56 protein-coding genes (2 of these 56 cut by a window edge) are annotated in these 56351 nt (G+C 66.2%); 16 read left to right on the forward strand and 40 right to left on the reverse strand.

The features are described 5' to 3' along the window. Positions 1-629, forward strand: partial view of a tetratricopeptide repeat-containing sulfotransferase family protein gene (locus tag B5X82_RS12430; RefSeq protein WP_079648486.1) — the final stretch only. 1249 nt of this gene lie to the left of the window's left edge; the window shows 629 of its 1878 coding nt (coding positions 1250-1878); the start codon falls outside the window, past its left edge; it ends in the stop codon at positions 627-629. A 72-nt stretch (positions 630-701) separates the two neighbouring features. On the opposite strand, the gene B5X82_RS12435 is transcribed toward B5X82_RS12430, so the two are convergent. From B5X82_RS12435 to B5X82_RS12445, 3 genes are all read right to left on the reverse strand, one after another. After that, positions 702-950 carry a hypothetical protein gene (locus B5X82_RS12435; protein WP_079648487.1) on the reverse strand — a complete coding sequence of 83 codons (249 nt, stop codon included), beginning with the start codon at positions 948-950 and terminating at the stop codon, positions 702-704. 115 nt (positions 951-1065) lie between these two features. Next, entirely contained in the window at positions 1066-1545 is a 480-nt protein-coding gene (gene bfr, locus B5X82_RS12440; RefSeq protein ID WP_079648488.1) for a bacterioferritin, read from the reverse strand. Positions 1546-1749: 204 nt separating this feature from the next. After that, the gene (locus tag B5X82_RS12445; RefSeq protein WP_079648489.1) at positions 1750-1920 is read right to left on the reverse strand and encodes a (2Fe-2S)-binding protein; all 171 of its coding nucleotides are present in this window, start codon (positions 1918-1920) and stop codon (positions 1750-1752) included. Positions 1921-2048: 128 nt separating this feature from the next. On the opposite strand from B5X82_RS12445, the gene B5X82_RS12450 reads away from it, so the two are divergent. Continuing rightward, complete coding sequence (locus B5X82_RS12450; RefSeq protein WP_079648490.1) at positions 2049-2819, forward strand: methyltransferase domain-containing protein; 771 nt, start codon at positions 2049-2051, stop codon at positions 2817-2819. A 152-nt stretch (positions 2820-2971) separates the two neighbouring features. Here the strand turns inward: B5X82_RS12450 and B5X82_RS12455 are convergent, their stop codons facing one another. From B5X82_RS12455 to B5X82_RS12465, 3 genes are all read right to left on the reverse strand, one after another. Then, complete coding sequence (locus B5X82_RS12455; RefSeq protein ID WP_079648491.1) at positions 2972-4027, reverse strand: NAD(P)H-dependent flavin oxidoreductase; 1056 nt, start codon at positions 4025-4027, stop codon at positions 2972-2974. Between the two features lie 4 nt (positions 4028-4031). Further along, a complete protein-coding gene (gene ppc / locus B5X82_RS12460; RefSeq protein WP_079648492.1) occupies positions 4032-6713 on the reverse strand; it encodes a phosphoenolpyruvate carboxylase in 2682 nt (893 codons plus the stop codon). Positions 6714-7024: 311 nt separating this feature from the next. Then, positions 7025-7726 (reverse strand): dienelactone hydrolase family protein, encoded by a 702-nt coding sequence (locus tag B5X82_RS12465; RefSeq protein WP_079648493.1) that lies wholly within the window; start codon positions 7724-7726, stop codon positions 7025-7027. A gap of 128 nt (positions 7727-7854) precedes the next feature. Between B5X82_RS12465 and gpmA the strand changes: the two genes are divergently transcribed. From gpmA to B5X82_RS12485, 4 genes are all read left to right on the forward strand, one after another. Further along, positions 7855-8541: a 2,3-diphosphoglycerate-dependent phosphoglycerate mutase gene (gene gpmA, locus B5X82_RS12470; protein ID WP_079648494.1), complete on the forward strand. Its 687-nt coding sequence runs from the start codon at positions 7855-7857 to the stop codon at positions 8539-8541. A gap of 135 nt (positions 8542-8676) precedes the next feature. Further along, the gene (gene purE, locus B5X82_RS12475) at positions 8677-9165 is read left to right on the forward strand and encodes a 5-(carboxyamino)imidazole ribonucleotide mutase (RefSeq protein WP_079648495.1); all 489 of its coding nucleotides are present in this window, start codon (positions 8677-8679) and stop codon (positions 9163-9165) included. Between the two features lie 2 nt (positions 9166-9167). Next, positions 9168-10235 (forward strand): 5-(carboxyamino)imidazole ribonucleotide synthase, encoded by a 1068-nt coding sequence (locus B5X82_RS12480; protein ID WP_079648496.1) that lies wholly within the window; start codon positions 9168-9170, stop codon positions 10233-10235. A gap of 156 nt (positions 10236-10391) precedes the next feature. Further along, entirely contained in the window at positions 10392-11177 is a 786-nt protein-coding gene (locus B5X82_RS12485; RefSeq protein WP_079648497.1) for an SDR family NAD(P)-dependent oxidoreductase, read from the forward strand. 66 nt (positions 11178-11243) lie between these two features. Here B5X82_RS12485 and B5X82_RS12490 read toward each other — a convergent pair whose 3' ends face one another. Both B5X82_RS12490 and B5X82_RS12495 read right to left on the reverse strand, forming a co-directional pair. Then, positions 11244-11540 (reverse strand): hypothetical protein, encoded by a 297-nt coding sequence (locus B5X82_RS12490; protein WP_079648498.1) that lies wholly within the window; start codon positions 11538-11540, stop codon positions 11244-11246. Next, positions 11537-14440, reverse strand: a complete 2904-nt coding sequence (locus B5X82_RS12495; RefSeq protein WP_079648499.1) for a M16 family metallopeptidase — start codon at positions 14438-14440, stop codon at positions 11537-11539. The genes B5X82_RS12490 and B5X82_RS12495 overlap by 4 nt, the downstream gene beginning before the upstream one ends. Before the next feature lie 179 nt (positions 14441-14619). On the opposite strand from B5X82_RS12495, the gene clpB reads away from it, so the two are divergent. After that, positions 14620-17199 (forward strand): ATP-dependent chaperone ClpB, encoded by a 2580-nt coding sequence (gene clpB / locus B5X82_RS12500; protein ID WP_079648500.1) that lies wholly within the window; start codon positions 14620-14622, stop codon positions 17197-17199. Positions 17200-17349: 150 nt separating this feature from the next. Here clpB and B5X82_RS12505 read toward each other — a convergent pair whose 3' ends face one another. From B5X82_RS12505 to B5X82_RS12535, 7 genes are all read right to left on the reverse strand, one after another. Continuing rightward, positions 17350-17775, reverse strand: coding sequence for an Hpt domain-containing protein (locus tag B5X82_RS12505; protein ID WP_079648501.1), 426 nt, complete (start codon positions 17773-17775; stop codon positions 17350-17352). A 293-nt stretch (positions 17776-18068) separates the two neighbouring features. Further along, a complete protein-coding gene (locus B5X82_RS12510; protein ID WP_079648502.1) occupies positions 18069-18287 on the reverse strand; it encodes a sulfurtransferase TusA family protein in 219 nt (72 codons plus the stop codon). Further along, on the reverse strand, positions 18287-19654 hold the full coding sequence (der, locus tag B5X82_RS12515; RefSeq protein ID WP_079648503.1) for a ribosome biogenesis GTPase Der: 1368 nt from the start codon (positions 19652-19654) through the stop codon (positions 18287-18289). Before der ends, B5X82_RS12510 begins: the two co-directional genes overlap by 1 nt. 251 nt (positions 19655-19905) lie before the next feature. Further along, positions 19906-21240, reverse strand: a complete 1335-nt coding sequence (locus B5X82_RS12520) for a PQQ-like beta-propeller repeat protein (RefSeq protein ID WP_079648504.1) — start codon at positions 21238-21240, stop codon at positions 19906-19908. 4 nt (positions 21241-21244) lie between these two features. Next, positions 21245-21952 (reverse strand): tetratricopeptide repeat protein, encoded by a 708-nt coding sequence (locus B5X82_RS12525; RefSeq protein ID WP_079648505.1) that lies wholly within the window; start codon positions 21950-21952, stop codon positions 21245-21247. A 91-nt stretch (positions 21953-22043) separates the two neighbouring features. Beyond that, positions 22044-22901 (reverse strand): 3-methyl-2-oxobutanoate hydroxymethyltransferase, encoded by an 858-nt coding sequence (panB, locus tag B5X82_RS12530; RefSeq protein WP_079648506.1) that lies wholly within the window; start codon positions 22899-22901, stop codon positions 22044-22046. A 267-nt stretch (positions 22902-23168) separates the two neighbouring features. Then, entirely contained in the window at positions 23169-23432 is a 264-nt protein-coding gene (locus B5X82_RS12535) for a DUF2312 domain-containing protein (RefSeq protein WP_012049316.1), read from the reverse strand. A 178-nt stretch (positions 23433-23610) separates the two neighbouring features. Between B5X82_RS12535 and pyk the strand changes: the two genes are divergently transcribed. Beyond that, positions 23611-25068 (forward strand): pyruvate kinase, encoded by a 1458-nt coding sequence (gene pyk / locus B5X82_RS12540; RefSeq protein ID WP_079648507.1) that lies wholly within the window; start codon positions 23611-23613, stop codon positions 25066-25068. A 32-nt stretch (positions 25069-25100) separates the two neighbouring features. Here pyk and B5X82_RS12545 read toward each other — a convergent pair whose 3' ends face one another. After that, positions 25101-26666: an amidase gene (locus tag B5X82_RS12545; RefSeq protein WP_079648508.1), complete on the reverse strand. Its 1566-nt coding sequence runs from the start codon at positions 26664-26666 to the stop codon at positions 25101-25103. Positions 26667-26821: 155 nt separating this feature from the next. On the opposite strand from B5X82_RS12545, the gene B5X82_RS12550 reads away from it, so the two are divergent. Beyond that, positions 26822-28432, forward strand: coding sequence for a S10 family peptidase (locus B5X82_RS12550; protein WP_079648509.1), 1611 nt, complete (start codon positions 26822-26824; stop codon positions 28430-28432). A 49-nt stretch (positions 28433-28481) separates the two neighbouring features. Here the strand turns inward: B5X82_RS12550 and B5X82_RS12555 are convergent, their stop codons facing one another. The 3 genes from B5X82_RS12555 to ykgO form a co-directional block, all read right to left on the reverse strand. Beyond that, on the reverse strand, positions 28482-28850 hold the full coding sequence (locus tag B5X82_RS12555) for a hypothetical protein (protein WP_079648510.1): 369 nt from the start codon (positions 28848-28850) through the stop codon (positions 28482-28484). A gap of 441 nt (positions 28851-29291) precedes the next feature. Further along, positions 29292-29930 carry an HAD family hydrolase gene (locus tag B5X82_RS12560; RefSeq protein ID WP_328588186.1) on the reverse strand — a complete coding sequence of 213 codons (639 nt, stop codon included), beginning with the start codon at positions 29928-29930 and terminating at the stop codon, positions 29292-29294. Continuing rightward, positions 29930-30055: a type B 50S ribosomal protein L36 gene (gene ykgO / locus B5X82_RS12565; protein WP_003046794.1), complete on the reverse strand. Its 126-nt coding sequence runs from the start codon at positions 30053-30055 to the stop codon at positions 29930-29932. The genes B5X82_RS12560 and ykgO overlap by 1 nt, the downstream gene beginning before the upstream one ends. A gap of 450 nt (positions 30056-30505) precedes the next feature. Between ykgO and B5X82_RS12570 the strand changes: the two genes are divergently transcribed. Beyond that, positions 30506-31129 (forward strand): DUF4136 domain-containing protein, encoded by a 624-nt coding sequence (locus tag B5X82_RS12570; RefSeq protein WP_235862683.1) that lies wholly within the window; start codon positions 30506-30508, stop codon positions 31127-31129. Beyond that, positions 31126-32268, forward strand: a complete 1143-nt coding sequence (locus tag B5X82_RS12575) for a M14 family metallopeptidase (protein WP_079648513.1) — start codon at positions 31126-31128, stop codon at positions 32266-32268. Before B5X82_RS12570 ends, B5X82_RS12575 begins: the two co-directional genes overlap by 4 nt. A gap of 15 nt (positions 32269-32283) precedes the next feature. On the opposite strand, the gene B5X82_RS12580 is transcribed toward B5X82_RS12575, so the two are convergent. Both B5X82_RS12580 and B5X82_RS12585 read right to left on the reverse strand, forming a co-directional pair. After that, the gene (locus tag B5X82_RS12580; protein WP_079648514.1) at positions 32284-32727 is read right to left on the reverse strand and encodes a PilZ domain-containing protein; all 444 of its coding nucleotides are present in this window, start codon (positions 32725-32727) and stop codon (positions 32284-32286) included. Between the two features lie 192 nt (positions 32728-32919). After that, a complete protein-coding gene (locus tag B5X82_RS12585; RefSeq protein WP_012049306.1) occupies positions 32920-33486 on the reverse strand; it encodes an HNH endonuclease in 567 nt (188 codons plus the stop codon). A gap of 175 nt (positions 33487-33661) precedes the next feature. Between B5X82_RS12585 and gluQRS the strand changes: the two genes are divergently transcribed. From gluQRS to B5X82_RS12600, 3 genes are all read left to right on the forward strand, one after another. Further along, positions 33662-34555, forward strand: a complete 894-nt coding sequence (gluQRS, locus tag B5X82_RS12590; RefSeq protein ID WP_079648515.1) for a tRNA glutamyl-Q(34) synthetase GluQRS — start codon at positions 33662-33664, stop codon at positions 34553-34555. A 155-nt stretch (positions 34556-34710) separates the two neighbouring features. After that, entirely contained in the window at positions 34711-34941 is a 231-nt protein-coding gene (locus tag B5X82_RS12595; protein WP_047166713.1) for a twin transmembrane helix small protein, read from the forward strand. Between the two features lie 13 nt (positions 34942-34954). Continuing rightward, positions 34955-35539 (forward strand): cob(I)yrinic acid a,c-diamide adenosyltransferase, encoded by a 585-nt coding sequence (locus B5X82_RS12600; protein ID WP_079648516.1) that lies wholly within the window; start codon positions 34955-34957, stop codon positions 35537-35539. A 10-nt stretch (positions 35540-35549) separates the two neighbouring features. On the opposite strand, the gene B5X82_RS27240 is transcribed toward B5X82_RS12600, so the two are convergent. Next, a complete protein-coding gene (locus B5X82_RS27240) occupies positions 35550-35681 on the reverse strand; it encodes a hypothetical protein (protein ID WP_268878229.1) in 132 nt (43 codons plus the stop codon). Between the two features lie 138 nt (positions 35682-35819). Between B5X82_RS27240 and uvrA the strand changes: the two genes are divergently transcribed. Continuing rightward, a complete protein-coding gene (uvrA, locus tag B5X82_RS12605; RefSeq protein ID WP_079648517.1) occupies positions 35820-38879 on the forward strand; it encodes an excinuclease ABC subunit UvrA in 3060 nt (1019 codons plus the stop codon). 9 nt (positions 38880-38888) lie between these two features. Here the strand turns inward: uvrA and B5X82_RS12610 are convergent, their stop codons facing one another. Next, entirely contained in the window at positions 38889-39764 is an 876-nt protein-coding gene (locus tag B5X82_RS12610) for a DUF817 domain-containing protein (protein WP_235862684.1), read from the reverse strand. 166 nt (positions 39765-39930) lie between these two features. Between B5X82_RS12610 and B5X82_RS12615 the strand changes: the two genes are divergently transcribed. Further along, entirely contained in the window at positions 39931-40575 is a 645-nt protein-coding gene (locus B5X82_RS12615) for an SOS response-associated peptidase family protein (protein ID WP_223811106.1), read from the forward strand. Positions 40576-40591: 16 nt separating this feature from the next. On the opposite strand, the gene B5X82_RS12620 is transcribed toward B5X82_RS12615, so the two are convergent. The 17 genes from B5X82_RS12620 to B5X82_RS12700 form a co-directional block, all read right to left on the reverse strand. Then, positions 40592-41047, reverse strand: coding sequence for a hypothetical protein (locus B5X82_RS12620; protein ID WP_079648519.1), 456 nt, complete (start codon positions 41045-41047; stop codon positions 40592-40594). 62 nt (positions 41048-41109) lie between these two features. After that, a complete protein-coding gene (locus B5X82_RS12625) occupies positions 41110-41955 on the reverse strand; it encodes an AAA family ATPase (protein WP_079648520.1) in 846 nt (281 codons plus the stop codon). 70 nt (positions 41956-42025) lie between these two features. Continuing rightward, positions 42026-42703, reverse strand: coding sequence for a DUF6975 family protein (locus B5X82_RS12630; RefSeq protein WP_139385096.1), 678 nt, complete (start codon positions 42701-42703; stop codon positions 42026-42028). 94 nt (positions 42704-42797) lie between these two features. Beyond that, positions 42798-43394, reverse strand: coding sequence for a GNAT family N-acetyltransferase (locus tag B5X82_RS12635; RefSeq protein WP_079648521.1), 597 nt, complete (start codon positions 43392-43394; stop codon positions 42798-42800). Next, positions 43387-44070, reverse strand: a complete 684-nt coding sequence (locus tag B5X82_RS12640; RefSeq protein WP_079648522.1) for a sugar transferase — start codon at positions 44068-44070, stop codon at positions 43387-43389. Before B5X82_RS12640 ends, B5X82_RS12635 begins: the two co-directional genes overlap by 8 nt. A gap of 1 nt (position 44071) precedes the next feature. Continuing rightward, on the reverse strand, positions 44072-45259 hold the full coding sequence (locus tag B5X82_RS12645) for a UDP-N-acetylglucosamine 4,6-dehydratase (RefSeq protein WP_079648523.1): 1188 nt from the start codon (positions 45257-45259) through the stop codon (positions 44072-44074). Then, the gene (locus tag B5X82_RS12650) at positions 45256-46449 is read right to left on the reverse strand and encodes a LegC family aminotransferase (RefSeq protein WP_176152550.1); all 1194 of its coding nucleotides are present in this window, start codon (positions 46447-46449) and stop codon (positions 45256-45258) included. The genes B5X82_RS12645 and B5X82_RS12650 overlap by 4 nt, the downstream gene beginning before the upstream one ends. Further along, on the reverse strand, positions 46446-47630 hold the full coding sequence (locus tag B5X82_RS12655) for a glycosyltransferase family 4 protein (protein ID WP_079648525.1): 1185 nt from the start codon (positions 47628-47630) through the stop codon (positions 46446-46448). The genes B5X82_RS12650 and B5X82_RS12655 overlap by 4 nt, the downstream gene beginning before the upstream one ends. A 135-nt stretch (positions 47631-47765) precedes the next feature. Then, on the reverse strand, positions 47766-48941 hold the full coding sequence (locus B5X82_RS12660; RefSeq protein ID WP_139385097.1) for a hypothetical protein: 1176 nt from the start codon (positions 48939-48941) through the stop codon (positions 47766-47768). Between the two features lie 189 nt (positions 48942-49130). After that, complete coding sequence (locus B5X82_RS12665) at positions 49131-50270, reverse strand: N-acetyl sugar amidotransferase (RefSeq protein WP_079648527.1); 1140 nt, start codon at positions 50268-50270, stop codon at positions 49131-49133. Next, on the reverse strand, positions 50267-51028 hold the full coding sequence (locus B5X82_RS12670; RefSeq protein WP_079648528.1) for an AglZ/HisF2 family acetamidino modification protein: 762 nt from the start codon (positions 51026-51028) through the stop codon (positions 50267-50269). Before B5X82_RS12670 ends, B5X82_RS12665 begins: the two co-directional genes overlap by 4 nt. Further along, entirely contained in the window at positions 51025-51660 is a 636-nt protein-coding gene (gene hisH / locus B5X82_RS12675) for an imidazole glycerol phosphate synthase subunit HisH (protein WP_176152551.1), read from the reverse strand. Before hisH ends, B5X82_RS12670 begins: the two co-directional genes overlap by 4 nt. Before the next feature lie 5 nt (positions 51661-51665). Then, on the reverse strand, positions 51666-52277 hold the full coding sequence (locus tag B5X82_RS12680) for a serine O-acetyltransferase (protein WP_079648530.1): 612 nt from the start codon (positions 52275-52277) through the stop codon (positions 51666-51668). Between the two features lie 147 nt (positions 52278-52424). Then, positions 52425-53537 (reverse strand): glycosyltransferase family 4 protein, encoded by a 1113-nt coding sequence (locus tag B5X82_RS12685; RefSeq protein WP_176152552.1) that lies wholly within the window; start codon positions 53535-53537, stop codon positions 52425-52427. Positions 53538-53578: 41 nt separating this feature from the next. Next, positions 53579-54817: a glycosyltransferase family 4 protein gene (locus B5X82_RS12690; protein ID WP_079648532.1), complete on the reverse strand. Its 1239-nt coding sequence runs from the start codon at positions 54815-54817 to the stop codon at positions 53579-53581. A gap of 1 nt (position 54818) precedes the next feature. Next, a complete protein-coding gene (locus B5X82_RS12695; RefSeq protein ID WP_079648533.1) occupies positions 54819-55805 on the reverse strand; it encodes an SDR family NAD(P)-dependent oxidoreductase in 987 nt (328 codons plus the stop codon). A 47-nt stretch (positions 55806-55852) separates the two neighbouring features. After that, positions 55853-56351, reverse strand: the 3' portion of a protein-coding gene (locus B5X82_RS12700) for an acyltransferase (protein WP_079648534.1). 11 nt of this gene lie beyond the right edge of the window; 499 of the gene's 510 nt are visible here — the last part of the coding sequence; its start codon lies beyond the right edge, outside the window; the stop codon is at positions 55853-55855.

Genomic DNA, 56351 nt, shown 5'->3' on the forward strand with positions numbered 1-56351 from the left:
AGCGCGCGCTCGGCGATCCCGACCGGCTCGACGAGCTGACCAGCGCCGAGGCCAATGCCCTGCGCCGGACCTATTTCGAGACGCTCGACGGCCTAGCGCCGCCCGCGCCAGGGCAGCGGGTCGTGGACAAATTCCCGCTGCACATGGCGCGGATGGCGGTGATCCACCGGCTGTTCCCCGACGCCAAGGTGATCTTCGTCGAGCGGCATCCGTGCGACTGTGTGCTCAGCGGCTTCATGTCGAGCTTCGAACTCAATCCCGCTATGCTGAGCTTCACCTCGCTCGAAGGCGCGGCAAAGCTCTACGACGCCGCCGCGACCGCCTGGACGCGGGCCGAAGCGCTGCTGCCGATCGACGTCTGCCGAATTCGCTACGAGACGATGATCGGGGATCTGGAGGGCGAGATGCGCCGGCTGCTCGACTTCCTGGGCATCGCCTGGGACGACGCCGTCCTCGACAACCGCAGCAGCGCGGCCCGCCGCGAGCATATCCGCACCGCCAGCTATGCGCAGGTCACCGAACCGATCTACAACCGTGCGATCGGCCGCTGGGAACGCTATCGGTCGCAGATGGCCGACATCCTGCCTACCCTCGCCCCGTGGGCCGAGAAGATGGGCTATAAGGTCTGAACGTCGCCGTTCGCCGACGCCGAACGGAAAAGGACCGGGACATCATCGACGCCCCGGCCCTTTTCACGCGGATCAGTTGTTCTTGTAGCGGCCGCCCTGATTCTGCTCGAGCTGCATCCGGGTGAGACGGCGATCCTCGTCCCACTGGGCCTTGGTCATGCAGCGCTTGGTCTTGGCGAGGCGGCTGCCGATCACCGGCTCGGAACGGCAGATCATCCTGTCGGGATTGCTCTTGTCGGCCTTCTGGTTCGGCTCTTCGGCGTGGCTCGCGACCGACAGACCGGCCGTGGCGATCAGGGCAAGATAAGCAAGCGACTTCATCAGGCGTGATTCCCAAAATAGACGTGTCGTAACAGAATAACACGGAGCCATTGGCCGGTCATCCGCTTTTGCATCCATCGCGGGGACATCGCGCGTCGCGCCCCAATCGTTCCGCTCAGTCCTCGGCGGCCTTTGACTGGAGCTGGATGTAATTCTGGATGCCCATCCGCTCGATCATCTCGAACTGGGTCTCCAGCGTATCGACATGCTCCTCCTCGGATTCAAGAATCGACTGGAGCAGGTCGCGGGTCACATAGTCGCGGACCTGCTCGCAATAGGCGATGCCGTCGCGAAGCTGCGGAATCGCGTCGTTCTCCAGCGCGAGGTCGGCCTTGAGGATCTCCTCGACCGTCTCGCCGATCCGCAGCCGGCCGAGCATCTGGAAATTGGGCAGGCCGTCGAGGAACAGGATGCGTTCGGCAAGCCGGTCGGCATGCTTCATCTCGTCGATCGATTCCTCATATTCGAACTTCGCCAGCTTCGCGATGCCCCAATGGTTGAGCATGCGGTAATGCAGGAAGTACTGGTTGATCGCGGTCAGCTCGTTCTTGAGCGTCTCGTTGAGGATGTCGATGACCTTAGGATCACCCTTCATGTCGGCCTCCGTAAAATATCATCGCCGCTACTAGGTTAGCTTGACGGCAATGAAAAGAGGGCGGATGAATATTGTTCCAGAAAAATCCAAATAAAAGAATTACTTGAGAGCAATAGTCATTCGCAATCCGGCTATGGCTCTTCATTCGCAGGAACGAAAAAGGCCGCCCGGAGGCGGCCTTTTCGAACATCGTCGCTTCCCCGATCAGGCGCCGACGCTTTCCTCGTCGATGATCGAGCGGGCGAAGGGGAGGCACTGGCCGCAGCGCGGGCGGCGCCCGAGTGTCTCATAGGCGCTGCGTGGACAGCTCGCCCCCTTGCGGACGGCGTCGCGCACCTGGTTTTCCTTGATCGCGTTGCAGACACACACAACCATGCGGCACCTCTTCGAATCATCAGATAGCGCTATTGCAACTGACTATCAATAGAGATCGCGAGCACTGCCTTCCTTCCGTCGCTTTTCCAGGCTTCCCTTGTCCGCACGCAAGCCCTAGGCCCCGCGCGATGGCCGACTCCGCACCCCGGCGCAGAGCGCGAATCGCCGCCGCCTTCGGCGGGGCCGACAGCTATGAGTCGGCAGCGCTGGTCCAGCGGGAGGCCGCCGACCGGCTGGCCGGGCGGATCGCGGCGCTGTCCCTCCCTCGAAATCCGCGCATCCTCGAACTGGGCTGCGGCACCGGTTTCCTGACCCGCGCGATCGATCGCGCGATCGGCCCGGCGCGCTGGACGATCAGCGACGTCGCCCCGGCGATGGTCGATCGCGCCCGCGTCGCGCTGGGTCTCGACGCCGACTATCGAGTGATCGACGGCGAAGCGGTCGACCCGGCGATCGGTCGGTTCGACCTGATCGCTTCGGGCATGGCCTTCCAATGGTTCGCCGACCTGCCAGGCGCGATCGCGCGGCTCGCCGCGCTGCTGACGCCCGGCGGCGCGATCGCCTTCTCGACCATGGCCGAGGGAAGCCTTGTCGAATGGGCGGAGGCACTGGCGGCCGAGCGTCTGCCGTCGGGCATCCCTGCCTATCCGGGCGCCGCCGCGCTCGCGGCGATGGCCCCGGCGGGACTGACGGCCGAGGTCGCGATCGCCGACTTGTCCGAACGGCAGGCCGACGCCCGGACCTTCCTGCACGGCCTCAAGACGATCGGCGCGGGCACCGCCGCGCCCGGCTATCGCCCGCTGCCGCCCGCCGCGCTGCGCCGTGCGATGGCACGCTTCGACGCGGGGCCGCGCCGCGTCACCTATCGAATCGGTTTCTGCCTGCTGCGCGCTCCCTGACCGGCGCGCCTTACGCTCAAAGATGATGAGTGCAGAAGGCCAGCAGCAGGATGAGCGGGATCGGAACGCCGATCAGCCAGAGCAGGATAGAACGCATGACGACGGGTCCTCCATCAGGAGGTCCAACCCGCGAGAGCGTCAAAGGCTCCGCGTCACCGGGCGGCGAGGGCGGCGCGCATCTCCTCGCCGAGCAGCTCGACCAGCTCGGCGGCGGGCATGCTGCGCGCGAGCGGGACGGCCTGCCCCGCCCATTGCGCGCCATAGCCGGTCTCGCCCTTCGCCTTGGCGGCGGCGTTGAGCGCCTTGCCCGCGTCATAAGCGACCGGATAGGGCGCCACCTCGGCGGGATCGGGGTCGATCGCGGTGAAGCGGTTGACGATCGACCGGGCCGGCCGGCCCGAGATGGCGCGCGTCATCACCGTCCGCTCGGCCGTCGCCAGCGCGGCGCGATAGCCCTGGTCCGCCGCGGATTCGGGGCAGCCGACGAAGGCGGTACCGAGCTGCGCCGCCTGTGCACCGAGGGTCAGCGCCGCTGCGATGCCGGCGCCATCCATGATTGCGCCTGCGGCGATCACCGGCCGGTCGAGCGAGCGGACCAGCAGCCGGGTGAGCGCCATGGTGCCGAGCCGCTCGTCCGGCCCGTCGGGATCGAAGATCCCGCGATGGCCGCCCGCCTCATAGCCCTGCGCCACCACCGCCTCGATCCCGGCGGCGGCGATCGCGCGCGCTTCGGCGAGGCTGGTCGCACTGGCGAACAGGATGATGCCCGCGTCGTGCAGCGCGGCGATGCGGTCGGCGCCAGGCAGGCCGAAATGGAAGCTGACGATCGCCGGCCGGGTATCGAGCAGCATCGCCAGCATCGCGTCGTCTTCGGCGAAGCTGCGATAGATCTCCTCCAGCCTGGCCGGCGGTTCCGCGCCATAGGCCGCGAAATGGGGCCGCAGCCGATCGATCCAGCCGGCCTCGCGCGCCGCGTCGCGGACGGCCGGGCGATGGCAGAAGAGGTTGACGTTGAACGCACGATTGGTGGCGCCGCGCGCCGCCTCGATCATCTCGCGCGCGGCTTGCGCGCCGACCGCGCCCAACCCCATCGAGCCGAGCCCGCCCGCATTGGACACCGCGGCCGCCATGGCGGGGGTCGAGGTACCGGCCATCGGCGCCTGGATGATCGGCAGGGTCAGGCCGAGACGGTCGGCGAGCGGGGTCATGGCATCACCCGCTGTTGCGCAGCGCGGTCGCGATCGCGTTGATCGAGAGCTGGATGCCCTCGCGGACGCGGGGGTCGTCCTCGCCCGCGCGATGGCGCTTGAGCAGCTCGATCTGGAGCAGGTTCAGCGGCTCGATATAAGGCAGGCGCAGGCGGATCGACTGGTCGAGCGACGGATTCTTCTGGAGCAGCCGGGTCTGGCGCGTGACCGACAGCAGCGCCTCCTGCGTCCGCTGCCAGCCGTCGCGAATGCGGCCGAAGATGTCGCGGCCCATCGCCTCGTCCTCGACCAGCGCGACATAGCGTTCGGCGATGTCCATATCCGACTTGGCAAGAACCATCTCGAGATTGGCGAGGGTCGACTGGAAGAAGGGCCAGGCCTCGAGCATCTCGCGCAGCAGGCCGATGTCCTTGAAGCCCTTGAGACCGTGGCCGACGCCGTACCAGCCGGGCAGCATCACCCGCGCCTGCGACCAGCTGAATACCCAGGGGATGGCGCGCAGGTCCTCGATGCGGTCGCTCCTGGTCCGGCTCGCCGGTCGCGACCCGATCTTGAGGTCGGCGATCTCGGCGATCGGCGTCATCTGGCGGAAGAAGGTGCGGAAGCCGTCGGTCTCGTAAACGAGGGCGCGATAGGCCTTGAACGCGTTGGCCGATATCTCGTCCATCGCCGCGAAGAAGCGCTTGGCGTCCTTGGGCTGGAGCGCATCCTCCTCCAGCGTGGCGAGCAGCGTGGCCGAGGCCATTGCCTCCAGATTGGCGGCGGCGCTCTCGCGCGTGCCATATTTGGCGGCGATCACCTCGCCCTGCTCGGTGATGCGGATGCGGCCCTGCACGGTGCCGTGGGGCTGGGCGAGGATCGCCGCGAAGCTCGACCCGCCGCCGCGTCCGACCGCGCCGCCGCGACCGTGGAAGAGCTGGATCGCACTGTTGGCCTTGGCGAACACCGGCTTGAGCGCGCTCGACGCCTCGTGCAGGCTCCACACCGAGGTGAGATAGCCGCCGTCCTTGTTCGAATCCGAATAGCCGACCATCACCTCCTGATGGCCGCGCGCGGCGGTGATCGCCGCCACCTCGGGCAGCGCGAACCACTGCGTCATCACCTCGGGCGCGCGTTCGAGGTCGCCGATCGTCTCGAACAGCGGCACCGCCATGATCGCCGCGGTCGGCGGATCGCCGGGCACGAACAGCCCGGCCTCCTTGAGGAGGATGTTGACCTCTAGCATGTCCGACACGCTCTCGGCCTTCGAGATCAGATAGGTGGTGATCGCCTCGGGCCCGTAGCGGCGATGCGCTTCGGCGGCGGCCTCGACGATCGCGAGCTCGGACAGCGTCTCGTCGGCATAGGTCCCGAACGGGGTGCGCAGCAGCCGCTTGGACGCAAGCTCGCTCCGCAGCAGCGCGACGCGCGCCGGTTCGTCGAGCGCGCCATAATCCGGCTCGACCCCGGCGACCTTGAGCAGATCGGCGACGACCCGCTCGTGGACGTCGGCGTTCTGGCGCATGTCGAGCGTCGCGAGATGGAAGCCGAAGGTCTCGACCGCGCGGATCAGCCGGCCGAGCGCTCCGTTGCCCGCGAGCGAGCCCGCGCCGGTGCGGTTGAGCGCATGGGCGATCTCAACCAGATCGGCGCGGAGCGCGGCCGGGTCCTCATAGGCGCCGCCCTCGGCATCGGTCGCGGGCAGCCGCGCCGGCTTGCGGCCGGTGAGCTTCTCATAGGTCTTGGATAGCCGCGAATAAATGCCGGTGATCGCGCGGCGATAGGGCTCGTCGCTGCGGGTCGAGCTCTTGTCGCCCGACGCCTCGGCGAGCTTCTCGACCTCCCAGGTCACCTCGGCCAGCTCGGTCGAGATCGACAGCTCCGCGCCCAGCTCGTGCAGCTCGCGCAGATAATAGCCGATCACCGTCTCGGCCGCGCGCGACAGGGCGAGGCGCAGCGAGTCGGCGGTGACGAAGGGATTGCCGTCGCGGTCGCCGCCGATCCAGCTTCCGGGCCTGAGAAAGCTCGCCGGGCGATGGCCGAGCGCGCGCTGCCAGCGCGAATAGAGCGCGGGGAGCGTCGGCAGGAAGATGTCGCGCAGATAGGCGAGTGCGGTCTCCACCTCGTCGGCGACGTAGAGCCGCTCGCGGCGCAGCGGCCGGGTCTGCCAGAGCAGGGCGATCTGCCGGTAGATCGCCTGGTCGATCAGATCGCCGTCGACCGTCTCGATCCGGCCGATATCCTTGAGCATCATCAGCTCGGCGATCTTGTTGCGGTGGTCGATCATGCTCTTGCGCCGCACCTCGGTCGGGTGGGCGGTGAGCACCGGCACGATCAGCGCCTGGTCGAGCATCTCGACCACCTTGGCGCGCGAGATGCCCTCCTTCTCCAGCCGGTCGAGCGCGGCGGCGACGTCGGCGCCCGGCTCGGCGGCGACACCCTGCCGGTCCTCGGCGAGGTTGGCGAGCATCGAGAACAGCATGAAGCCGCGCACGAAGGCGAGCGTGTCGTCGAGGGTCAGCGCGCCGAGCCCCGAATCGATCTCGTGCGAGCCGACGATGCCGCGCGCCCGATCAACCGAGGCCGAGCGGATATATTCGATCCGCCGGAACAGCGCCTCGCCGCCATAGACGCGGATCACGTCGCCGAGCAGACGGCCGAGAAAGCGGATGTCGGGGTTCTGGGTGATGGGCGGCGTGCTGGACATCGCGCGATGCTGCGACGCAATAAAAATCAGGTCAACCTTTGATTGGCCTCAGGCGCCGGCGGTCACATCCGTGACCTTGGCTATCCTCGCATGAGCTCGGACGCGCGTTCGCGCTTGCGGAGTCCTGTCGGGCTCCGACGATCAGCTCTGCGTCGGGACGCGCCAGCGTCCCGCAAGGATCGGAGCCATCCGCGGACTGCCGGGGGCAGTCCATAGGCGGAGATCGGCTCGCGAAGCGAGCCGTGGCGGCCGCTCGAGCTTATGCGAGGATAGCCAAGCGGGCGGATGCCCGCGCCGGCGCCTGAGGCCAATCAAAACAATTCATCCAGGAAATCCCGCATCGCCCGCCAGCTTCGCCGGTCGGCGTCGGGGCTGTACATCCCCTCGCGCGCGGGGTTGGTGAAGCCGTGGACGGTGTGGCCATAGGCGTGGACCTGCCAGTCGACCTTGGCCTCGCTCATCTCCTTCGCCAGGCCGAGCACCGTCTCGGGCGGGTCGAGCGGGTCGTCCCAGCCGTGCAGGACGAGGACCTTGGCGGTGATCGCGGCGTTCGGGAAGGGCGGTGCGTCGTAGAGGCCGTGGAAGCTCGCCACGCCGGCGACATCGGCGCCCGAGCGGGCGAGGTCGAGCACGCATTTGCCGCCGAAGCAGAAGCCGATCGCCGCGACGCGCGCCGGATCGGCCGGCGCGCCGATCCCTCGCGCCGCGTCGAGCGCGACCAGCAGCCGTTCCTTGAGCAGGCCGCGATCGGCGTTGAGCCCGTCCATCGCCGCGCGGGCGCCGTCGAAATCGGCCGGCCAGTGGCCGAGGCCGTAGAGATCGATCGCCACCGCGACATAGCCCAGCTCGGCAAGGCTGCGCGCCTTGCCCTCCTCGAAAGCGGTGCGGCCCATGAAGGTGCCGGCGATCAGCACGATCGGACGCGGCGCGGCGGAGGCGTCGTCCCAGGCCGCATAGGCCTCGAAGGTGACGCCGCCATGGGCGTAGCGGACGGGCTTGGTGATGATCGACATGCAGATTGTCTCCCACAGCGTTTTTTCGGCGTTTCGCCCTCGTTCCCCGCCATTGCAAGCGTGACAGACGGGCGACCGCCGATTAAGAGGCGCGCTCCGCCGCTTTTGGTCGCTCTGAAAGGGGAATAATGCCGACGCTCGTCCTGATCCGCCATGGCCAGTCCGCCTGGAATCTGGAAAACCGCTTCACCGGCTGGTGGGATGTCAACCTGACCGACCAGGGCGTCGCCGAGGCGAAGGCGGCCGGCGAGCTGATGGCCGCCAAGGGCCTCGACTTCGACCAGTGCTACACCAGCTTCCAGACCCGCGCGATCAAGACGCTCAACATCGCGCTGGAGGCGATGGGCCGGCTGTGGCTGCCGGTTGAGAAGGACTGGCGCCTCAACGAGCGGCATTATGGCGGGCTGACCGGCCTCAACAAGGCCGAGACCGCCGCCAAGCATGGCGACGCGCAGGTCAAGATTTGGCGCCGCAGCTTCGACATCCCGCCGCCGGTGCTCGAACCGGGCGGCGAGTTCGACCTGTCGAAGGACCGCCGCTACGCCGGCATCGCGATCCCGGATACCGAGAGCCTGAAGGATACGATCGCGCGCGTCCTTCCCTATTGGGAGGAGCGGATCGCCCCCGACCTGAAGGCCGGCAAGCGGGTGGTGATCTCCGCGCACGGCAATTCGCTGCGCGCGCTGGTCAAGCATCTGTCGCACATCCCGGACGACGAGATCACCGAGCTGGAGATCCCGACCGGCCAACCGATCGTCTACGAGCTGGCCGACGACCTGACCGCGCGGGACCGTTATTATCTGTCGGAGCGCTGAGTAAAATCCTCCCCTGCCTTTGCAGGGGAGGGGGACCATGCGAAGCATGGTGGAGGGATAGGGTCGCAGACCCCTCCACCGCCTGCGGCGGTCCCCCTCCCCAAGCAAGCTTGGGGAGGAACCCGGAGGTATCGCATGACTGAAGCACCGCTGATCGGGATCATCATGGGCAGCCGCTCGGACTGGGAAACGATGTCCCATGCCGCCGCGACGCTCGACGCGCTCGGCGTGCCGCACGAGACGCTGGTCGTCTCCGCGCACCGTACCCCGGAGCGGCTCTACGACTATGCCCGATCGGCTGCCGGCCGGGGGCTGAAGGTGATCATCGCTGGCGCCGGCGGCGCGGCGCACCTGCCCGGCATGACCGCGTCGATGACCCGGCTGCCGGTGCTCGGCGTGCCGGTCGAATCCAAGGCGCTCAAGGGCATGGACAGCCTGTTGTCGATCGTCCAGATGCCCGGCGGCATTCCGGTCGGCACGCTCGCGATCGGCAAGCCCGGCGCGATCAACGCAGCGCTGCTCGGCGCCGCGATCCTCGCCACCCATGACGAGGCGCTCGCCGGCCGGCTCGACGCCTGGCGCGCGCGCCAGACCGCCGACGTCGCGGTCGAGCCGTTCGACTGACCATGGCGGCGATGATCCAGCCCGGCTCGACGATCGGCATCATCGGCGGCGGCCAGCTCGGCCGGATGCTCGCCATCGCGGCGGCGCAACTCGGCTATCGCACCGCGATCTACGCGCCCGAGACGAGCGGTCCGGCCGCCGACGTGTCGTCGCGCTGGGTGCGCGGCGACTATGACGATCTCGACGCGCTGCACGCCTTCGCCCAGAGCGTCGACGTCATCACCTATGAGTTCGAGAATATTCCGGTCGCTCCGCTGGAGGCGCTGCGGGTGCCGCTGGCGCCGCACCCCCGCGCACTGGCGACCGCGCAGGACCGTGCGACCGAGAAGGCCTTCGTCCAGGCGATCGGCGGGCGCCCTGCCCCCTGGGCGGTGGTCAACGGCCGCGAGGACCTCGACGCCGCAGTCGCGCAGATCGGTGCGCCGGCGATCCTCAAGACGCGCCGCTTCGGCTATGACGGCAAGGGCCAGGCCCGGCTCAAGGACGCCGCCGACGCCGACGAGGCCTGGGCTTCGATCGCCTGGGAACCGGCGGTGCTCGAAGGCTTCGTCCGCTTCGAACGCGAGTTCTCGATCCTGATCGTGCGCGGCGCGGATGGGACGACGCTGACCTGGGACCCGGTGCTCAACGTCCATGAGGACGGCATCCTCGCTCTGTCGACGGTCCCGGTCGCGCTGCCCGAGGCGACCGTCGCCGCCGCCAAGGCGCTCGCCGCGAAGATCGTCGCCGAGCTCGACTATGTCGGGGTGCTGGCGATCGAATATTTCGATACGGCCGAGGGCCCCGTGTTCAACGAGATGGCGCCGCGCGTCCACAACAGCGGCCACTGGACGATCGAGGGCGCGGTCACCTCACAGTTCGAAAACCATATCCGCGCGATCTGCGGCCTGCCGCTCGGCTCGACCGCCCTGGCGGCGCCGCGCGTCGAGATGCGCAACCTGATCGGCAGCCAGGCCGGTGACTGGGACCTGATCCTGTCCGACCCCGCCGCACATCTCCACCTCTATGGCAAGGGCCAGGCGCGCCCGGGCCGCAAGATGGGCCATGTGACCAAGCTGTTCTTCGACTGAGGTCCCGTCACCTCTGCAGCACCAGTTCCGCGTCGAGGAGGTCGACGCCGCCATCCGTGATCTGAGATCAATTCTGCTGTGCGGGCATGTGGTCTAATCATCAATGGCGGGTTCGCCTAACTTGCTCACCGAACATCGGAACGGGAGCTTTCGACCATGGATCTGCAACTCACGGGCAAGACCGCCCTCGTCACCGGCTCTACCGCCGGCATCGGCCTCGCGATCGCCGAGCGGCTGGCCGCCGAGGGTGCCGAGGTGACTATTTCCGGCCGCGACCAGGCCAAGCTCGATGCGGCGGCGGAGCAAGTCGGCAAGGCCGGACGCGTCCGCGCGGTACTGGCCGATGCCGCGACCGCGCAGGGCGCCGCGACACTGATCGAGGCGGCGCCGGCGGTCGACATCCTCGTCAACAATCTCGGCATCTACGAAGCCAAGCCCTTCGCCGAGATCAGCGACGAGGACTGGCATCGCTTCTTCGATGTGAACGTGATGAGCGGGGTCCGCCTCGCCCGGCACCATTTCCCCGCCATGCTGGCGCGCAACTGGGGGCGGATCATCTTCATCGCCAGCGAAAGCGGGCTGATGACGCCGGGCGAGATGATCCACTACGGCATGACCAAGACCGCCCAGCTCGCGGTCGCGCGCGGCCTGGCCGAGCAGACGCGGGGCAGCGGGGTCACTGTGAATTCGGTTCTGCCGGGGCCGACCCGGTCGGAGGGGATCACCGGCTTCATCCAGTCGGTGGTCGGCAACAAGGACGCCCCGGAAGCCGAGCGCGAGGCCGAGTTCTTCGACAGATTCCGGCCGTCGTCGCTGATCAAGCGCCTGATCGAGGCGGAGGAGGTCGCGGCGATGGTCGCCTTCCTCGCCAGCCCGCTGGCGGCGGTCACCAACGGCGCCGCGATCCGCGTCGAAGGTGGGCTGGTCCCGACGATCGCCTGATCGTCGGTCGTCACCGAGCGGAGCCGCTCGCCTGCCCTGCAAGGTCGATGCCGTCGGGACGGGCTCTCAGCCCCGCCGCGTCCCCGTCATCTCGGCCTTGCCGAAGGCGCCCATGGTGACGGTGCCGGTCAGCCGGTCGCCCTCGATCACCGCCTTGCCGACCAGGGTCATCGGCATCGGTTTCCTGGTGGGCATCTTCCAGACCAGCCGGTCGCCTTCGATCCGGCCGTCGACCACCGGCAGCTCGCCGATCTCGGCGACATTGCTGCCGGTGAAGCGGTCGCCGTCGCGGACGATGGTGAACACCGACGCCTGCTCGCCAAACGGCGCGCGGGTCACGCAATCCCAGACCTCGGTGCTCACTGGCCGACGACCATGCGCTCGACCGGCAGGCCGATCTCCTTGAGCTGCGGCTCGACCTTGGCCGCGTCGCCGACGACGACCCAGATCAGGCTGTCGGGGCGGATCGCGGCGCGGGCGGCCTCGTCCATCTGGGCGGCGGTCAACGCGCGGAAGCGGCCCGGCAGCTTCTCGTAATAATCGTCGGGCCGCTGCAGCGTGTCCATCTGGACGAGCGCGCCGAGCAGGTCGCTCGACGTCTCGAACGATCCCGGCAGCGAGCGGATCTGGCCGTTGATGGTGCGCTCGCGCTCCTCGGCGTCGACGCCCTTGGTGGTCAGGAACTCCTTCATGTCGGCCAGCGCCGCCTTGATAGAATCGCCGGTCCGGTCGGTCTGGACCGGGGCGACGACGTAGAGCGGCATGGTCTCGCGCAGGGTCTGCGCCTGGCTGAAAGCGCCATAGGCCCAGCCCTTGCTCTCGCGCAGGTCCATGTTGAGCCGCGACAGGAAGCTCCCGCCGATCACCTCGTTCGCCGCGATCAGGGCCAACGGATCGTCGACGCCCTTGGTGGGCAGCAGCTGCCCGGCCATGATGTAGCTCTGCGGGCTCTGCGGCCGGTCGATCAGGACGATGCGGGCGGGACGCGCCATGCGGTCCATCCGGAACAGCTTCTCGCCCTTCGCCACGGCCGGCTTGGCCCAGCTGCCGAAGCGCGCCTCGAGCAGCGGCTTCAGCTCATCGAGCGTGATGTCGCCGGTGACGAAGATCCTGGCGTTGTCGGGCCGGATCCATGTCTGATGGAAGGCGACGAGGTCGGCGCGGGTGACGGCCTTCACGCCCTCCGCGGTGCCGCTGCCCGACAGTGGCACGCCATAGGGGTGGAGATTGCCGTAGAGCAGGGTCGGCAGCACCCGGCGGGCGATGCCGCGCGGCTGCGAATTCTCCGACGCGATGCCGGCAAGGATCTGGCTGCGCAGCCGCTCGATCTCGGCCGGCGCGAAGGTCGGCCGCTGGACGATGTCGGCAAGCAGGTCGAGCGACGGCGCGAGATTGGCCTTGAGCGCGAACATCGAAACGCTGGTGCGGTCCATCGTCGCCGACGAGGCGATCTGCGCGCCCAGCCGCTCCTGCGCCTCGGCGATGCCGATCGAATCGAGCTTGCCGGCACCCTCGTCGAGCAGCGACAGCATCAGCCCCTGGGTGCCGAGCTTGGCCTTGGGATCGGCGGCGTTGCCCGCGTCGAACGCGACCGAGACGCGCACCGTCGGCACCGTCGTGCGCCGGGCGAACACCACCTTGATGCCGTTCGACAGGGTGGTCCGTTCGACATCGGGGAAGGTCAGGTCCTTGATCTCCTCGACCGGCGGCGGCGAGGAACGGTCGACCGCAGCGGTCGGCTTCAGCGTCTGCGAGATGGCGGGCGCCGCGGCCCCGCCCTCGAACCTGGGATCGCGATAGTAGCGCGGGGCCATGCCACCGCCCGGCGCGCCGACCGCGCTGCCGCCGGCGGCCGCCATGTCGGACGCGGTCCGCTCGCCTGGCTCCACCGTCAGCCGATAGGCGGGCCGGCCGAGCCATTTCTGCAACGCGGCCTTGATGCTCGCGGGGGTGGCCGCCGCGGTGGCGGCGAGGTCCTTCTTGTACTTGTCGGGATCGTTCGAATAGACCGCGCCCTCGGCCAGCGTCACCGCCTTGCCGGCAAAGCCGCCGACCGTCTCCAGCCCGGCGATCTCGCCCGCGGCCTGCCGGGTCGCGGCGCGCTTCACCTCGTCGGCTGTCGGGCCGTTGCGGACGAACTCGGCGATGATGTCGTCGAGCTGCTTCGCCACCAGCTTGGGATCGACGCCCGGCTTCACGTCGGCGGTCACCTCGACGATCGAGATCTTTTCGAACGGCTGGACGCTCGCGGTCACCGAGACGGCGGTCTTGGCCTTGCGCACCATCGCATTGTCGAGCCGCGACGAGGCGAGCCCGCCGAGCACATCCATGCCGAGGTCGAGCGGGATCAGATCGGGATCGTTGAGGCCCGGCACCACCCAGTTGCGGTAGATGCGGGTCTGCGCGACCCGGTCCTTCATCACCTGGTCGACCGGCGCCTTGAGCGTCGGCACCGGCACCTCGGGGCGCACCGTCTCCGGCCCGCGCGGGATGTCGCCGAACCATTTCTGGACCTTGGCCTTGGCGGTCGCGACGTCGATGTCACCGGCCAGCACCAGCACCGCGTTGTTCGGACCATAATGCGCGCGGAACCAGTTCTTCACGTCGTCGAGGCTGGCGGCGTCGAGATCGGCCATCGAGCCGATCGTCGAGTGGCGATAGGGATGCCCCTCGGGAAACAGCGCGGCGAGCTGGGCATATTCGACCAGGCCATAGGGTTCGTTGTCGCCCTGGCGCTTCTCGTTCTGGACGACGCCGCGCTGGTTGTCGAGCTTGGCCTTGTCGATCGCGCCGAGCAGATGGCCCATCCGGTCGGATTCAAGGAACAGCGCGAGATCGAGCGCGCCGGTCGGCACGGTCTCGAAATAATTGGTGCGGTCGAACCAGGTGGTGCCGTTGAGGTCGGTCGCGCCGATCGATTCGAGCGGCTTGAAGAAATCCTCGTTGGCGTTCTCCGATCCGTTGAACATCAGATGCTCGAACAGATGGGCGAAGCCGGTCTTGCCCGCGGGCTCGTCCTTCGAGCCGATATGATACCAGACAGAGACCGCGACGACCGGCGCCTTGCGATCGGTATGGACGATCACGCGCAGGCCGTTGTCGAGCGTGAACGCCTGATAGGGGATGTCGACCGCCTTCACGAGCGTCGCGACCGAGGCCGGCTCGGTAGCGGCGATGGCGGGGGTCAGGGGAGCGATCGAGGGGGCGGAGAGCGCGGTTGCGAACAGCAGGGCGACGACGGGACGGAACAGGCTGCGGCGCATTGAGGAACTTTCCGGATGGGGAAGGATTGCGGTGCAGTCTAGCCTGTGCCGCACAGGGTGCAATATGTCCGTAATACGCTCGGCCGTTTACTGCCCTCCCTTGCAAGGGAGGGGAGTTCGACCACTTGTGTTGCAGAAAAGTCACACCATATGATGCGCAATAGGAACAGGGATCAGGCATGAACCTCGAGAAATTCACCGACCGCGCCAAGGGTTTCCTCCAGTCGGCGCAGACCGTGGCGATCCGCAACAGCCATCAGCGCATCGCCCCCGAACACCTCCTCAAGGCGCTGCTCGAGGATGAGCAGGGCATGGCGTCCGGCCTGATCAAGGCCGCCGGCGGCGATCCGGCGACCGCGATGCGCGCGACCGACGCGGCACTCGCCAAGATTCCGGCGGTGTCGGGCAGCGGCGCGCAGCAGACGCCCGGTCTCGACAACGACCTCGCCCGCGTCCTCGATCAGGCCGAGCAGATCGCGCAGAAGGCGGGCGACAGCTACGTCACCGTCGAGCGGATGCTGCTGGCGCTCACCCTCGCCACCACCAGCCCGGCCGGCAAGGCGCTGGCCGAGGCCGGCGTGCGCGCCGAGGCGCTCAACGGCGCGATCAACGAGCTGCGCGGCGGCCGGACCGCCGATACGGCGAGCGCCGAGGATCGCTACGACGCGCTCAAGAAATTCGCCCGCGACCTGACTGCCGCCGCGCGCGAAGGCAAGCTCGACCCTGTGATCGGTCGCGACGAGGAGATCCGCCGCACCATCCAGGTGCTGGCGCGGCGCACCAAGAACAATCCCGTGCTGATCGGCGAACCCGGCGTCGGCAAGACCGCGATCGCGGAAGGACTGGCGCTGCGCATCGCCAATGGCGACGTGCCCGACGGCCTGAAGGACCGCAAGGTGATGGCGCTCGACATGGGCGCGCTGATCGCCGGCGCGAAATATCGCGGCGAGTTCGAGGAGCGGCTGAAGGGCGTGCTCGACGAGGTGCGCCAGGCCGAGGGCGACATCATCCTGTTCATCGACGAGATGCACACGCTGATCGGCGCGGGCAAGTCCGAGGGCGCGATGGACGCCGGCAACCTGCTCAAGCCCGCGCTCGCGCGCGGCGAGCTGCACTGCATCGGCGCGACCACGCTCGACGAATATCGCAAATATGTCGAGAAGGATCCGGCGCTGCAGCGGCGGTTCCAGCCCGTCTTCGTCGGCGAGCCGACGGTCGAGGACACCATCTCGATCCTGCGCGGACTCAAGGAGAAGTACGAGCTGCACCACGGGGTGCGGATCACCGACGGGGCGATCGTCTCGGCGGCGACCTTGAGCAACCGCTACATCACCGACCGCTTCCTGCCCGACAAGGCGATCGACCTGATGGACGAGGCCGCGTCGCGGCTGCGCATGGAGGTCGAGTCGAAGCCCGAGGAGATCGAGAATCTCGACCGGCGGATCATCCAGCTCAAGATCGAACGCGAAGCTCTGAAGAAGGAGACCGACGCGGCCTCCAAGGACCGGCTCGACGCGCTCGAAGCCGATCTCGTCGAGCTGGAGGAGCAGTCGGCCGAGCTGACCCAGCGCTGGCAGGGCGAGAAGGACAAGATCAACGCCGAGGCCAAGCTCAAGGAGCAGCTCGACGCCGCCCGGCTCGAACTCGACCAGGCGCAGCGGCGGGGCGATCTCGCCCGCGCCGGCGAGCTCAGCTACGGCGTGATCCCCAATCTGGAGAAGGAGCTGGCCGAGGCGCAGTCGGCGTCGGCGGGCGCGATGCTGCGCGAGGAGGTCACCAGCGAGGACATCGCCTCGGTGGTCAGCCGCTGGACCGGCATCCCCGTCGACAAGATGCTCGAAGGCGAGCGCGAGAAGCTGCTCGCGATGGAGGAGGAACTCGGCAAGCGCGTGATCGGCCAGAAGGACGCGATCGAGGCGGTGTCGCGCGCCGTCCGCCGCAGCCGCGCCGGGCTCCAGGACCCGAACCGGCCGCTCGGCAGCTTCCTGTTCCTCGGCCCGACCGGCGTCGGCAAGACCGAACTGACCAAGGCGCTCGCCGGCTTCCTGTTCGACGACGACTCGGCGATGGTCCGCATCGACATGTCGGAGTTCATGGAGAAGCACAGCGTCGCCCGGCTGATCGGCGCCCCTCCCGGCTATGTCGGCTATGAGGAAGGTGGCGTGCTCACCGAGGCAGTGCGGCGGCGCCCCTATCAGGTGGTCCTGTTCGACGAGGTCGAGAAGGCGCATGGCGACGTGTTCAACGTGCTCCTCCAGGTGCTCGACGACGGGCGGCTGACCGACGGCCAGGGCCGCACGGTCGATTTCTCGAACACGCTGATCATCCTGACCTCGAACCTGGGCAGCCAGTTCCTCGCCAATCTCGGCGAGGGCCAGGCGGTCGAGACCGTCGAGGACCAGGTGATGGAGGTGGTCCGCGCCCATTTCCGGCCCGAATTCCTCAACCGGCTCGACGAGATCATCCTGTTCCACCGGCTCGGCCAGGAGCATATGGGCCCGATCGTCGACATCCAGGTCGGCCGGGTCGGCAGGCTGCTCAAGGATCGCAAGATCAAGCTGGAGCTGACCGACGGCGCTCGCGCCTGGCTCGGTCGGGTCGGCTATGACCCGGTCTACGGCGCCCGTCCGCTCAAGCGCGCGGTGCAGAAATATCTGCAGGACCCGCTCGCCGAGGCGCTGCTCAAGGGCGAGGTGCCGGACGGATCGACCCTGCGCATCGACGAGGGCGACGGAAAGCTGGAGCTGAAGACGGTGTGAGAAGGACGGGGTGGGGCTGGCGACGGCCCTGCCCAACACACACCGTCACTCCGGCGGGCGCGGGGGTCTCGGGAGGCTCTTGCCTCGGCCCCTCATCTCCCCACGCCTGAGACCCCGGCCTCCGCCGGGGTGACGGGTGGGGAGGGAACCTCAGCCCTGTTTGCGGCCGAAGCCAGCGGCGGCGGGACGGCGGAGCGGGATCGGCTGGTTGCGGGTCAGCTCGCGCTCGAATTCGGCGAGCGTCTCGATCAGCAACGGACGCAGGCGGATGATCTCGGCGTCGAGCTTGTCGGGGGCGCTGTGCTCCTCGACGCAGCGGCGGGCGCTATGCTCGATATGCTCGGCGAGCCGGCCGAGCGCTTCGCCGCCGAACTGCAGCGAATCACCCTTCAGCGTGTGGGCGGGTCGCACCATCGAGACCGCGTCGCGCAGCTTGTAGGCCTGCTCGACCGCGACCACGCACTTGGCGGCGTCGTCGCGATAATGGCCGAGGATCGTGGCGAAATCATTGCCGATCAGCGAGCGCGTCTGGCCGAACGTCGTCCAGTTCACCACGCTGTTGCCGCCCTGCCCCATGTCCGCTTCCCGTTCGCACCCCTGGTAGATGCCGGGACGATAAAGCGGGCTCGTAAACGTCAGGTTACCGCAAGGGCATTGTTTTCAACGGGTTTTCCGGAATCGTTAGAATATCGTGCGTTTAATTTGATGCACACGCGTCCGCTCATCCTGAGGAGGGACTCAGCCTTGGCGAAGGCCCATCTCGAAGGATCCTCATATCCTTCGAGATGCCATTTCGCCTTCGCTCAATGGCTCCTCGGGACGAGCGGTTCAGATAAACCGCACGATGCTGTAGACGATGGTCGAGGCGATCAGGGCGCGGCAGGCGCGCTGACGATCCAGGCGGCGGGCTCCCCCGCGGGCGCGACCGACCAGCCCCTTTGCGCGGCAAGCGCCGCGATCTCGCCGGGTGCGATCGGGTCGTCGGCGAGGATCAGCACCGCCTCCGCACCGTCGCGAATCGCGCGCGCCAGCCGCACCGCCGGCCAGGGACAGCGCATCCCGCGCGCGTCGAGCCGGAGCGGCGGCATCAGTCGAACGGGTTCTTCGGCGCCCGAAGGGTGAGCCGCACCGGCACCGAGCCGAAACCGAGATCGCGGCGGATACCGTTGACGAGGTAGCGGCGATAGCTTTCGGGAAGCTGATCGACCCGGGTACCGAACAGCACGAAGCTGGGGGGACGGGTCCGCGCCTGGGTCAGGTAGCGCAGCTTGATTCGCTTGCCGCCGGGCGCAGGCGGCGGATTGGCCTCGATCGCGCGCTCGAACCAGCGGTTGAGCTTGGCGGTCGACACGCGCTGCGACCAGGCCTCGCGCGTCTCATGGGCGACCTGGAGGAGTTGGTCGACGCCGCGGCCGGTGACTCCTGAGACGGTGAGCAGCGGCAGGCCCTTGACCTGCGCCAGCCCTTCGTCGAGCGCCGCGCGGACGCCCTGGAACAGCGCGGGCGGATCGGCGGCGACGTCCCATTTGCTGAGCGCGATGATCAGCGCGCGCCCTTCCTGCAGAACCTTGTCGGCGATGCGCAAATCCTGCGCCTCCAGCCCGAGCGTGGCGTCGAGCAGCAGCACGACGACCTCGGCGAAGTCGACGGCGCGCAGGCCGTCGGCGACCGACAGCTTCTCCAGCTTGTCCTGCACCTTGGCGCGCTTGCGCATACCCGCCGTGTCGATCAGCCGGATCGGCCGCACGGTGCCGTCGGGGGCATGCCAGTCCCAGTCGATCGCGATCGAATCGCGCGTGATCCCCGCCTCGGGACCGGTGATCATCCGCTGTTCGCCGAGGATCTGGTTGATCAGGGTCGATTTGCCGGCATTGGGGCGTCCGACGATCGCCAGCTTGAGCGGCCCGCTCGCCTCCTCGTCATCGCCTCCCGTATCGTCTTCGGCGTCCTCGTCGCGCTCGACATGCGGCCGCAACGCGTCGAACAGGTCGACCACACCCTCGCCATGCTCGGCCGACAGCGGCACCGGATCGCCCAGGCCGAGGCCGAAGCTCTCGTACACGCCGGGCTCGGCCGCCTTGCCCTCGGCCTTGTTGGCGACGAGGATGACGGGCGTGTCCTCACCGCGCAGCCACAGCGCGACCTCCTCGTCGAGCGGGGTCACGCCTGCGCGCGCATCGATCATGAACAACGCGACGTCGGCCTCGCGCACCGCCGCCTGGGTCTGCGCGCGCATCCGGCCGGGCAGGGTCTGCGGGTCGTCGGTCTCGAAACCGGCAGTGTCGATGATGCGGAATTCGAGGCCGAGCAGATTGGCGTCGCCCTCGCGCCGGTCGCGCGTCACGCCGGGCCGGTCGTCGACCAGCGCCAGCTTCTTGCCGACGAGGCGGTTGAACAGCGTCGACTTGCCGACATTGGGCCGGCCGACGATCGCGACGGTGGGAAGCTGTGCCATGGGAGGGGGCCCATAGCCGGATTATAAGGCTTTTGTTAGCCCTCAAACGCCGGGCGCGGGGCATCCGCCCCGCTTGGCTTTCCTCGCATAAGCTCGGGCGGCCGTTCGGCCTTGCGGAGCCCTACGGGCTCCGTCGCAGAACTCATGCAGTGGAACGGGACGCGCAGCGTCCCGCAAGCGCGAACGCGCGCCCGAGCTTATGCGAGGAAAGCCAAGGCCGGCGGACGCCGGCCGCCCGGCGCCTGAGGGCCCTATCTATACGCTACCAGCTTCCCCTTGTCGGTCAGCACGAGCAGCGTGTTGTCCGCCACTACCGGCGCGGCGTAGATGGTGTCGCCGAGCTTGGTGATCGTACCGACCCTGCCGGTATCGACCGCGACGTTGACGACCTGACCCTCGGTGTTGGTGAGGATCAGGCGGCCGCCGGCGAGGACCGGGCCCGACCAGCCGATCGGCTTGCTCTTCTTCTTCTCGTTCTTCCAACGGGTGAGCTGGGTCTGCCAGCGGATACGGCCGCTGTTGCGGGCGATGCAGAGCAGCTTGGCGTCGTCGGTGACGAGGAACAGCCATTCGCCCGCGACCCACGGCGTCTCGATGCCGGCGATGTTGAGCTCCCACAGGCGCTGGCCGGTGAGGATGTCCATCGCCACCATGCGGCCGCCCTGGCCGACCGCGTAGACGCGGCCCTGGTCGATCACCGGCGAGGCATCGATGTCGACGAGGCTGGCGACCGAGGTGGTGATGCTGGTACGCGAGAGCGAATCCTGCCACACCGCACGGCCATTCTCGTAGCGATAGGCGGTCAGTTCGCCCGACGAGAAGCCGGCGACGACCGTGCCCTGGCCGATGGCGGGCGCGCCGACGCCGAACACGGCGGCGTTCTCAAGACTGCCGCTCGCCGTCCAGATCAGCTCGCCATTGCCCTCCTTGAGCGCGAAGAGCTGGTTGTCCTGGCTCATCACATAGACCGATTCGAGACCGACCGACGGCGCGCCGCGCAGCGGGCCGCCCGGGCGGACCTTCCAGAGCTGGCTGCCGTTGCCGGCGTCGAACGCGGCGGCGTCGCCGACGCCGTTGGTCGCGAAGACCTTGCCGTTGCTGTAGCTGACACCGCCACCGAACAGCGACGCCTTGTTGCCGTCCTTGTCGGACAGCACCGCGGTCCAGACCGGCGCGCCGGTCTTCAGGTCATAGGCGTGGATCTCGGCATCGACGTCGATCACATAGACGCGGCCGCCGCCGACCACGGGGCCGGCCGCGAGCCTGGCCTTCTTGGTCGAGCCGGCGATCTTGCGATCCCAGGCGACGCCGAGCTGCTGGCCGAGCGCGACATGGCCCATCGACTTGGTCGCGTTGCCGCCCGGCTGGGTCCATTCGGGGTTGACCTGCTCGGCGGGCACGGTGACCGGCACCACCTCCAGCGTCGGATCGACCTCGGCGCCGGTCTCGGCGGTCAGGATCGGGATGCGCTGGCCGAGCACCGGGGTCTTGGGCTTCTTGCCCTCGCCGCCGCCGAAGATGCCGCAGCCGGCGAGCATGGTCGTCATCGCCAGCGCCGCGGTGAGCGCGAAAAACTTCCGGGTCATCCGATCAATCCTTGTCAGCGGGGGCGGCGGCGGATGGAACATCGACATTGACGCCGAGGCTGGTCGCCAGCCGCGCGGCACGGGTCCGCAGCGTATCGGGCACGGTCTTGTCGCGGGCGACGGCGGCGAGCAGCCGGCCCGCCTCCGCTCCGCGATTGGCCTGGATCATCGCGACCGCGGTCATCTCTCCCGCGGTACCGAAAAAGGGGTTGCCCTCGACCGCGAGCGGCTTGAGCCGGTCGATCACCTGCTGCGGCGCCAGGCTGTCATATTCGAGCAGGGTCTGCCGGATCAGCGAAACGTCGCGATAAGGCTGGGCGGCCTTCTCGTCGGCGGCGATGCCCGCATAGATGCCGATCGCGCTCTTGGTATCGCCGCGGTCGGCGGCGAGCGTCGCCTTGGTCAGAAGCGCCGCGATGCGATAGCCGTCGCCGCCTTCGGCGACGAGCTTGTCGATCTTCTTCGCTGCCTCGGCCTTGCGGCTCGCCTGCACGTCGGCGATCAGCGCGCTCATCTCCTCGCCCTGCGCCTCAGCCTTCTTCGTGGAAGCCTGGCGCCAGTAGAGGAAGCCGGCGAAGGCGACCAGGAGCAGGAGGAGCCCGACGAGGGCGATCCGTCCGTAGTGCCGGACCATCTTCTGGAGCTGATCGCGGCGCAGCTCGTCGTCGACCTCGCGCAGGAAGGCTTCTTCGGTAGGCGGCGTGGAGGCCAAGCATCTTCTCCGGAACTAGGAACGGGTCTCTTAGCGAGCGCGAGCGCGCGGTGCCATAGCCAATAGATATGCCGGATGAACGGCCATCCATTCACTTCCTCGGCTGATAGGTCTGGTCGACGGTCGGAAAGCGGCGCTCACGGACATCGGCGGCATAGGTCGCAACCGCCGCATCGATCTTTTCGGAGAGTTGCTCATATTTCTTCACGAAGCGCGGCACCCGGTCGAACATGCCGAGCATGTCGTCGATCACGAGCACCTGGCCGTCGCACTCGACCGAACCGCCGATGCCGATCGTCGGCACGTCGATCGCCCGGGTCATCTCGATCGCCAGTGGCTCGACCACGCCCTCGACCACCAGCGAGAAGGCCCCGGCCTGCGCCACCGCCTTCGCATCGTCGATCAGCCGGGCATATTCCTCCTGGCCGCGGCCGCGCGCGCCATAGCCGCCGAGGACGTTGACCGCCTGCGGGGTGAGCCCGACATGGCCGACCACCGGTATGCCGCGCGCCGTCAGGAAGGCGATCGTCTCCGCCATCGCCGCGCCGCCCTCGAGCTTGACCGCCGCGGCGCCAGTCTCCTTGAGCACCCGCGCGGCCGAGCGGAACGCCTGTTCGGGGCTTTCCTCATAGGAGCCAAACGGCATGTCGACGACGACGAGGCTGTGATAGCTGCCGCGCACCACGGCGGCGCCGTGCGCGATCATCATGTCGAGGCTGACCGGCACGCTCGACGGCAAGCCGTAGAGCACCTGGCCCAGGCTGTCGCCGACCAGCAGCATGTCGCAATGCGGATCGAGGATCTGCGCCATCCGGATCGTGTAGGCGGTGAGCACCACCACCGGCGTCTTGCCCTTCGCCGCGCGGATCGCGGGGACGGTGAGCCGCTTCATCGGCGCCGGTGTCGGATTGGCGCGGCTGGTGGCGGTGTCGATCTGGAAGGTGGACATTGTTTGTTTGGCCCTCAAGCGCCGGGCGCAGGACATCCGTCCTGCTTGGCTATCCTCGCATAAGCTCGGGCGGCCGTTCGGCCTTGCGGGCTCTGGCGAGCCCGTTGCCTAGGCTGGGCCGGCCTCATGGTCAAATGCGACCATCCCCAACCGTCATGCCAGCGAAGGCTGACATCCATGTCTGTCATCACCCGCGATGACACCGAATGCCGGAAGAGACATGGACCCCAGCCTTCTCTGGGGTGACGGTCGTCGGTGGGAATATCCTCAGATCATCCCAAGAGCAGCCATGTAGGTTTCGAGGATCATCGCCTCTTCCTCATGCTCGCCCTTCTTCTTCTTGCGGATCGAGATCAGCTTGCGGACGATCTTGGTGTCGTAGCCGCGGCCCTTCATTTCCGACATGACGTCCTTGATGTCGTCGGCGATGCCCTTCTTCTCTTCTTCGAGCCGTTCGACCCGTTCGACGAACAGGCGCAGCTCCTGCGCCGCGATGCTGCCCTTGTCTTCGGTCGTGTCGGCTTCAGCCATGATTCGCGAGTCCCTCGATATGCGTGAAAGGCGCAGGCTGTAGAGCGAGCCGCGCGGGGGCTCAACGGGGAATCGGCGAAGCTCGCCGATGCGGCGAACCATGACGGAGAGACGACGGAGGGGGTTGCCATATCGGTGGCAGATTCTATCCCGAGGCGCTCCGGAGAGAGGAGCGCCCGTGGACATCCAGATCCCCCCCCGTCAGCGCAAGGTGCGCGTGCTCGCCACGCTCGGCCCCGCGAGCAGTTCGCCCGAGATGATCGCGAAGCTGTTCCGCGCCGGTGCCGACGCCTTCCGCATCAACATGAGCCACGGCGCCCATGAGGATAAAATCCCCTTGATCCAGGCGATCCGCGCCATGGAGAAGGAACTCGGCCGCGCGACGACGATCCTGTTCGACCTGCAGGGGCCCAAGCTCCGCGTCGGCAAGTTCGCCGATGGCGTGGTGCAGCTCGCGACCGGCCAGGCCTTCACGCTCGACCGCGATCCGGCGCTGGGCGACCTGCACCGCGTCCAGCTCCCCCATCGCGAGATCTTCGAGGCGCTCGAGCCGGGCACCCGCCTGCTGCTCGACGACGGCAAGCTGGTGCTGCGCGTCCGCACCGTCCACCCCGACCGGATCGAGACGATGGTGGAGGTCGGCGGCGCGCTGTCGAACAGCAAGGGCCTGAACGTCCCCGACGTGATCGTGCCGATGGCGGCGCTGACCGAAAAGGACCGCCGCGACCTGACCTTCGCCTGCGACCATGGCGCCGACTGGATCGCGCTGAGCTTCGTCCAGCGGCCCGAGGACGTCGCCGAGGCGCGGCGGCTGATCGGCGGCAAGGCGGCGCTGCTCGCCAAGATCGAGAAGCCGGCGGCGGTCGAGCGGCTCGACGAGATATTGGAGATCGCCGACGCGGTGATGGTCGCGCGCGGCGATCTGGGCGTCGAGCTGCCGCCCGAGCGGGTGCCGCCGATGCAGAAGCGGATCGTCGAGACCGCGCGGCGGATGGGCCGGCCGGTGGTGGTCGCGACCCAGATGCTCGAATCGATGATCCAGGCGCCGACCCCGACCCGCGCCGAAGTGTCCGACGTTGCCACCGCGATCTACGACGGCGCCGACGCGGTGATGCTGTCGGCCGAATCGGCGAGCGGCCAGTGGCCCGAGGAGGCGGTCGCGATGATGGACGCGATCGCCCGCTCGGTCGAAAGCGACCCCGGCTATGCGGCGCGGCTGCACTTCACCCAGACACACCCCGACGCGACCACCGCCGACGCGCTGGCGGAGGCCGCCGCGCAGATCGCCGCGACCGTCTCGGCAAGCCTGATCATCTGCTTCACCCTGTCGGGATCGACCGCGCGGCGCATCGCCCGCGAGCGGCCGTCGGTGCCGCTGCTGGTGCTGACGCCGAAGCTCGCCACCGCGCGGCGCATGGGCCTGCTGTGGGGCAGCCATTCGGTCCGCACCCGCGACGTCGCCAGCTTCGAGGAGATGGTCGCCAAGGCCAAGCGCATGGCGCTGCGCCACAAGCTCGCCAATGCCGGCGACCGCATCGTCGTCGTCGCGGGCGTCCCCTTCGGCACGCCGGGATCGACCAACATGCTCCACGTCGTCCGCCTGACCGGCGAGGAGCTGAAGGGTTATGGTGGGTAGGACGTTTTCGAACGGTTGAGTCGTGCCGAAACTCACCCCAGCAGCGCGGGCTTCCTGCCGAGGATGTCCCCCGCGACCTGTTCATAGGCGCGGCCGAGCTGGAGGACGGCAAGGTCGTGGCGGCTCGGGCCGACGAGCTGGAGGCCGCTCGGCAGCCCCTCGGGGCCGAAGCCGGCAGGCACGCACAAGGTCGGGCAGCCGGTCAGGCTCGGCCCGGCGACGATCTCCATCCAGCGGTGGTAGCTGTCCATCGCCACGCCCGCGACCTCCTTCGGCCAGTGCAGCCCGGCGTCGAACGGGAAGATCTGCGCGCTCGGCAGGGCCAGGAAGTCGTACCGCTCGAAGGCCTGGCGATAGGCCTCGTAGACGCGCGATCGGACGACCGAGGCGTTGTAGAGGTCGACCGCCGACAGCTTCAGGCCATTCTCGATCTCCCACACCGCCTCGGGCTTGAGCAGCTTGCGCTTGGCGGGGTCGGCGTAGAGCGGACCGAGGCCGCCCGCGAGGAAGCCCTGGCGGAGCCGGACGAAGGCCGACCAGATCGCGTCGCGGTCGATGCCGAGCGAGACCGGCTCGATCACACAGCCCGCCGCCTCCAGCCGCCGCAGCCCCGACAGGCAGAGGTCGAGCATGCCGGGCGCCATCGGCACGCCGCCGAGGTCGCCGAGCCAGCCGATGCGTACGCCCTTCATGTCGCGGTCGAGCGGGCCGGCGAAGACCGCCGGATCGCCGTCGAGCGACAGCGGCGTCCGCGCGTCGTAGCCGGCCATCGTCGACAGCAGCAGCGCGAGGTCGCCGACCGTGCGCGCCATCGGTCCTTCATAGCCGATATTCTGGACGAACAGCTCGTTGGTCGGGCCGTGCGGCACGCGGCCGGCCGAGGGGCGGAAGCCGAAGATATTGTTCCAGCCGGCCGGGTTGCGCAGCGATCCGGCGAAGTCGCTGCCGTCGGCGACCGGCACCATGCGCGCCGCCAAAGCGGCCGCCGCGCCGCCGCTGCTGCCGCCCGCGGTGCGCGACGGGTCATAGGCGTTGCGGGTGACCCCGAAGACGGGATTGTAGCTTTGCGAGCCGAGGCCGAATTCGGGGACGTTGGTCTTGCCGATCAGAATCGCGCCCGCCGCGCGCAGCCGCTCGACGAAGATCTCGTCGGCCTTGGGGACGTTGTCGGCGAAGATCGGCGATCCCATGGTGGTGCGGATGCCGCGCGTCGCGGCGAGGTCCTTCACCGCATGGGGCAGGCCGTGCATCCAGCCGCGATGGCGCCCGGCGGCGATCTCGCGGTCGGCCTCGTCGGCGGCGGCGAGCAGCGCAGGCCGCTCGACCCGCGAGACGATCGCATTCAGCGCCGGATTGACGCGGTCGATCCAGTCGAGATGCGCCGTCATCACCTCGCGGCACGACACCGCGCGGCTGCGGATGCGCGCGGCGAGGTCGCCCGCCGTCCAGGTGGCGATCTCCGACGGCGGCGCGGCACGGCGGCCGGCGGACCGCGCCTCGGCCGCCCCTGCCCCCGCCAGCAGCGTCGCCGACGCCACCCCGGCGATCAGCGCATCGCGCCGGGAGAAGTCGGTCGTCGCGCTCGAATCGGGGTTCATCGGCAGGGTCCTGGGATCATCGTCGAAACCCGGCCGTCTTCGATCAGATGCGCGTCGCTGTCCAGCCGTTCCGGCGGCGACGATCGGAGGGGAATTGACGGCCGCCGATCGATCCCGGATGGATCGGGCCTCGTTTCCGCGCCCATGAGGTACCCATGCGCCCTGCCCTGATCGCCGCCGCCCTTGCCGCGCTGGCGACGACCGCCCTGCCCGCCGCCGTTGCCGCCGAGACGCCCGACGAGAAGGACGCGGCGGCGTCCGCCGCGCCCGCGCGCTTCCAGCCCGACGAGGTGCGATCGACCGGATCGGTCAGCGTCGGCGGCGTGCGCATCCCCTATCAGGCAGTGGCGGGGACGCTGGTCGTCCACCCCAAGGGCTGGGAGGACGTCCCCCCGCGCGACGAGGACGGCCGCAAGGCCGCGAAGGAGCAGGCCGAGGCGTCGATGTTCTACGTCGCCTATTTCAAGAACGGAGCCGCCGCCGCCAACCGGCCGATCACCTTCCTGTTCAATGGCGGGCCGGGATCGTCGAGCATCTGGCTGCACATGGGCGCGTTCGGCCCGGTGCGGGTCGAGACCGGCGACGCGGGCCAGGCGTCGGCGGCGCCCTACCGCGTCGTCCCCAACGACATGGCGCTGCTCGACGCGTCGGACCTCGTCTTCATCGACGCGCCCGGCACCGGCTTCAGCCGGGTCGCGGGGAAGGACAAGGACAAGGCCTTCTACGGCGTCGACCAGGACATCCACGCCTTCGCCCGCTTCATCGTCCAGTTCCTGTCGAAGCACGGCCGCTGGGCCTCGCCCAAATATCTGTTCGGCGAAAGCTATGGCACGATGCGCGCCGCCGGCCTCGCCAGGGCGCTGCAGGACGAGGATGTCGACCTGAACGGCGTGATCCTGCTATCGGACATATTGAACTGGGACCTGATCCCCGACGATCCGCAGCTCAATCCGGGGATCGACCTGCCCTATATCGTTTCGCTGCCGACCTATGCGGCGACCGCCTGGTATCACCGTCGCGTCGCCAACCGACCCGACGACCTGGAAAGCTTCCTGGCCGAGGTCGAGCGCTTCGCCACCACCGACTATGCGCTGGCGCTGATGCAGGGCAACGCGCTGCCGGCCGCCGAGCGGCAGGCGATCGCGGAGAAGCTGTCGGGCTATACCGGGCTGCCGGCGGCCTATCTGCTGCGGAGCAACCTGCGGATCGAATATGGCGCGTTGCAGAAGGAGTTGCTGCTGGACCGCGACCTGACCACCGGCACGCTCGACACCCGCTTCACCGGCTGGACGATCGACCCGCTGAGCAAGGTCGCCGGCTATGATCCGCAGGGGTCGGCGATCGGCGCGGCCTATGCCGGCGCGTTCAACGACTATGTGCGGGGCACGCTGCGCTATGGCGAGGTGCGGCATTACCAGACCAGCCTCGACGTCTATGGCAGCTGGGACTACCGGCACCAGCCGCCGGGCGCCGACAAGCCGCTGATCGCGCTGCCCAACGTCCTGCCCGACCTGGCGGTGGCGATGAAGCGCAACCCGACGATGAAGGTGATGGTCAACGGCGGCTATTTCGACGTGTCGACGCCCTATTTCGCCGGGCGCTACGAGCTGCAGCACCTGCCGGTCCCGACCGCGCTGACCGGCAATATCGAGTATCGCTACTATCCGTCGGGCCACATGGTCTATCTCCACCGGCCGTCGCTGAAGGCGCTGCATGACAATGTCGCCGACTTCATCCGCCGGAGCGACAATATCGCCGAGCGATAATGGAACGAGCCGCACCCGGACGGAGATGCCGTCCGGGTGCGGGAAACGTTCAGTTCTTGTTGCCGAGGAGACCGCCGAGCGCGCCGAGCAGGCCGCCGCCGTCACCGCCGGTGCCGGCCGCGGCTCCGCCACCGAGGCTGCTCACCAGATTGCCCAGCAGCCCGCCGGCATCGCCGCTCTTCGAGCCCGCCGCCGCGAGCAGGGCGGGCAGCAGCGCGCTGAGCTGCGAGAAGTCGATCCCGGTCTGCGCGGCAACCGCCTGGGTCGCTTGCTGATTGTCGGTGTTCGGGTCGGCGATATGGGGCAGGAGCTGGCTTGCCGCCGCCTGGACCTGGTCGGCCGAAAGGCCCAGCTTTTCGCCGATCGCGCCGAAATCGAGGCCGCCAGCCTGTTCCGCCAATTCTTCGAGCATACCCATCACGAACTCCTACAAGGTTCGCGCGACGAAGCCGTCCGCGCGCGGCGCAGCGGTCTGCAGGGAGCATCCGGGCGGACGCCCCGATTCGGCCGCGGCCGAGCCCCGAAACTAACCAAGCGGGGATGTGATGGAAACGGACGAAAAACCCGCTCCCCCACCCGCCCGCGCATGTCGGCACGAGGGCGGGCGGGGAAGCGGGGAAACTACGGCAGCGCCCAGGAGGAGGGGATCGGAACGCTGCCGCTTCCGGCTCAGCCGGAACTCGTCAGCGGTGGCGCAGCATATCCTCGATGCTGACGAAGCCGACCACCGCCATGAACAGCGCCGCCGCCGCGATGGGCAGGACCAGATAATGATCGCCGATGAAACCGAACATGTCGTGACCTCCGTGTCTGTCGGAGCCACTGTGACGAGAGCCGCGCGAGTCGGCTTTGATCGCGGTCAAAGACGGTTTCGGAGCAATCCCAGCCGTTCGAGCTCGGCGCGCAGCGGCCCGGCCCCGGCGAACAGATGCCCGGCGATGCCCAGTGCCTCGGCCGCGGCAACGTTGTCGGCGCGGTCGTCGATGAAGATCGCTTCTGCCGGGCCCAGCCCGAAGCGGTCGAGCGCCATGACGTAGATCGCCGGATCGGGCTTGATCAGCCGCACTTCGCCCGAGACGAGGATATCGGCAAACAGATCGAAGATCGCCGCTTCTCGCGCGCGGAAGGGCGGCCAGAATTCATGGCTGAAATTGGTGATCGCGAACAGCGGCACGCCGTGCGCGTGCAGGTCGTGGACGATCGCGCCCATGCCCGGCAGCAGGCCGGTGACGGTTTCGGCAAAGCGCGGGCCGAAGGCGGCGATGGCGTCGGCGAAGCGCGGCCAGGCCGCGATCAGCTCGGCACTCGTCTCGGCAAAGGGACGGCCGGCATCGTGCTGGCCATGCCAGTTGAGATTGACGACGTCGCGCAGAAACAGTTCAAGCTCGTGCGCAGGCACGAGCTTTTCGAAGAACTGCCGGAGATTCCAGTCATAGAGCACATTGCCGACATCGAAGATGACGGCGCGTGTGCGGCGCCCGCCCGAAAGCGGCGTGATCAGCCTTGGCGCGCCTTGAAGCGGCGGTTGGTCTTGTTGATCACATAGGTGCGGCCACGACGACGGATCACGCGGTTGTCCCGATGCCGGTCCTTGAGCGACTTGAGAGAGTTGCGGATCTTCATGGCGTCTGCGCCTGCTTTCTAAGCTGATATGTGGAAAAACGAGGCGCTCCCCTATGGGCTGGAGCCCAAGGAGTCAAGCGCGGGTTGTTTGTTTTGCCCTCAGACGCCGGGCGCCGGGCATCCGCCCGCCCTGGCTTTCCTCGCATAAGCTCGGGCGGCCGCCACGGCTCGCTTCGCGAGCCGATCTCCGCCCACGGACTGCCCCCGGCAGTCCGCGGACCGGCTTCGATCCTTGCGGGACGCTACGCGTCCCGACACAGAGTTCGTCGTTGGAGCCTGCCAAGGCTCCGCAAGCGCGAATGCGCGCCCGAGCTTATGCAAGGAAAGCCAAGGTCGCGGATGCGACCGCCGGCGCCTGAGGCCCAAACAAACAAAATCATTCCATCAAAATCGTTGCAGCCATATCGTTGCTCCCGCGTTTCGATGCGGAGCATCGCCTGGGAGGATGATATGAAGACGTCGCACGCCCTGCTGTCCAAGGCCCTGTTGATCGGCACCGCGCTGACGCTGGCGGGCTGCGCGGCGCAGATGCCCGAGACGCGGGTCACCCGTTTCCACCTGGGCCAGCCAATCGCAAAGGGCGAGGTGATGGTCGAGCCGCGCGATCCGACGCTGGCGAAGGACCTGGAGTTCCAGACCTATGCCCGCATCGTCAACGCCGAGCTCGACCGGCTCGGCTTCCGCATCGCACCCGACCTGACCAAGTCCGAGCTGGTCGCCGTCACCGAGGTGCGGCGGAGCTGGCGGCCGACCGGGCAGGCGCGCGGATCTTCGCTGTCGATCGGCCTGGGCGGCGGCAGCGGCGGCGGCTGGCACGGCGGCACCAGCGTCGGGCTCGGCGGCGCGGTCAGCTTCCCGATCGGCAAGCCCAAGGAGCGGATGGACGTGCAGACCCAGCTCTCGATCCAGCTCAAGCGCCGCTCGGAGGGCACGGTGATCTGGGAGGGCCGCGCCGAATCGGTGGCGCGCGACAACACGCCGCAGGCCAATGCCGAGGCGACGGTCGCACGGCTCGCGGCGGCGCTGTTCAAGGACTTCCCCGGCCGGTCGGGCGAGACTATCACGGTGAAATGAGCCACTCCGACAGCATCAGCATCTCCAGCGGCTTCGACAGCGGCAACATCGCCGTCCTCGGCCGCGACGGCACGACCTTCGACCTCGCCATCGTCAAGGATCACGAGTCCGACTTCTATCAATGGTTCCATTTCCGCCTGAGCGGCGCGAAGGGGGTGCCGGTCACGCTACGCATCGGCAACGCCGCGGGCGCCGCCTATCCCGACGGGTGGAAGGACTATCGGGCCTGCTGCTCGGCCGACCGGCAGGTCTGGCGGCGGGTGCCGACCGACTATGCGGACGGCGCGCTGACGATCCGCGTCACCCCCGATGCCGACAGCGTCTGGCTCGCCTATTTCGCGCCCTATTCGATGGAGCGGCATCATGACCTTGTCGCCCGCATCGCCGGCGCGCCGGGCGTCTCCCATGAACGGCTGGGCGCGACGCTCGACGGACAGGACATCGACCTGCTGACGATCGGCGAAGGGCCGAAGACGGTATGGCTCTACGCCCGCCAGCATCCCGGCGAGAGCATGGCCGAATGGTGGATGGAAGGCGCGCTCGAACGGCTGACCGATCCCCATGATGCGGTCGCGCGCAGCCTGCGCCAACGGGCGACCTTCCACATCGTGCCGAACATGAACCCCGACGGGTCGCGGCGCGGCCATCTGCGCACCAACGCCGCGGGGGTGAACCTCAACCGCGAATGGCACGAGCCGACGCCCGAACGGAGCCCCGAGGTCCTCCACGTCCTCGCGCGGATGGACCGGACCGGGGTCGACTTCGCGATGGACGTCCATGGCGACGAGGCGATCCCGTACGTTTTCATCGCGGGGTTCGAAGGCATTCCGAACTGGACCGAGGAACAGGGCCGGCTCTACCACCTGTTCCGCGACACGCTGGCGCGGCGCTGTCCCGACTTCCAGACGCGGCGCGGCTATCCGATCGCGGCGAAGGGCAAGGCCAACCTGTCGATGTCGACCAACCAGCTCGCCAACCGCTTCGGTTGCGTCGCGGCAACGCTGGAGATGCCGTTCAAGGACAATGCCGACCTGCCCGATGCCGCGCATGGCTGGTCGCCCGAACGGTCGAAACGGCTCGGCGCCGAATGCCTCGGCGCGCTGCACGAGATATTGGACGATCTGCCGGCGAAGCGCTGAGCCCCGCCGCCGGCTTCATCCCGCCGAAAACCGGGATTTCCCCGGCTGCCAGGCGCCGAGTACGAAGAACCAGGAGAAAAGCGACCCCGGCTTCCGCCAGGATGGGGCGTCGGGCGCCTCGGACCGCGCCGCGCCGCGCTCGGTCGCGCTGGCGCGCAGCACCGTCACCGTGTCGTCGTCGAGCGGGCGATCGAACCGACAGCCGGCCTCCCGCCCGTCGGCCCAGACGATATGCGCGTCGACCAGCCCCTTGCCGGGCAGCGACAGGCGGATCGAGGTTTCGGGCGGAAGCTGCTGGTAGAGGCGGAGACGTGCGCCGCTGCTGGAGATGTCGATGATCCGGCAGGGCGAGCGGGTCGACGCCGCCGGCACGCCATAACGGGTGTCGAAGGCGGCCGCCCCGCGCGGCATGGCGCGGCGGTTGCTGCCGTCGCGGACCTGCACCTCGGACGAATACATTGGCCTTTTCCCCCGCAAAGCACCCAACCCATGGCCCGATTACGCGGCACCGGCGCAAGGAGCAACGGGATAGCGCGATTATTCCGGTTTCGTCACGACTCCCCTAGGAATCTGCTTGGAAATGCGCGGAAGAGCGCATTTCGACGCGGCACCGGCCCGCAATGCGCCGGCAGGCGCATCCCGAACAGCCCCTCAGGCCTCCAGCTCGACGTCCCAGTAGAGCCAGTCGCGCCAGCTCTGGTGAAGATAATGGGGCGGGAAGCTGCGGCCGTTCTCCTGCAGCTCCCAGCTGGTCGGGCGGCGCGGCGTCTCGAACAGGCGCATCCCGGCCTCGCGTGGGGTGCGGCCGCCCTTGCGCAGGTTGCATGGCGCGCAGGCGGTGGAGACGTTCTCCCACGTCGTACGGCCGCCCTGCGCGCGGGGGATGACATGGTCGAAGGTGAGATCGGACAGCGACCCGCAATATTGGCAGGAGAAGCGGTCGCGCAGGAACAGGTTGAAGCGGGTGAAGGCGGGGTTCTCCGACTGCTTCACATATTGGCGTAGCGCGATCACCGAAGGCAGCTTCATCGCGAAGGTCGGACTGCGCACCTCGCGCTCATAGTGCGAGACGATGTCGACACGTTCCAAAAAAACCGCCTTGATAGCGGTTTGCCAGTTCCACAACGAAAGGGGGTAATAGCTCAACGGCGTATAGTCCGCATTGAGCACGAGCGCCGGGCAACTGTCCGGATGCCGCATGAGATCGGAGTGGTACATGGTCGAACCAAGGCCTCCCGCAGGATGGAGAACCCATCCGCTTCGCCCTCGACCTTCCGTTCGCACACCGGAACGCCTATGGCCGAACCGGCCGCGCCCTCTGTGGCCACCCTTTCGCCGGAAAGCGTGACATGGGCATGACAGCATTTCCGTTGACTCCTCGTCAAGAGTCCGAATGAACGCCCCGTCGATTTCTCGATTCGCACCAAGCCCCACCGGGCGTCTCCATCTTGGCCACGCCTTCTCGGCGCTGTGCGCCCACGATCTGGCGCGGGCGAAGGGCGGACGCTTCCTGCTGCGGATCGAGGATATCGATCCGACCCGCTGCCGGCCCGAGCATGTCGCAGGAATCCTGGAGGACCTGCGCTGGCTCGGCCTCGGCTGGGACGGGGAAGTGGTCTTCCAGTCGGAACGGCTGCCGCTCTACGCCGCCGCGCTCGACCGATTGAAGGCGATGGGGCTCGTCTATCCCTGCTTCTGCACCCGCACCCGCATCGCCGCCGAGATCGCCGCGAGCGCCGCCGCCCCGCACGGCCCTGACGGCCCGCTCTATCCGGGCATCTGCCGCGACCTGGGCGAGGACGAGCGCGCCGCCCGGATCGCAGCGGGGGAGCCGCATGCCTGGAGGCTCGACATCGCACGGGCGGACGCGCTCGCCGGTCCGCTGGGGTGGCACGACGGCGTCGCGGGCGAAGTCGCCGCGACGCCCGAGGTCCATGGCGACGTCGTCCTCGCCCGCAAGGACGCGCCGACCAGCTATCACCTCGCCGTCACCGTCGACGATGCGGCGCAGGGCGTGACCGACGTGGTGCGTGGCGAGGACCTGTTCGCCGCGACCCATGTCCACCGCCTGCTCCAGGCGCTGCTCGGCCTGCCGGTGCCGCGCTACCATCACCACCCGCTGCTGACCGACGAGAAGGGCGAGCGCCTCGCCAAGCGCGCCGGATCGCCGACGCTGGCGTCGATGCGGGCGGAGGGCGCGGATGCGGCAATGCTCGTGAAAAAGTTACGGGCCCGATCCCCCCTCCCTTTCAAGGGAGGGGGTCAGGGGGTGGGTGGCGAGCGGTAGCGAGCCTTGCTCGATCGTCCCGCAGAACTCCGTAGAGGGGCATCGAGCCCCTCCACTGCGTACCCCACCCTCATCCCTCCCCTGAAGGGGAGGGAGACATTGGGCCTTATCGTTTTCCTTCGACCTGGAGGCCCGCCCGCGCTAGACCACTCCGCATGAGCGGAAACACCTTCTTCTTCATCCTGATCCTCGCCGCTATGGTCGCGACCGTGGTGGCGCTGGTGCGCGGGATCATCGCCTTCCTCAAGACGACCGAGGCCGACCTGAAGGCGGGCAGCATGAACCAGTCGGGCCTCAAGCAGAACCGGATGATGCGGATGCGGATCGCCTTCCAGGCGCTGGCGGTGATCCTCGTCATCCTGCTGCTGATCATGAGCCGCCAATAAGCGATCGCCATCGATGGTCCGACTGACGAAGATCTACACGCGCACCGGCGACCGGGGCGAGACCGGGCTGGTCGACGGGTCGCGCCTGCCCAAGAGCGCGCCGCGCATGGCCGCGATCGGCGATGTCGACGAACTCAATTCGGCGATCGGCGTCGCCCTGACCCACGCCTTGCCAGAGGACGCCCGCGCCCAGCTCGGCCGCATCCAGAACGAGCTGTTCGACCTGGGCGCCGACTTCGCCACCCCCGGCCCCGACTATGCGCCATCGGAGATGAGCCTGCGGATCGTCCCTTCGCAGGTCGAGCGGCTGGAGACGGAGATCGACGCGATGAACGCCGATCTCGAATCGCTGCGCAGCTTCATCCTGCCGGGCGGCGATCCGGGCGCGGCCGCTATCCACCTCGCCCGCGCGATCTGCCGCCGGGCCGAGCGATCGGCGGTGACGGCCGACGCCGACGTCGGGCTCAACCCGACCGGGCTCGCCTATGTCAACCGGCTGTCGGACCATCTGTTCGTGCTCGCCCGCTGGCTCAACCGGGCCGGCCCCGGACTCGACGGCTCCGGGGACATATTGTGGAAGCCCGGCGCGACGCGCTGACGGACGGAATTCAGCCCTGCTCGGTTGTGGGAAAATCCGCCGGATTGCCGATCATCCGGTCGACGCAGCCCAGCCCGATCGCCATGAACAGCGACGCGAGCAGCAGCGTGTGCGCCAGTTCCCGGCGGTTGATCGTGAACATCGCATCCCTCCGGCGCATGATCGGCCCGGCGCGGACAATCGCCCGACAGGGTTGAGAATCGATTAACCAGCGCCCAGATGGTGCGTGCGTCGACATGCCACCTTGCGCGCCGCGAACAAATCTGGAACATTTGCTGACATGCTGACTCATATTTCGGTGCGCGGCGCGCGCGAGCACAACCTCAAGGGCGTCGATGTCGAGCTGCCGCGCGACAAGCTGATCGTGATCACCGGCCTGTCGGGATCGGGCAAGTCGAGCCTCGCCTTCGACACCATCTATGCCGAGGGGCAACGCCGCTACGTCGAGTCGCTGTCCGCCTATGCGCGCCAGTTCCTCGAGCTGATGCAGAAGCCCGACGTCGACCATATCGAGGGCCTCTCCCCCGCCATCTCGATCGAGCAGAAGACGACGAGCCGCAACCCGCGCTCGACGGTCGCGACGGTGACCGAGATATACGACTATATGCGCCTGCTCTGGGCGCGGGTCGGCGTGCCTTATTCGCCCGCGACCGGGCTGCCGATCTCGGCGCAGACGGTCAGCCAGATGGTCGACCGCATCCTGCAGCTCAAGGAGGGCACCCGCTTCCTGCTGCTCGCCCCGGTCGTACGCGGCCGCAAGGGCGAGTATCGCAAGGAGCTGGCCGAATGGCAGAAGGCTGGCTTCACCCGCGTCCGCATCGACGGGGAGATGCACGAGGTCGAGGCCGCCCCGGCGCTCGACAAGAAGTACAAGCACGACATCGAGGTGGTCGTCGACCGGCTCGTCGTCCGCGAGGGGATGGAGACCCGGCTCGCCCAGAGCCTGGAGACCGCGCTGCGCCTGGCCGACGGCCTCGCCTATGCCGACCTGGTCGACACGACGGTGGCGGAGGCGACCTCCCCCTCCCTTTCAAGGGAGGGGGCCGGGGGGGTGGGTGACGCGAGTCCCAGTTCGTCCGGCGTCCGCGAGTTGCCTGCGTCGTTCCAATATGCCGAGGCCGGCGAGGGCGGGGCCGATTCACCCACCCCCCTGGCCCCCTCCCTTAAAAGGGAGGGGGGGCTGAAGAACGCCGGCGTTCCCGCCAACCGCATCACCTTCTCGGAGAAATTCGCCTGCCCGGTCTCGGGGTTCACCATCGCCGAGGTCGAGCCGCGGCTGTTCTCGTTCAACGCGCCGCAGGGCGCCTGCCCAGCCTGCGACGGCCTCGGCGAGAAGCTCTATTTCGACCCGCAGCTCGTCGTCCCCAACGAGGCGCTGTCGATCAAGCAGGGCGCGGTGGTGCCCTGGGCCAAGTCCAACCCGCCCAGCCCCTATTATATGCAGGTGCTGAGCTCGGTCGCGCGCGCCTATGGCTTCAAGCTGGAGACGCCGTGGAACGAGCTGCCCGAGGAGATTCGCGATACCGTCCTCTACGGCACCAAGGGGCGGGTGATCACCCTCACCTTCATCGACGGCCGCAAGAGCTACGACGTGCAGAAGCCGTTCGAGGGCGTGATCCACAATCTCGAACGGCGCATGCTGTCGACCGAAAGCGCCTGGATGCGCGAGGAGCTGGCCAAGTACCAGAGCGCCGCGCATTGCGAGGTGTGCGGCGGGGCGCGGCTCAAGCCCGAGGCGCTGGCCGTCAAGATCGCGGGCGAGGACATCTCGATGTCGACCCGCCGCGCGGTGGGCCCGGCGCTCGCGTTCTTCCGCGACCTGCCCAACCACCTCAACGAGCAGCAGAAGGCGATCGCCGAGCGCATTCTCAAGGAGATCGTCGAGCGGCTGGGTTTCCTCGACAATGTCGGGCTCGACTATCTCAACCTCGACCGCACCTCAGGCACGCTGTCGGGTGGCGAGAGCCAGCGCATCCGCCTCGCCAGCCAGATCGGGTCGGGACTTTCCGGGGTCCTCTACGTGCTCGACGAGCCGTCGATCGGCCTGCACCAGCGCGACAACGACCGGTTGCTGGTGACGCTGCGCCGGCTGCGCGACCTCGGCAACACGGTGATCGTCGTCGAGCATGACGAGGACGCGATCCGCACCGCCGATTATATCCTCGACATGGGGCCGGGCGCCGGCGTCCATGGCGGCGAGGTGGTGGCGTCGGGGACGCTCGACGACATCCTCGCCAACGAGGCGAGCCTGACCGGCGACTATCTGTCGGGCCGGCGCATGGTCGAGGTGCCGGCGAAGCGGCGCAAGGGCAACGGCAAGAAGGTCACCGTCCATAATGCGCGGGCGAACAACCTGAAGAACGTCACCGCGGCGATCCCGCTCGGTACCTTCACCTGCATCACCGGCGTCTCGGGATCGGGCAAGTCGAGCTTCACGATCGACACGCTCTACGCCTCGGCGGCGCGCCAGCTCAATGGCGCGCGCCTGGTCGCGGGCGCGCACGACAAGATCACCGGGCTGGAGAATTGCGACAAGGTCATCGACATCGACCAGTCGCCGATCGGCCGCACCCCGCGCTCCAACCCGGCGACCTATACCGGCGCCTTCACCAACATCCGCGACTGGTTCGCGGGGCTCCCGGAGAGCGAGGCGCGCGGCTACAAGCCGGGACGGTTCAGCTTCAACGTCAAGGGCGGCCGCTGCGAGGCGTGCCAGGGCGACGGCGTGCTCAAGATCGAGATGCACTTCCTGCCCGACGTCTACGTCACCTGCGACGTCTGCCATGGCGCGCGCTACAACCGCGAGACGCTGGAGGTGAAGTTCAAGGACAAGTCGATCGCCGACGTGCTCGACATGACCGTCGAGGATGCGGTCGAGTTCTTCAAGGCGGTCCCGCCGATCCGCGACAAGATGGCGATGCTGGCCGAAGTCGGCCTCGGCTACATCAAGGTCGGCCAGCAGGCGACGACCCTGTCGGGCGGCGAGGCGCAACGCGTCAAGCTCGCCAAGGAACTGTCGCGCCGGTCGACCGGCAACACCCTCTACATCCTCGACGAGCCGACCACCGGCCTCCATTTCGAGGACGTCCGCAAGCTGCTCGAAGTGCTCCACGCGCTGGTCGAGCAGGGCAACACCGTGGTGGTGATCGAGCACAATCTGGAGGTCATCAAGACCGCCGACTGGGTGATCGACCTCGGCCCCGAAGGCGGCGTGCGCGGCGGCGAGATCGTGGCGGAAGGGACGCCGGAGCAGGTGGCGAAGGAGCCGCGCAGCTACACGGGGGCGTATCTCAAGCCGCTACTGACGGCGGGGGCGAGGAGCGCGCAGGCGGCGGAGTAGATCCGAAGCTCACCCGGCCGGAGCGGCGGGTCCTTCCCGTCCATGCACCCGCTCCACCAGCACGAAGCTGATGATCATCAGCAGGTACCACGCGCCCAGCTTGGCGATCGGCACGAGGGTCCAGGCGTGGCGCTGGTGGGGGTAGCTCCAGGCGTGGGCGTAGGTGCCGATATTCTCGGCGAACCAGATGAACAGCGCGACCAGCAGGAAGCCGAGCAGCAGCGGCATCCGCCGATGCACACGGAACGGGCGGTAGTGGACCCAGGTCCGCCAGTAGAGCAGGCCGGTAGCCGCGAACAGGCCGAGGCGGACGTCGGGCAGCCAGTGGTGCGCGAAGAAGTTGACGTAGATCGCCGCCGCCAGCGCGACCGTCGCCCAGCGTGGCGGATAGTGGGTAAAGCGGAAGTCGAAGATGCGCCAGACGCGGGCGAGGTAGCTGCCCACCGCCGCATACATGAAGCCCGAGAAGAGCGGCACCTCGCCGATCCGCAGCACGCCCGCCTCGCGATATTCCCAGCTTCCGTGCGCGGTCTTGAACAGCTCCATCACCGTGCCGACGATGTGGAAGGCGAGGATCACCTTCGCCTCCTCCAGCGTCTCCAGCCGGAAGGCGAGCATAGCGATCTGGATCAGCAGCGCCGCGACGGTGAGGACATCGTAGCGCGCGACCGGCGCATCCGCCGGCCACCAGAGATGCGTCGCGAGCAGCAGCGCCAGCATCAGCCCGCCGAACAGGCAGGCCCAGCCCTGCTTGAAGCCGAACAGCAGGAATTCGTAGACGAAGGCCGGAAAGCCGCGCTCCGGCGCCGCCGCCTCCAGCCGCGCCCGCACCCCCGCGAAGCGCGTCGCGCCGGCCGGGCGGCCCTGGTCGTCTTCCTGCCCCATGCGGCCACCGGCATAGCGCGGCTTTGGGAGGACACCTAGTCTTTGCCTTCCCTTTCCCGTCATGCCAGCGGAGGCTGGCATCCATGTCTGTTCTCTCCCCGATGGCCATCTGGCCGAGGAGAGACATGGGCTCCTGCCTTCGCAGGAGCGACGGAGGTGGGAGCGCTTGCGCCATACGCGCGCACCCGCCACCTTCACGGGCATGTGCAACGAATTCTCCCGCAAACTCGATCTCGACCTGCTGATCACCGGCCTGAAGGAATACAGGATCATCGTCGGCGCGCCCGAGGGCCTGCCCAATATCGAGCCGACCGCGAGCGTGCGGATCACCGACCCGAGCGTCATCGTCCGCGCGCGGCAGGGGCAGGCCGAGCTCGTAACCCGGCGCTGGAGCTGGCCGGGGCAGAGCGGCAAGCCTGTCTACAACTACCGCGGCGAAGGGCGCGACTTCCGCAATTCGGCGAAGCAGGGCCGCTGCCTGGTCCCCGTCGACGGCTTCTACGAGTTCACCGCACCCGCCGACGCCGGAGCGAAGCGCAAGGACAAGTGGCTGTTCCGCTGGAAGACGGAGGACTGGTTCGCGATCGCCGGGCTGTGGAAGGCGGACGAAACGGTCGGCGAGGCCTTCACCCTGCTGACCTGCGAGCCCGGCCCCGACATCGCCCCCTATCACCGCCGTCAGGTCGTCCTGCTCGACCGGCGCGACTGGGCGGGCTGGCTCGACGGGTCGGTCCCCGCTCCCGAACTGATGCGGCCGACCCCGGCGGGGACGCTGAGCGTCGAACCCGCGGGAGGGCCGATGTTGCTGTGACGGAAGCCCGCGGGGGCTACACGATCCGGCTGCGCTCCGTGATCGGATCGAATCGGCGCATCACGACGCGGATGTCGGGGCCGGCGGTGCGGCCGATGCGGCCTTCGAACAGGTCGGCGGTGATCGCTTCGGCCGCCACGTCGAGCCGGAACAGCGGGGCGAGCGTGCCGAACACGCCGCGATAATCGCTGCCGAAACCGTGGCGCACCACCTGCAGCGAGGCGGCGAGCGTCGTCGGACCGTCGATCGCGAACTGGCCGTGGAAGATGAGCTGGCCGTCGCCGCCCGCCATGCGGTTGCCCTCGACGTGGAGGACGCCGCCATGCGTCTCGTCGTCACGACATCCGAACGGTCCGAAGCGCAGGGTCCACAGCCCGGCCATCGCCGCCGGCGTCAGCGGGTTCTGTCGCGGCTGGACAATCGGGGCGACGATCGGGACGTCGGGGCGGGAAAGGGTACGCGGCTTGGCCATGACAGGCCAACTAGCTGGTCTTGATGGAGAAAGGATGAATCCTCCCTCCGAAAAATCGCCTATCAGGCGCCCTGGCGACGGGCGAGGAAGGCGAGCCGTTCGAACAGCATCACGTCCTGCTCGTTCTTGAGCAGCGCGCCGTGGAGCGGCGGGATCGCCTTCTTGGGATCGCGGTTCTGGAGCACCTCGAGCGGCATATCCTCGACCAGCAGCAGCTTGAGCCAGTCGAGCAGCTCGCTGGTCGACGGCTTCTTCTTGAGGCCGGGGACCTCGCGGATCTCGTAGAAGATCTCCATCGCCTTGGCGACGAGCGCCTTCTGGATGCCGGGGAAATGGACGTCGACGATCGCCTGCATCGTCTCCCGGTCCGGAAATTTGATGTAGTGGAAGAAGCAGCGGCGCAGGAAGGCGTCGGGCAGCTCCTTCTCGTTGTTCGAGGTGATGACGACGATCGGCCGCTCCTTCGCCGCGATCGTCTCGCCCGTCTCGTAGACGTCGAACGACATGCGATCGAGTTCCTGCAGCAGATCGTTCGGGAATTCGATGTCGGCCTTGTCGATCTCGTCGATCAGCAGGACGGGGAGCTGCGGCGCGGTGAACGCCTCCCACAGCTTGCCGCGCCTGATGTAGTTGCGGATGTCGTGGACCCGCTCATCGCCGAGCTGGCCGTCGCGCAGGCGGGCGACCGCGTCATATTCGTAGAGGCCCTGGTGCGCCTTGGTGGTCGACTTGATGTGCCACTGGATCAGCGGCGCGCCCGCCGCGGCGGCGATCTCATGCGCGAGAACGGTCTTGCCGGTGCCTGGCTCACCCTTCACCAGCAGCGGGCGGCGCAGGGTGACGGCGGCGTTGACGGCGACCTTCAGATCGTCGGTCGCCACATAGTTGCTCGTCCCTTCGAAACGCACCGGCGCATTCTCCTGCCAAAACCCGTCGCCTAGTGGCGATAGGTTGGGGAGAAGTCGTTTGTCCAGCCCTTCAGGGCCCGGCGCCGTTGCGCGCCTCGGCCCGCGCCTCCAACAGCCCCCACAGGCCGCGATGCTGGATCAGCAGCTGCTGCGCGCCGAACATCATCGCACGGTCGACCGGCGCCTCGGCCACCGCGTCGGCGACCGCCGCCATCGTCTTGCGCGCGGAGGGGAGCGCAGGCGGGACGAGCGCGACGCCGAAGCGCTGAGCCGCCGCGTCGATCACGGAGCGGATCGCGCGCCAGTCGAGCACCAGCGCGATCGCCGCGCCGAGCGCGCAGCCGGCGCGGTCGGACCGGCCGAGCATGTCGAGCGCGTGCCGCTGCCCCGCTACCGCCGCCTCGCAGCGAGCCTGGCCCGGCGTGCTCGGCAGGGGGCCCGCCGCGACTACCACGCGCATCAGATAGGCGCGCTCGGCGGCGAAGCCCTCGACCGCCGCGTCGAGCCAGCCCCGCACCGGCCCGGCGGTGGAACGGCCCCGCGCCTGATCGATGACGCCGGCCCCGCCGCCATGGAGGCTGGACAACAGATGGACCGCATCGGCCAGGTCCCGCGATGCCTCCCGGCCGCGCGCGAAAATCTGGCTGGCGATATAGGGATGGCCCTTCGCCCCCTCCGCCTGGAGCAACGCGCCGACCGTCTCGACCGCGCCTGGACGCGCGGCCTCCTGCTTGTGAACATACGCCATACGCAACACATCCCGAATACAACCGGACAAGCATGGACGACAGGAACGCGCCGTCCACGCGAATCGGCATAGCGCGATCGGGGTAAATGGGCGGTTACGGCGGCGAAATTTTTCTGCGATCGCGGTCGACGAACAGGACGGACCCGGCATCGCCATGCACCTGTATCCGGGCGGCCGGCTCGGCGCCCATCTTCCGATAGAAGGCCTGGGCCGGGGCCAGGGCGTCGCCGACAACGATCATGAACTCGGCTATGCCCCGTTCGGCAAAGGCGGCGCGCAGGGCGGCGTAGAGCCGTTCGGCCACCCCCTGCCCCCGGAAATCGGGAGAGACCGCGATGCTGTACAGTTCGGCGGCGGGGAGATCGGCCGGCGCCTGCTTGCCCGTGTGCAGCAGCACTTCGGCGATCCGCCGCAGCTTGCGCGGCGAGAAGAGCACCGGCCAGAGCGCCCCGATCAGGGCGGGGAAACGCTTCAGCAGATGCCGGTAGACGGGCCCCAGTCCGGTCCCCCCGCTGACGAAGCCGCGCAGCCGCCCGGCCTCGACGTCGACGATCAGGATCGACGCGGGGCTGCGGTCGATCGCCTCGTAGAGCAGGGTCAGGAAACGGGGGCCGAGTTCGGACAGGAAGCCCTGGTCTATGGCCGCCGCGTGCAGCGCCGCGACCTCGCCATAGACGGCTTCGTCAGCCACGGCCGCGCAGGCCGAGCAGCCCGGCGAGCCGTTCGTCGGGGAAGGGCAGGCCGGGGAAGGCGCGCCAGACGATGTCGAGACGCGGCACCGCGACCACCCAGGCGGTGAGGGCGATCAGCTTGAAATAGGTGCCGAGCGAGCGGTTCCGCGCATACCATTCCTCGAGCCGCCCTTTGAACGGCATGATTGTCTCGTCATAGAGCCGGTCGGGATCGGCGTCGGCGTGCATCAGCTCCTCCTCGTCGCGGAAGACGATCGATCCGATGCCCGAAAGCCCCGGCCGGACGCCGATGATCGCCGCCTGCGACGCCGCCGGAAAGGCGTCGAAGCAGCGGCGCGTCTGCGGCCGCGGGCCGATGATGCTCATCGTGCCGTTGAGGATGTTGAGGAGCTGCGGCAGCTCATTGATCTTGGTCTTGCGCAGGAAACGGCCGAACGGCAGCACCCGCGGATCGCCCTTCAGCGTCACCGTGCCGGTGCCGAGGTTCGGGCTGTCCTTGAGCATCGTCGCGAATTTCCAGACGCCGAACATGGCGCCGCCGCGCCCGACCCGCTGCTGGCAGTAGAAGACCTCGCCCTCGCCGGTGCAGCGCAGGACGATCATCACCGGGATCAGGATCGGGGACAGCACCAGCAGCGCGAGGCCCGAGAAGAGGATGTCGAACGCGCGCTGCACGTCACATCCTGCCGTCGAGATAGCGGCCGGTGTCGAGATGCTTGAACTCCGGGATCATGCGGTTGAACAGGTCGACGATCGGGCCCTTCTCCCAGATTTCCCGGGCTCGAAGGGCTCCGACCTCCCGGGCGAACAGGTCGAGCAGCGCCGGATCATAGCCCATCTGGTTCTTGACGATGCCGACATTGGCGAAGCGATCGAGGTCGAGCCGCTCGCCCGCCATGAAGAATTCCTCGAAGTCCTTCTCCCCGGTCGTATCGCTGGCGAAGAAATAGCAGGGCCAGCGGCGCTGCGGGATCAGCTCGTCGACACGGGCGCGGGCCTCGTCCTCCGATCCGCACGCGACCGCCTCATAGCCGAGCGCCGCAAGATAGCGCGTCGCGATGTCGGAGAAGGTGGTGAGGTGGAGCTCCTCGCTGAGCTTGGGAAAGAAGATGTCGCGATTCTCGCCGAGCAGGCCCGACATCAGGCAGAGCTCGCCCGCTTCCTGCGGCGTGACGAAATAGCGGCGCACGTCGTTCGGCGCGGAGATCGGCTGGCGCTTGGCGAAGCGCTGGTTGAAGCCGTGCAGCAGCGAGCCGTCGGAGAAGGCGACATTGGCGAAGCGCGCGGTCGACACCGGCATCGTCTCGCTCTCCCGCATCAGGAACATCTCCATGATGCGCTTGCTGGCGCCCATCATGTTGACCGGGTTGGCCGCCTTGTCGGTCGACACGCAGAAATAGCGCCGGGCGCCGCCATCGCGCGCCTGGGCGAGGGTCTTCAGCGTGTTGAAGATGTTGACCTCGATCAGGCGCATCAGCGTGAAGGGGTCCTTTTCGGACCGGACATGCTTGAGCGCGCTCAGGTTGAAGACGAAGTCGTAGCCGCCCGACGCCTGCATCAGCGCCTCGAACTCGCGGCCGCCGCAGTCGATCGCGAAAGTGCTGAAATCGCCGTCGATATAGCCGAGCGTGCTGCGGATGTCGCGGACCAGCTCGACCATGTTGTTCTCGCTGACGTCGACGACGTGGAGCGCCCTGGGGCCGCGCTTGAAGATCTCGCGCGCGACGGCCTGACCGATCGACCCGGCGCCGCCAATGACGAGGAAGCGCGAGACGCGGACGGTTTCCGCCAATTGCGCTTCGTGCGCCGCGACGTCGGCGCCGAACAAGGGGCTCTCGCGGCCGACCAGATCGAGGATGTTCATGCTTTCAACCTGCCGAATTCGCTGTCGGGGACGCTGGAGGGAAGGTTGACGACGCGGTCGACCAGCCAGCGCGCATTGTCTAGCCCGTCATTCTGACAATCGGCGTACATCGGCAGCTCGCTCATCAGCTGCCAGATCGGCCGCGTCATCACGCCGGCCGCGTTGCTCGCCTCCAGGAAGGCGTCGCGCGCCGCCCGGTCGTCGAGGATGATCGCGTTGAGCCAGTGGTTCGGGGTCGTCCCCTCCGGCGCCGCGACGAAGCGCAGGCCGTGGGCGGCGCAGAAATCCCGGTAGCGCGCGGCCACCTCCGCCTTGATCGCCAGCATCGCGGGCAGCGCCTCCATCTGGGCGACGCCGAGCGCCGCGTTGAGGTTGGGCAGGCGATAGTTGAAGCCGATCTCGTCGTGGAAGAACTCATAGGGGTGCGGGCGCTTGGCCGTGGTGGTGAGATGCTTGGCGCGGCGGGCCAGCTCGGCATCGTCGGTCACGATCACGCCGCCGCCGCCGGTGGTGACGATCTTGTTGCCGTTGAAGCTGAACGCCGCGAGCGTTCCGAAGGTGCCGGTGTGGCGGGCGCCGACGAAGCTGCCGAGCGACTCGGCGGTATCCTCGACCAGGACGAGGCCGAACTCGTCGCACAGCGCAGCGATCTCGGCGATGCGACAGGGGATGCCGAAGGTGTGCATCGGCATGCAGGCGGCGATCCGCGCGCCGGTCGCAGCGTTGACGGTGCGGCCGCCCTCGCGCCGCGTATTCGCCTCCAGCCAGCGGCGCAGCGCCGCCGGGCTCATACCCAGCGTGTCGGGATCGACGTCGACGAAGACCGGGCGGGCGCCGGCATAGCTGATCGCGTTGCAGGTGGCGATGAAGGTGAGTGCCTGGGTGACGACCTCGTCGCCGCGCTCGACCCCGGCGACGACCAGCGCGGCGTGGAGCGCGGCGCTGCCGTTGACGGTGGCGATGCCGTGCGCGGCGCCGGCGAAGGCCGCGACCGTCGCCTCGAACTCGGCGACGCGCGCGCCGACCGAGGAGACGAAGTTCGAATCGATGCAGTCGACCGTATAGGCCCGCTCATTGCCCTCGAAGACCGGCCGGTGGAGCGGGATCGGGCCCGCCCCATAGATGTCCCGGATCGTATCGACGAGGGCCGCGAGCGCGGCGGGGACGACGGAGGAAGAGGCTGGGTTCATGAGCGGCATCCCGCCTCGATAGCGGCATCCGGCGTCCGGGTCAGCCCGGGACGACCGGGACCGGGGCGATCGAGGCCGAGATGGGTCATGAGGGTTTCGTTCACTGCGTGGACGTCATATTTTTCGCGCGCGATGCGCAGGCTCTGCTCGCCCATCGCGGCGACGGCTTCGGGGTTCTCGATCATCCAGCCCATCCGGTCGGCCAGCACGTCGGCGTCGCGCGCCGGGACGAGGAAGCCATTGACGCCGTCGACGACGGTTTCGCGACAGCCGGGCACGTCGGTGGTGAGGATCGCCCGCCCGGTGGCCATCGCCTCGAGCACCGAGCGGGGCGTGCCTTCGCGATAGGAGGGCAGAACATAGGCCGAAGCGGCCGCGAGCGCCGGTCGCACGTCGCCGAGGCCGCCGAGATGATCGAGCCCCTGCGCCTGCCATTCGGCCACCGCCGCCGGCGCGACACCGTCGGGACCTTCGTCGAAATAGCCGACGAGCGAGAAGCGCGCCGCGGGGTGGCGCGCCTTGAGCCGGATCGCGGCCTCGGCATATTCGCGCACGCCCTTGCTCTTCAGCAGGCGCGCGATCATCAGGAAATGCGGCGCGTCGGGCGGGGGAGCCGGCCGAAAATGATCGAGATCGACGCCCGAGCCGTTGACCATGCGCACCTTGCCCGGATCGGCGAGGCAGCCGGCGGCGATGAAGTCGTCGCGATCGTCGGGATTCTGGAACACCACCACCGCGTTGCGATCGGTCGCGCGGCGATAGAGCCAGGTCTGGAGCTTCTGCACCAGCGCGCGCTTCCAGTTACGCTCGCCGGCGTCGGTGAAGGCGAAGCCGAGCCCGGTGACCATCGCCGCCGACCGGACCCCGGCGGCACTGGCGGCGAAGGCGCCCCAGATGTTCGGCTTGGCGGTGTAGCTCAGCACCAGATCGGGCCGGAGGCGGCCCATCGCCCGGTAGAGGCGCCAGCCATAGAGCAAGTCGTGGACCGGGTTCATCCCGGTGCGGCTGAGCGGCAGATCGAGCGGCGTGGCGCCGAGCCGGCGAAGCTCTTCGAGCAGCGGCGCATCGATATCCGGCGCAACCGCGACGACCTCATGCCCGGCCGCAACCAGCGCCGCAATCAACGGCCCGCGAAACAGCACCAGCGACGGCGCGTAAGATGCCAGGAGGACGACCTTCAATGTTCCCGGCGCTCTTGTCTGCTCTGGACAACACAATGGCATCGAGCGCTCCATTCTGCCGGTTCAAGGACTGCGGCGTCCAATCTCGATACAACAGATGCGCGGCTGCCTTCCTCTCCACGGACTTTATCGCCTTTATTGTCGGGCCGGAGGCCAATTGAACTGGTCATAGGCCGCTTCGCGCCGCCGGTTAGGAAAGCAAGCCAGCACGAACAGCAAAAGCATCGGCATGTACATCCACTTCTGACGCAACGCTATTCCCAGATTGGCTGTCGTATTTGAGAAAATTATCCAAGATATCATCGCGAATACAACGTAGAACCATTTTGCCCCAGATGGCAAATCGGCGCTCACCCTGTATTTATTTAGCGCACCTCTAATTACAACACCAAGAATAAATAGGTTTTCTAGACTAGCGACCAGCCCCATCCCGCCCCCAACACCGAAAAATAAAGGAGCAAAGGCGCAGTAAAAGAGTCGCATCGCCATATTCATGCTAGAAATATCGATGGATGAACCACCTTCCAGGTTAACCGACTGTCGATATTCGAGGAACTCGTAGACATCGTCTGAAGTACCAATGTCGCCAAGTCCGATTGCTGACAGCGCGAACTGAAGCGCCACCACACAGATCGCCAGAGACATGCCCCCCAGGATGATCTTCCTGCCTGCACTCATCCGATTCGAGAAGATCACCGAAGCCGTCAATGCAATGACGATGACGGCAACGACATGCGGCCGCACTAGGGTATAAGCGAGCACTGCGAGCAGGATCGCAACCCACCGCTGCCTAATGTTTAATATGCCCCAAGCAAGCAGCCCCGTTCCGAAGAAGGCCAAGGCATCCTTTCCGATGGCGACAGACCAGAAGCTAACCCCCGGCAGGAAGATGAAGAGCGTCGAGAACCGCCGCACGTTTTGGCTTTTGACGGCGAGGATTTCTCTTAAAGCCCCGGCATATGCCGCAAGCCCTATCGCTCCGATAATGTTGAAGACTAGGAAGACCCCGATGTACGATAAGTTCAGGCCTTGGGTGAAAATCGCTGTAAATGCGTCCACACCCTTGGTGCCGAGCCCGAATTCGAGCCGCGGATTGAAGGATCGCCTAAAATAACCGGGCGCGTCGGCCGAGTTATCAAGAGTGAACCACGCGTAGTAAATACAGAAAAGAGTATGCCAGATATAGATGCACATCGACATCGTAGAATCGAGGGATTTTATCGGGCGTTGAGCGAAATAAGCAGCACCAGCACAGACAATGAGAAGAGCCGTAAAAATATCCCACGGCGATTCTGCGAGGATTATATCCATCGAGCAGCCTTCCCAGGCTCAGCATATAGTGATCGGATCCCATGCGATGCCAGCTGCGTTTGAGCCAGCTTTATTGTCACGGCAATCCTGCATCCGCTCTTCCGGGCGAGGTTCGGCTGTTCGCGCCACAATATTCCGGAGCCGCCTCGGCGTAGCTGAAAGCACATGAAAAATTTGTCCTCCCCGCGATCACCAACGCAGTCGACCGACCCCCAGGTTGAATTTCCGATAGAGGAATAGAAGGTTCTGATACAAGCGGACTTCGGAAGGATAGTCGGTATGCGGCTTCTCCCCGCGACCCATATAGTCCCGGAATTTCTCCTCGCTCCATCCCATCTTCTTAATGAAATAACGACGATCCGCCTCCATCTCGGCTTCGCTGAGATAGGCAATCCCGGCAGCCCGCTCGAGGGCTTCGTCGCGGGTCATCTCGCCACCCATGATCAAGCTCGACAGGTGCGGCTTCCTCTTGTCAACATTGAACTTATAAGGAAGAATATATCCCTGATAAAATCGCGTGAACACCGATTCATAATGTTTATGCGGATACGGTTTATAGGAAAATTCGTCTTTTAGGATTTCCAAGGCCTGATATTTCTTATAATCCAGAAGATCGAGAAATGATATCCATTTTATCTTATTGAATATCAAATAACGAGCCATATCAAAAGTTCCGATAGAAGGGAAACTTTTTAGTTTTGGCCCTCCAAATCTTTTTGAAATTCCAACAATATTGGTTTTGTCTGACTTATACCAGTTCCATGCCTTCGGAATATCGACCCCCTCGGTCGCTATATTTGTTCCAGCTAGAATATATTTTAAGCCATACCTCCTCGCTTGCTTATAATTCACGGCCAACATTGCGTTGTCGTATAAAACTTCGACGTCGATCACATCCGCGTCAAAGAACGCATCCATCAGCCCACGGATTTCCGGCCAGTCTATGACATGAGTATAGAGGTCGACGCCCAACCCGCGAACGAGGTTAGAGATATTGCTTTGTGCCAGCTCGGAATTCCATCCGCTGTCCATGTGAACCGCGAGCGGCCTGAGACCCAGGCGCACCGCCTGGACGAGCGTCCAACTACTGTCGACTCCTCCAGATAGGCCTATGATACAATCGTATCTTTTACCCTTGCCGGCAGCCTTTACCATCCCGACCAGAGCACTGAGCCGCTCAATTCTCCGGTTTTCGTCAGACGCGATATGTTTTTCGCGCTTGGCCAGAAAGCTCGAGCAGTAATTGCAGTTTCCGTCTTCATCGAACCTTATGTCCGGAGCGGTAGTATCCATGATGCATCGATTGCAAATCTGCTGTTGTTCGCTCATGCTTGTGCCCACAATTCAAGAAGCTCGTGCCGTCGGGGATAGCTGATGAGAACGGCCCGATGCGTACCCTGAAATACAAAAAAAGCGCCCGCCGCTGCGGCGCTGGCCCCTGCATCCCGCGCGAACTTGAAATCCTGCAATTTACCGACGCCGCCGATAGCCGTGATCGGCACATCGACGAGCTTCGAGGCCTCCTCGACCATGTCAAGATCCATGCCGAGCCGAGTGCCATCGAGGTCTACTGCGTTCAGGAGCACCTCCCCCGCGCCCTCCCGCACGAACTCGACCACCATATCCTGCCAGCTCGCAAAAGGGAATTTCACGCCCGATTTGCAGAAAATCTTGCGACGTCCCAGCCAGTCCCTCTTCACATCGACCGAAGCTACGACGGCTTGGGAGCCGTATAGTTCGGCGATTTGTCGGACCAATTGACGATCAGTGGCTAAAACCGATTGCAGCACCACCTTTTCAATGCCCAGATCGAAAATCCTCTTCGCTTGATCCAGCGTCTTGACGCCACCACCGTACCCCATGGGCATGAAGCATTCGCTTGCGAGTTGCTCGATCAGGTCGAAATCAGGCTCGCTCCCCTTCGCGCTCGCGTCGATATCGATGACTATTAGCTCGTCGACCTCCTTCTCGTTGAAAATCCTGATCGCGTTGATCGGATCGCCAACATATTTAGGCTTGCGGAATTTCTCGGTCTTCACCAGCCCGCCATTGCTGAGAAGCAAGCAGGGAATAATACGAAAGTTCATCTCAGAACCTCCGAAAACCGCCTCAACAGCGCCATTCCATAGCGGTGACTTTTCTCTGGGTGGAACTGAACTCCGAAAACATTCCCGTTGCGGATGACCGATGGAAAATCATAGCCGTAATGGGCGATGCCAAGGACACTTTCGTTGCTATCGCACACCGCATGATATTTATGGGTATGGTAGAAGCGCTGCTCTTCGTCCCCAAGGGGCAGCAGGGGATTGTCACGGGTCGGCGTGACGGCGGCCCAGCCCATATGCGGCACCTTGAGCTTGGCATCCTTGAGCTGAAAGGCCACGACATCTGCCTCGATCAAGCTCAACCCTGCGCGACTCCCTTCTTCGCTCCCGCGACACAACAACTGCATGCCCAGACAGATACCAAGGATCGGCACCCGTCGCTCCAGAGCAAGATGGTTCAGCACATCCAGCCATCCGCCATCAACAATCGCAGCCATCCCGCTGTCGAACGCGCCGACGCCGGGTAGCACCAACCTGTCACAATCCCGCGCACGTTGGGGGTCCACAACGATATCTGCCTCGAGCCCAATATGCTCGAACAGCCTCTGGATGGATTTTATGTTGCCGAAACCAAAATCGGCGATCGTGATCCCAGGGGTAGCAGCTTTGCCCAATGCCGTTATCCTTTCTGGAGATTGTCTTCTTTGCCGACCGCGAACGGCCGAACTACCCGGGCACCGGTTTCACCTTCCGATAGAACCTTCGCCGGGACGCCGGCGATCAGCAACCCATCCTGCTTGAAGTCCTTGGTGACGACGGCGTTAGCGCCAATCGTGCAGTTTGACCCGATCCTGATCGGCCCGTAGATTTTTGCGCCCGGCCCGATATAGACATTGTCCCCCAGTCTTGGCGAGAAATCGGCAGCTTTCTCAGGATCGACGAAGACCGCCGCACCGCCGATATGAACTCCCATATGAATGCGGCAGTTCTTTCCGATCCGGGTTGTTGGATCTATGATCAGAAGCCCATGATGAACAATCGCTACACCGGGTCCAAAGATATTCAGCCCTAGGCTGAAACCTAACTTCACCGATAACATACGAAACCAGAACAATGTTGGCAATCGGATAAAAATAGTCTTTTTGGTATTAAAGCAATATTCGGTAATCCGCATCACAATTGTAAATCGCAAAACTGGATCGAGGATCCAGTTCTTAACGCTGAGTGCTTTTCCAGCACTTTTCAGGTCAGCGCTGATATAGACTCTGAGGTCGTTATAATTTTGGATCATAACTCACCTTGGCTGCGGCGAAGATCATCTTTGCAAACGATGTCAGCATCGCTGGGCAGCGCGAAAAAAAGCGCGGACATTTGCCAGGACGAGCGGCAGGTCGCCAGATCCCGACAGCCGCGTGACACAGAAGCTCGAATCTGCGGCTCATCCTATCAAGCGTTGCTCGCTGTAGAGCGCGCCCAGTTTTGCGGCAAGCTCGCCGGGGCGGAATTTTCCCAAGCGCTTGCGCCCCTTTTCGGTCAGTTCTGAGCGCAGCTCTTCAGATGCAAGCAGACTGTCCATCGCCGAACACATCGCTTCGACATCCTGAGGATCGAAATAGAGCGCGGCTTCGCCGGCAATTTCGCGAAAGACGTCGATATCGCTGATAATCAACGGGCAAGACATGGCCATCGCTTCCAGCAGTGGAATACCGAACCCTTCATATAAAGATGGAAACGTCAATGCGGTAGCGGAGCGGTAAAGGTCGAAGAGATGGGCATCGGAAATGTTGCTGTGCAAATGAACACGCGCACCCAGACCAAGCTGTACGACGAGTTTATGGATGGAAGCCTCGGCGCCATTGTCCTTGCCAACAATAATCAGCTGGAGGTCGGGTCTATCGTTGGCTAGGACCGCAAAGGCTTGGACCAGACGGGCGTAATTCTTTCTGGTCTCAAAATGGCCGACGGCCAAGATATATGGCGCGGCACAAACGTCGGAGGCTATGCTTTCGACCGATGAAAAATGCTCGAGAAAGGCGGCAGGAACGCTGTTCTGGATCACTTCGATCCGACTGGCGGGGTAATGGCGCGACAATTGCCCGGCCATCGCCTCGGAGACAGTTATCACGCGATACCCGAGCGCACGGCAGAACCACAGCGATAGCTTGTAGGCGTAATAGGATATCCTGCTGGATGAGATGTCCAGCCGCCGGATATCATGGACCGTGAGCAACCGTCTCGTACTGCGCAACAATGTCGGCGGCTGAGACAGGTCATCGATCATATCGAATTTCGGGATCGCCAGAGCAGCCAGCGGAAGCGCAGCAAAGAACAATCGCCTGAGGAGTTTGTCCGTGCTCTTAAACGGTAGCCGGATCGCCCGAACATTGTCCAAAGCCTGGACATCGGGTGGCAAGTCGTAGTCCTTGCTCACGATTAACGTGAACATGCTTCCCTTGTGCGCCGAAAAAAGGAGGGGGTGAAGGTTTTCAAAGCGGCTTCTTGCGCCGCTTGGACGCGCGCCGAAGCTACTCGCGTTTATCAAGATGCTCATCGCTCGATCCTTCGACCGGCGCTTCGGAAGGATAGCGATCGTCATCCGGCCCGACCCAGGGATTGATATGCCGCCAACTCGTTAGCGTAGGCCACCACGGGCGACAGCAAGTCCATCGCCCTTTCCCGCACCGCCTTACCCATTGCCATTGCGAAACCCGGATCGCTAAGTAATCGCTTCGCCCCCGAGGCCATGGCAGCGGTGTCGCGCGCAGGCACGAGAATACCGGTCTCGTTAGTCCGGATCAGGTCCCCTTGCCAATCGAGATTGTAGGCGACGATGGGCCGGGCGGCAAATGCGGCCTCGGCCAGCGCTCGACCGGTCAGGGGCGAAAGCACTACGGCAATGTGGGGAAGCAACGCCAACAACTCGTCCTGAGACATGTTGCCGAGGAATATCACCCGATCATCGAGCCCTGCGGCCGTTACCCGCGCCTCAAGCGTTTCTCGAAGTGGACCGTCGCCAATCAGCAGCAGGCCCGCGTCGACGTCTTGTGCGGCAAGAATATCGAGGACGTCGAAGCAATCCTCGACGTGCTTGATCGCCGAGAGGCGACCGACATGGGCCATCCAAGGGCGTTCCCCCAATCTCCCAACGAGCGCGGCATCGCCTATGGCCGGCCGCTCCAGCGGCGGGGACTGATGTTTCGGATCGACCATCCCACCATAGCGCACGATATGGATATTCTCGCGGCCGGCCCCTTTCGAGATCGCAAACGCGGCGTAATTGTTGCTGGGGGCGATGATCGCGTCGGCGCGCGAAATGACGAACTTTTCGATCCATTTCTCCACCGCAATCGATCGGGTGAATCTAGCCTGAGTCGGCTTGCCCGTCGAAGCACGGATCAGGTCGTTATTGGCCGGGATACGCACCACAAACCCGACCCGTACCAGCCGCGAAACTATCAAGCCGATGAGCCCGCAGAGAAGCGGATCGCCGGCGCGTACGGCATCGATTTTTTCCCTGCGCGCCAACCTGACCAAGGTGAAGGCGAAGTCTCCGATCGCCAGAAGCGCATTCGGAAAGGGCATCCGCGAGAGGGCGGCGAACCTGCCAAACCGCCCTCTCACGAAGCGATGACCTTCGTCGATCGTCTCGACCCTGGCCCGCCCGAACCGCGACTCGGCACTGGCTGAAGCGTCGCGCATATCGAGGGGATGGGCTGAGATAACCCTATCCCAATAGCCATTGAGGTGCCGGATGTTCAGCACGTGGGTGAGCGCCCGCTCTCGGATCTCAGCGAGCGTGTAGGACGAATCGATGTACAGCAGCCTGCGCACGTCAGTTCAATTCAAGGAATCCGTCGATGTCCGAAAGCGAGGACTGGAGGGTTCCCCAGAAGTCTAAATTGAACTCGATGTCCAAGTCAGTGCGCACCTTGATATTATCGATATCGAAATTCATGATATCGCCCACCAGCGGTGGTCCGTGCTCAACCTTGATGTCGTTGCGACTGGTGAATTTCAGCATGTTGGTGGCAAGGTCATTGATGGTAACCCGGATGCCCGAAGCCGCGTTGTAGACTTGGCCCCTAGCCGCCGGCGTGGTAGCGCTACGCAGATTCACCTCGACCAGATCCTTAACATAGGTGAACGACCGAACCTGCTCACCATGGCCGAAGACGACCAGGCTTTTCCCCTCGACGATGTTGCGCATGAAAATCGAGACGACGCCACCGAACTCATTAGATTCCTGTCGCGGCCCGTAAACATGAAAGTAGCGCAGGATCGTCGTGTCCATGTCATAGAGTTGGTGGAAAGTATCGACATAGCGCTCACCGGCTAGTTTGGAGACCCCGTAATAGGACACCGGCCGCAACGGGTGGGTCTCATCGGTGGGAAAGATCGACGGCTCGCCATAGACCGATCCGGTCGAGGCATGGACGAACTTTCGTACCCCATGTTCCTTGGCCAACATGAGTAGGTTCAGCGCACCGCCCGCATTTACCTCCAGGTCTTTTTGGGGGTCGTGCAAGCAGATGTTCTTCTTCGAGGCCGCATTGTGGAACACAGTGTCTAACCCGTCGAAGATCTCGTGCATCCTCTCACCGGTGTCGCAGACGTTGCCCTTAATGAAGGTGTAGTTCGGGTTCTTTTCGAAGATCCGCACATTTACCATTCGACCAGCCGACATGTCATCGAGCGCGACAACCCTTGCTCCGTGTTCGAGCAGCGCTTCGCAGATATGCGAACCGATAAACCCGGCGGCACCTGTCACCAGCACCTTGCGGCCGGCCAACGGCTGAATCGTGTCGGCAGTGTCAGTCATGCAGTATATCCTTGATGTATAAAATTTTTTCTAGAAACCCCTCCCGATCAGAGAGCTTTCAAAATCCGCGCCGGCACGCCACCGATGACCACGCGTCCCTCCGGAAACGAATGGCGCACCACCGCACCCGCCGCGATCACGGTACGCGGCCCGATTTCAACGCCGGCCAAGATCGTGACGTTGGATCCGATCCACACATTGTCGCCGATGGTGACGGGCTGGAAGATCAGAGGCTGCTCCTTGATCGGGCGGATCGGATCGGTGAATTTGTGACTGGTCGTCAGAATGTTAGCGAAGTGGCCGATTGCTACGTCGTTACCGATGCTCAACCCCCCTTCGGCACCGAAATAGCTCCAGTAGTGCAGAGACACGTTAGTACCCAGCATCAGGTTGTCCACGCCCGTAATCCGGACCGTCGGATCGATGAAGAGGCCACGGCACTTCCTGCCGGTCGCCCCTTCCAAGGCACGTTTTCTGATGGCACGAAAAAGGCGGCCGTCAAACCATGAGGCGGCGAGGTAAACCCGAAACCAGAACTTGCGGAGC

The organism is Rhizorhabdus histidinilytica (genome assembly GCF_900167915.1).
Taxonomy (GTDB): Bacteria; Pseudomonadota; Alphaproteobacteria; order Sphingomonadales; family Sphingomonadaceae; genus Rhizorhabdus; species Rhizorhabdus histidinilytica.

Coding starts and splice junctions, on each gene's coding strand:
- der (WP_079648503.1), bottom strand. CDS start 19,654: ATGGCACAGCTTCCCACCGTCGCGATCGTCGGCCGGCCCAATGTCGGC.
- B5X82_RS12660 (WP_139385097.1), bottom strand. CDS start 48,941: ATGGATATAATCCTCGCAGAATCGCCGTGGGATATTTTTACGGCTCTT.
- B5X82_RS12505 (WP_079648501.1), bottom strand. CDS start 17,775: ATGGGGCAGGGCGGCAACAGCGTGGTGAACTGGACGACGTTCGGCCAG.
- B5X82_RS12680 (WP_079648530.1), bottom strand. CDS start 52,277: ATGATCCAAAATTATAACGACCTCAGAGTCTATATCAGCGCTGACCTG.
- panB (WP_079648506.1), bottom strand. CDS start 22,901: ATGTCCACCTTCCAGATCGACACCGCCACCAGCCGCGCCAATCCGACA.
- gpmA (WP_079648494.1), top strand. CDS start 7,855: ATGCCGACGCTCGTCCTGATCCGCCATGGCCAGTCCGCCTGGAATCTG.
- purE (WP_079648495.1), top strand. CDS start 8,677: ATGACTGAAGCACCGCTGATCGGGATCATCATGGGCAGCCGCTCGGAC.
- B5X82_RS12665 (WP_079648527.1), bottom strand. CDS start 50,270: ATGAGCGAACAACAGCAGATTTGCAATCGATGCATCATGGATACTACC.
- B5X82_RS12545 (WP_079648508.1), bottom strand. CDS start 26,666: ATGAACCCCGATTCGAGCGCGACGACCGACTTCTCCCGGCGCGATGCG.
- B5X82_RS12610 (WP_235862684.1), bottom strand. CDS start 39,764: ATGGGGCAGGAAGACGACCAGGGCCGCCCGGCCGGCGCGACGCGCTTC.
- B5X82_RS12555 (WP_079648510.1), bottom strand. CDS start 28,850: ATGGGTATGCTCGAAGAATTGGCGGAACAGGCTGGCGGCCTCGATTTC.
- B5X82_RS12485 (WP_079648497.1), top strand. CDS start 10,392: ATGGATCTGCAACTCACGGGCAAGACCGCCCTCGTCACCGGCTCTACC.
- B5X82_RS12650 (WP_176152550.1), bottom strand. CDS start 46,449: ATGAACCCAGCCTCTTCCTCCGTCGTCCCCGCCGCGCTCGCGGCCCTC.
- B5X82_RS12445 (WP_079648489.1), bottom strand. CDS start 1,920: ATGGTTGTGTGTGTCTGCAACGCGATCAAGGAAAACCAGGTGCGCGAC.
- B5X82_RS12670 (WP_079648528.1), bottom strand. CDS start 51,028: ATGAACTTTCGTATTATTCCCTGCTTGCTTCTCAGCAATGGCGGGCTG.
- B5X82_RS12695 (WP_079648533.1), bottom strand. CDS start 55,805: ATGACTGACACTGCCGACACGATTCAGCCGTTGGCCGGCCGCAAGGTG.
- B5X82_RS12645 (WP_079648523.1), bottom strand. CDS start 45,259: ATGAACATCCTCGATCTGGTCGGCCGCGAGAGCCCCTTGTTCGGCGCC.
- B5X82_RS12520 (WP_079648504.1), bottom strand. CDS start 21,240: ATGACCCGGAAGTTTTTCGCGCTCACCGCGGCGCTGGCGATGACGACC.
- B5X82_RS12455 (WP_079648491.1), bottom strand. CDS start 4,027: ATGACCCCGCTCGCCGACCGTCTCGGCCTGACCCTGCCGATCATCCAG.
- B5X82_RS12620 (WP_079648519.1), bottom strand. CDS start 41,047: ATGGCCAAGCCGCGTACCCTTTCCCGCCCCGACGTCCCGATCGTCGCC.
- B5X82_RS12585 (WP_012049306.1), bottom strand. CDS start 33,486: ATGTACCACTCCGATCTCATGCGGCATCCGGACAGTTGCCCGGCGCTC.
- B5X82_RS12580 (WP_079648514.1), bottom strand. CDS start 32,727: ATGTATTCGTCCGAGGTGCAGGTCCGCGACGGCAGCAACCGCCGCGCC.
- B5X82_RS12685 (WP_176152552.1), bottom strand. CDS start 53,537: ATGAGCATCTTGATAAACGCGAGTAGCTTCGGCGCGCGTCCAAGCGGC.
- ppc (WP_079648492.1), bottom strand. CDS start 6,713: ATGTCCAGCACGCCGCCCATCACCCAGAACCCCGACATCCGCTTTCTC.
- B5X82_RS12495 (WP_079648499.1), bottom strand. CDS start 14,440: ATGCGCCGCAGCCTGTTCCGTCCCGTCGTCGCCCTGCTGTTCGCAACC.
- clpB (WP_079648500.1), top strand. CDS start 14,620: ATGAACCTCGAGAAATTCACCGACCGCGCCAAGGGTTTCCTCCAGTCG.
- bfr (WP_079648488.1), bottom strand. CDS start 1,545: ATGAAGGGTGATCCTAAGGTCATCGACATCCTCAACGAGACGCTCAAG.
- B5X82_RS12480 (WP_079648496.1), top strand. CDS start 9,168: ATGGCGGCGATGATCCAGCCCGGCTCGACGATCGGCATCATCGGCGGC.
- uvrA (WP_079648517.1), top strand. CDS start 35,820: ATGCTGACTCATATTTCGGTGCGCGGCGCGCGCGAGCACAACCTCAAG.
- B5X82_RS12595 (WP_047166713.1), top strand. CDS start 34,711: ATGAGCGGAAACACCTTCTTCTTCATCCTGATCCTCGCCGCTATGGTC.
- B5X82_RS12570 (WP_235862683.1), top strand. CDS start 30,506: ATGAAGACGTCGCACGCCCTGCTGTCCAAGGCCCTGTTGATCGGCACC.
- ykgO (WP_003046794.1), bottom strand. CDS start 30,055: ATGAAGATCCGCAACTCTCTCAAGTCGCTCAAGGACCGGCATCGGGAC.
- B5X82_RS12575 (WP_079648513.1), top strand. CDS start 31,126: ATGAGCCACTCCGACAGCATCAGCATCTCCAGCGGCTTCGACAGCGGC.
- B5X82_RS12510 (WP_079648502.1), bottom strand. CDS start 18,287: ATGCCGCCGCTCCGGCTCGACGCGCGCGGGATGCGCTGTCCCTGGCCG.
- gluQRS (WP_079648515.1), top strand. CDS start 33,662: ATGAACGCCCCGTCGATTTCTCGATTCGCACCAAGCCCCACCGGGCGT.
- B5X82_RS12435 (WP_079648487.1), bottom strand. CDS start 950: ATGAAGTCGCTTGCTTATCTTGCCCTGATCGCCACGGCCGGTCTGTCG.
- B5X82_RS12535 (WP_012049316.1), bottom strand. CDS start 23,432: ATGGCTGAAGCCGACACGACCGAAGACAAGGGCAGCATCGCGGCGCAG.
- B5X82_RS27240 (WP_268878229.1), bottom strand. CDS start 35,681: ATGTTCACGATCAACCGCCGGGAACTGGCGCACACGCTGCTGCTCGCG.
- B5X82_RS12450 (WP_079648490.1), top strand. CDS start 2,049: ATGGCCGACTCCGCACCCCGGCGCAGAGCGCGAATCGCCGCCGCCTTC.
- B5X82_RS12465 (WP_079648493.1), bottom strand. CDS start 7,726: ATGTCGATCATCACCAAGCCCGTCCGCTACGCCCATGGCGGCGTCACC.
- B5X82_RS12550 (WP_079648509.1), top strand. CDS start 26,822: ATGCGCCCTGCCCTGATCGCCGCCGCCCTTGCCGCGCTGGCGACGACC.
- B5X82_RS12630 (WP_139385096.1), bottom strand. CDS start 42,703: ATGGCGTATGTTCACAAGCAGGAGGCCGCGCGTCCAGGCGCGGTCGAG.
- B5X82_RS12600 (WP_079648516.1), top strand. CDS start 34,955: ATGGTCCGACTGACGAAGATCTACACGCGCACCGGCGACCGGGGCGAG.